At 37.4% G+C, this 57,671-nt stretch carries 58 protein-coding genes (1 of these 58 running past the window's edge); 11 read left to right on the top strand and 47 right to left on the bottom strand.

Features of this window, described 5'->3' with window-relative positions; all coding sequences use genetic code 11:
- From ftsA to ACIPKN_RS05325, 20 genes are all read right to left on the bottom strand, one after another.
- Positions 1-1,198, bottom strand: partial view of a cell division protein FtsA gene (ftsA, locus tag ACIPKN_RS05420; RefSeq protein WP_142507546.1) — the 5' portion only. 86 nt of this gene lie to the left of the window's left edge; 1,198 of the gene's 1,284 nt are visible here — the first part of the coding sequence; the start codon lies at positions 1,196-1,198; its stop codon lies off the left edge, out of view.
- A 96-nt stretch (positions 1,199-1,294) separates the two neighbouring features.
- Positions 1,295-1,666, bottom strand: a complete 372-nt coding sequence (locus tag ACIPKN_RS05415; RefSeq protein ID WP_132357543.1) for a small basic family protein — start codon at positions 1,664-1,666, stop codon at positions 1,295-1,297.
- 3 nt (positions 1,667-1,669) lie between these two features.
- Positions 1,670-2,389: a DUF881 domain-containing protein gene (locus ACIPKN_RS05410; RefSeq protein ID WP_142507547.1), complete on the bottom strand. Its 720-nt coding sequence runs from the start codon at positions 2,387-2,389 to the stop codon at positions 1,670-1,672.
- 126 nt (positions 2,390-2,515) lie between these two features.
- Complete coding sequence (locus tag ACIPKN_RS05405; RefSeq protein WP_400934175.1) at positions 2,516-3,244, bottom strand: DUF881 domain-containing protein; 729 nt, start codon at positions 3,242-3,244, stop codon at positions 2,516-2,518.
- Positions 3,222-4,043, bottom strand: coding sequence for a cell division protein FtsQ/DivIB (locus ACIPKN_RS05400; RefSeq protein WP_142507549.1), 822 nt, complete (start codon positions 4,041-4,043; stop codon positions 3,222-3,224). Before ACIPKN_RS05400 ends, ACIPKN_RS05405 begins: the two co-directional genes overlap by 23 nt.
- Before the next feature lie 21 nt (positions 4,044-4,064).
- Positions 4,065-5,144, bottom strand: coding sequence for a putative lipid II flippase FtsW (ftsW, locus tag ACIPKN_RS05395; RefSeq protein ID WP_400934173.1), 1,080 nt, complete (start codon positions 5,142-5,144; stop codon positions 4,065-4,067).
- Between the two features lie 40 nt (positions 5,145-5,184).
- Positions 5,185-6,534 (bottom strand): UDP-N-acetylmuramoyl-L-alanine--D-glutamate ligase, encoded by a 1,350-nt coding sequence (gene murD / locus ACIPKN_RS05390; RefSeq protein WP_400934171.1) that lies wholly within the window; start codon positions 6,532-6,534, stop codon positions 5,185-5,187.
- Entirely contained in the window at positions 6,531-7,514 is a 984-nt protein-coding gene (gene mraY / locus ACIPKN_RS05385) for a phospho-N-acetylmuramoyl-pentapeptide-transferase (RefSeq protein ID WP_400934169.1), read from the bottom strand. The genes murD and mraY overlap by 4 nt, the downstream gene beginning before the upstream one ends.
- A 125-nt stretch (positions 7,515-7,639) precedes the next feature.
- Positions 7,640-9,556 (bottom strand): stage V sporulation protein D, encoded by a 1,917-nt coding sequence (locus ACIPKN_RS05380; protein WP_400934167.1) that lies wholly within the window; start codon positions 9,554-9,556, stop codon positions 7,640-7,642.
- Positions 9,557-9,614: 58 nt separating this feature from the next.
- Positions 9,615-11,822: a penicillin-binding protein gene (locus ACIPKN_RS05375; RefSeq protein ID WP_400934165.1), complete on the bottom strand. Its 2,208-nt coding sequence runs from the start codon at positions 11,820-11,822 to the stop codon at positions 9,615-9,617.
- Complete coding sequence (gene ftsL2 / locus ACIPKN_RS05370) at positions 11,819-12,187, bottom strand: cell division protein FtsL (RefSeq protein ID WP_400934163.1); 369 nt, start codon at positions 12,185-12,187, stop codon at positions 11,819-11,821. Before ftsL2 ends, ACIPKN_RS05375 begins: the two co-directional genes overlap by 4 nt.
- On the bottom strand, positions 12,188-13,138 hold the full coding sequence (gene rsmH / locus ACIPKN_RS05365) for a 16S rRNA (cytosine(1402)-N(4))-methyltransferase RsmH (RefSeq protein ID WP_132357563.1): 951 nt from the start codon (positions 13,136-13,138) through the stop codon (positions 12,188-12,190).
- Between the two features lie 36 nt (positions 13,139-13,174).
- Positions 13,175-13,606 carry a division/cell wall cluster transcriptional repressor MraZ gene (gene mraZ, locus ACIPKN_RS05360; RefSeq protein ID WP_142507556.1) on the bottom strand — a complete coding sequence of 144 codons (432 nt, stop codon included), beginning with the start codon at positions 13,604-13,606 and terminating at the stop codon, positions 13,175-13,177.
- 253 nt (positions 13,607-13,859) lie between these two features.
- Entirely contained in the window at positions 13,860-15,476 is a 1,617-nt protein-coding gene (gene bshC / locus ACIPKN_RS05355; protein WP_400934160.1) for a bacillithiol biosynthesis cysteine-adding enzyme BshC, read from the bottom strand.
- Positions 15,477-15,758: 282 nt separating this feature from the next.
- Positions 15,759-16,154, bottom strand: coding sequence for a DUF3397 domain-containing protein (locus ACIPKN_RS05350; protein ID WP_400934159.1), 396 nt, complete (start codon positions 16,152-16,154; stop codon positions 15,759-15,761).
- A complete protein-coding gene (locus tag ACIPKN_RS05345) occupies positions 16,151-17,053 on the bottom strand; it encodes a ketopantoate reductase family protein (RefSeq protein WP_400934158.1) in 903 nt (300 codons plus the stop codon). The genes ACIPKN_RS05350 and ACIPKN_RS05345 overlap by 4 nt, the downstream gene beginning before the upstream one ends.
- A gap of 606 nt (positions 17,054-17,659) precedes the next feature.
- The gene (locus tag ACIPKN_RS05340) at positions 17,660-18,037 is read right to left on the bottom strand and encodes a transcriptional regulator (RefSeq protein WP_132357574.1); all 378 of its coding nucleotides are present in this window, start codon (positions 18,035-18,037) and stop codon (positions 17,660-17,662) included.
- Between the two features lie 110 nt (positions 18,038-18,147).
- Complete coding sequence (locus ACIPKN_RS05335) at positions 18,148-18,915, bottom strand: enoyl-CoA hydratase/isomerase family protein (RefSeq protein ID WP_400934156.1); 768 nt, start codon at positions 18,913-18,915, stop codon at positions 18,148-18,150.
- Positions 18,916-19,078: 163 nt separating this feature from the next.
- Positions 19,079-19,252 carry a 50S ribosomal protein L32 gene (gene rpmF / locus ACIPKN_RS05330; RefSeq protein ID WP_010858320.1) on the bottom strand — a complete coding sequence of 58 codons (174 nt, stop codon included), beginning with the start codon at positions 19,250-19,252 and terminating at the stop codon, positions 19,079-19,081.
- Between the two features lie 24 nt (positions 19,253-19,276).
- Positions 19,277-19,810 (bottom strand): YceD family protein, encoded by a 534-nt coding sequence (locus tag ACIPKN_RS05325; protein WP_400934154.1) that lies wholly within the window; start codon positions 19,808-19,810, stop codon positions 19,277-19,279.
- A gap of 198 nt (positions 19,811-20,008) precedes the next feature.
- On the opposite strand from ACIPKN_RS05325, the gene ACIPKN_RS05320 reads away from it, so the two are divergent.
- Positions 20,009-21,220 (top strand): nucleotidyltransferase, encoded by a 1,212-nt coding sequence (locus ACIPKN_RS05320; RefSeq protein WP_400934152.1) that lies wholly within the window; start codon positions 20,009-20,011, stop codon positions 21,218-21,220.
- A 40-nt stretch (positions 21,221-21,260) separates the two neighbouring features.
- Entirely contained in the window at positions 21,261-21,587 is a 327-nt protein-coding gene (locus tag ACIPKN_RS05315) for a hypothetical protein (RefSeq protein WP_400934150.1), read from the top strand.
- A gap of 273 nt (positions 21,588-21,860) precedes the next feature.
- Here ACIPKN_RS05315 and ACIPKN_RS05310 read toward each other — a convergent pair whose 3' ends face one another.
- On the bottom strand, positions 21,861-22,907 hold the full coding sequence (locus ACIPKN_RS05310) for a SepM family pheromone-processing serine protease (protein ID WP_400934148.1): 1,047 nt from the start codon (positions 22,905-22,907) through the stop codon (positions 21,861-21,863).
- Positions 22,908-23,025: 118 nt separating this feature from the next.
- Here ACIPKN_RS05310 and ACIPKN_RS05305 point away from each other — a divergent pair, with 118 nt between their 5' ends.
- Positions 23,026-23,925, top strand: a complete 900-nt coding sequence (locus ACIPKN_RS05305) for a hypothetical protein (protein ID WP_255504992.1) — start codon at positions 23,026-23,028, stop codon at positions 23,923-23,925.
- 435 nt (positions 23,926-24,360) lie between these two features.
- Here the strand turns inward: ACIPKN_RS05305 and coaD are convergent, their stop codons facing one another.
- From coaD to ACIPKN_RS05290, 3 genes are all read right to left on the bottom strand, one after another.
- Positions 24,361-24,846 (bottom strand): pantetheine-phosphate adenylyltransferase, encoded by a 486-nt coding sequence (gene coaD / locus ACIPKN_RS05300; RefSeq protein WP_142507566.1) that lies wholly within the window; start codon positions 24,844-24,846, stop codon positions 24,361-24,363.
- Between the two features lie 47 nt (positions 24,847-24,893).
- Positions 24,894-25,454 (bottom strand): 16S rRNA (guanine(966)-N(2))-methyltransferase RsmD, encoded by a 561-nt coding sequence (gene rsmD, locus ACIPKN_RS05295; RefSeq protein ID WP_323653073.1) that lies wholly within the window; start codon positions 25,452-25,454, stop codon positions 24,894-24,896.
- A gap of 214 nt (positions 25,455-25,668) precedes the next feature.
- Positions 25,669-27,096, bottom strand: coding sequence for an RNA polymerase II (locus tag ACIPKN_RS05290; protein ID WP_400934143.1), 1,428 nt, complete (start codon positions 27,094-27,096; stop codon positions 25,669-25,671).
- A gap of 56 nt (positions 27,097-27,152) precedes the next feature.
- On the opposite strand from ACIPKN_RS05290, the gene ACIPKN_RS05285 reads away from it, so the two are divergent.
- Positions 27,153-27,542, top strand: coding sequence for a DUF7147 family protein (locus tag ACIPKN_RS05285; RefSeq protein ID WP_142507569.1), 390 nt, complete (start codon positions 27,153-27,155; stop codon positions 27,540-27,542).
- 2 nt (positions 27,543-27,544) lie between these two features.
- Here ACIPKN_RS05285 and ACIPKN_RS05280 read toward each other — a convergent pair whose 3' ends face one another.
- Complete coding sequence (locus tag ACIPKN_RS05280) at positions 27,545-27,817, bottom strand: YlbG family protein (protein WP_142507570.1); 273 nt, start codon at positions 27,815-27,817, stop codon at positions 27,545-27,547.
- 302 nt (positions 27,818-28,119) lie between these two features.
- Between ACIPKN_RS05280 and ACIPKN_RS05275 the strand changes: the two genes are divergently transcribed.
- Entirely contained in the window at positions 28,120-29,025 is a 906-nt protein-coding gene (locus tag ACIPKN_RS05275) for a glycerophosphodiester phosphodiesterase family protein (RefSeq protein WP_400934140.1), read from the top strand.
- Positions 29,026-30,140: 1,115 nt separating this feature from the next.
- Here ACIPKN_RS05275 and ACIPKN_RS05270 read toward each other — a convergent pair.
- From ACIPKN_RS05270 to ACIPKN_RS05245, 6 genes are all read right to left on the bottom strand, one after another.
- Positions 30,141-30,371, bottom strand: a complete 231-nt coding sequence (locus tag ACIPKN_RS05270; RefSeq protein WP_400934137.1) for a hypothetical protein — start codon at positions 30,369-30,371, stop codon at positions 30,141-30,143.
- 70 nt (positions 30,372-30,441) lie between these two features.
- Positions 30,442-30,714 (bottom strand): YjdJ family protein, encoded by a 273-nt coding sequence (locus ACIPKN_RS05265; RefSeq protein ID WP_400934134.1) that lies wholly within the window; start codon positions 30,712-30,714, stop codon positions 30,442-30,444.
- A gap of 54 nt (positions 30,715-30,768) precedes the next feature.
- A complete protein-coding gene (locus tag ACIPKN_RS05260; RefSeq protein ID WP_400934132.1) occupies positions 30,769-32,040 on the bottom strand; it encodes a hypothetical protein in 1,272 nt (423 codons plus the stop codon).
- Complete coding sequence (locus ACIPKN_RS05255) at positions 32,033-32,560, bottom strand: RNA polymerase sigma factor (protein WP_400934130.1); 528 nt, start codon at positions 32,558-32,560, stop codon at positions 32,033-32,035. The genes ACIPKN_RS05260 and ACIPKN_RS05255 overlap by 8 nt, the downstream gene beginning before the upstream one ends.
- A gap of 164 nt (positions 32,561-32,724) precedes the next feature.
- Positions 32,725-33,777 carry a tartrate dehydrogenase gene (locus ACIPKN_RS05250; protein WP_400934128.1) on the bottom strand — a complete coding sequence of 351 codons (1,053 nt, stop codon included), beginning with the start codon at positions 33,775-33,777 and terminating at the stop codon, positions 32,725-32,727.
- Positions 33,778-33,946: 169 nt separating this feature from the next.
- Complete coding sequence (locus ACIPKN_RS05245) at positions 33,947-34,393, bottom strand: YlbF/YmcA family competence regulator (RefSeq protein WP_400934127.1); 447 nt, start codon at positions 34,391-34,393, stop codon at positions 33,947-33,949.
- An 87-nt stretch (positions 34,394-34,480) separates the two neighbouring features.
- Here ACIPKN_RS05245 and ACIPKN_RS05240 point away from each other — a divergent pair, with 87 nt between their 5' ends.
- Positions 34,481-34,981, top strand: coding sequence for a PaaI family thioesterase (locus ACIPKN_RS05240; RefSeq protein ID WP_400934125.1), 501 nt, complete (start codon positions 34,481-34,483; stop codon positions 34,979-34,981).
- Here the strand turns inward: ACIPKN_RS05240 and ACIPKN_RS05235 are convergent.
- Together ACIPKN_RS05235 and ACIPKN_RS05230 are read right to left on the bottom strand one after the other, a co-directional pair.
- A complete protein-coding gene (locus ACIPKN_RS05235) occupies positions 34,962-36,437 on the bottom strand; it encodes a UDP-N-acetylmuramoyl-L-alanyl-D-glutamate--2,6-diaminopimelate ligase (RefSeq protein WP_400934122.1) in 1,476 nt (491 codons plus the stop codon). The genes ACIPKN_RS05240 and ACIPKN_RS05235 overlap by 20 nt on opposite strands.
- 204 nt (positions 36,438-36,641) lie before the next feature.
- On the bottom strand, positions 36,642-37,760 hold the full coding sequence (locus ACIPKN_RS05230) for a CAP domain-containing protein (protein ID WP_400934119.1): 1,119 nt from the start codon (positions 37,758-37,760) through the stop codon (positions 36,642-36,644).
- Positions 37,761-37,905: 145 nt separating this feature from the next.
- Here ACIPKN_RS05230 and ACIPKN_RS05225 point away from each other — a divergent pair, with 145 nt between their 5' ends.
- Together ACIPKN_RS05225 and ytvI are read left to right on the top strand one after the other, a co-directional pair.
- Complete coding sequence (locus tag ACIPKN_RS05225) at positions 37,906-38,271, top strand: YugN family protein (RefSeq protein ID WP_132357615.1); 366 nt, start codon at positions 37,906-37,908, stop codon at positions 38,269-38,271.
- A gap of 207 nt (positions 38,272-38,478) precedes the next feature.
- On the top strand, positions 38,479-39,543 hold the full coding sequence (gene ytvI, locus ACIPKN_RS05220) for a sporulation integral membrane protein YtvI (RefSeq protein WP_400934116.1): 1,065 nt from the start codon (positions 38,479-38,481) through the stop codon (positions 39,541-39,543).
- 181 nt (positions 39,544-39,724) lie between these two features.
- Here ytvI and ACIPKN_RS05215 read toward each other — a convergent pair whose 3' ends face one another.
- From ACIPKN_RS05215 to cyoE, 7 genes are all read right to left on the bottom strand, one after another.
- The gene (locus ACIPKN_RS05215; RefSeq protein WP_142507580.1) at positions 39,725-40,186 is read right to left on the bottom strand and encodes a DUF420 domain-containing protein; all 462 of its coding nucleotides are present in this window, start codon (positions 40,184-40,186) and stop codon (positions 39,725-39,727) included.
- A 34-nt stretch (positions 40,187-40,220) separates the two neighbouring features.
- Positions 40,221-41,153: a cytochrome c oxidase assembly factor CtaG gene (gene ctaG / locus ACIPKN_RS05210; protein ID WP_400934113.1), complete on the bottom strand. Its 933-nt coding sequence runs from the start codon at positions 41,151-41,153 to the stop codon at positions 40,221-40,223.
- Between the two features lie 825 nt (positions 41,154-41,978).
- Positions 41,979-42,323: a cytochrome C oxidase subunit IV family protein gene (locus ACIPKN_RS05205; protein ID WP_132357623.1), complete on the bottom strand. Its 345-nt coding sequence runs from the start codon at positions 42,321-42,323 to the stop codon at positions 41,979-41,981.
- 1 nt (position 42,324) lies between these two features.
- The gene (locus ACIPKN_RS05200) at positions 42,325-42,951 is read right to left on the bottom strand and encodes a cytochrome c oxidase subunit 3 (RefSeq protein WP_400934110.1); all 627 of its coding nucleotides are present in this window, start codon (positions 42,949-42,951) and stop codon (positions 42,325-42,327) included.
- A complete protein-coding gene (gene ctaD / locus ACIPKN_RS05195) occupies positions 42,951-44,834 on the bottom strand; it encodes a cytochrome c oxidase subunit I (RefSeq protein WP_400934108.1) in 1,884 nt (627 codons plus the stop codon). Before ctaD ends, ACIPKN_RS05200 begins: the two co-directional genes overlap by 1 nt.
- 41 nt (positions 44,835-44,875) lie before the next feature.
- Positions 44,876-45,964, bottom strand: coding sequence for a cytochrome c oxidase subunit II (gene coxB / locus ACIPKN_RS05190; protein WP_142507584.1), 1,089 nt, complete (start codon positions 45,962-45,964; stop codon positions 44,876-44,878).
- Positions 45,965-46,059: 95 nt separating this feature from the next.
- Positions 46,060-46,977 carry a heme o synthase gene (cyoE, locus tag ACIPKN_RS05185; RefSeq protein WP_142507585.1) on the bottom strand — a complete coding sequence of 306 codons (918 nt, stop codon included), beginning with the start codon at positions 46,975-46,977 and terminating at the stop codon, positions 46,060-46,062.
- A 336-nt stretch (positions 46,978-47,313) separates the two neighbouring features.
- Between cyoE and ACIPKN_RS05180 the strand changes: the two genes are divergently transcribed.
- Positions 47,314-48,237, top strand: coding sequence for a COX15/CtaA family protein (locus ACIPKN_RS05180; protein ID WP_142507586.1), 924 nt, complete (start codon positions 47,314-47,316; stop codon positions 48,235-48,237).
- Between the two features lie 436 nt (positions 48,238-48,673).
- Here the strand turns inward: ACIPKN_RS05180 and pyc are convergent, their stop codons facing one another.
- From pyc to ACIPKN_RS05165, 3 genes are read right to left on the bottom strand one after another with little or no spacing between them, the layout of a single operon-like run.
- Entirely contained in the window at positions 48,674-52,108 is a 3,435-nt protein-coding gene (gene pyc / locus ACIPKN_RS05175; RefSeq protein WP_400934106.1) for a pyruvate carboxylase, read from the bottom strand.
- Between the two features lie 12 nt (positions 52,109-52,120).
- Positions 52,121-53,302 (bottom strand): FtsW/RodA/SpoVE family cell cycle protein, encoded by a 1,182-nt coding sequence (locus ACIPKN_RS05170; RefSeq protein WP_400934103.1) that lies wholly within the window; start codon positions 53,300-53,302, stop codon positions 52,121-52,123.
- Between the two features lie 60 nt (positions 53,303-53,362).
- Complete coding sequence (locus ACIPKN_RS05165; protein WP_053483432.1) at positions 53,363-53,644, bottom strand: Fpa/YlaN family protein; 282 nt, start codon at positions 53,642-53,644, stop codon at positions 53,363-53,365.
- Between the two features lie 182 nt (positions 53,645-53,826).
- Between ACIPKN_RS05165 and ACIPKN_RS05160 the strand changes: the two genes are divergently transcribed.
- Both ACIPKN_RS05160 and ACIPKN_RS05155 read left to right on the top strand, forming a co-directional pair.
- Complete coding sequence (locus tag ACIPKN_RS05160; protein WP_142507589.1) at positions 53,827-54,327, top strand: molybdopterin-binding protein; 501 nt, start codon at positions 53,827-53,829, stop codon at positions 54,325-54,327.
- Positions 54,328-54,338: 11 nt separating this feature from the next.
- Positions 54,339-54,542 (top strand): YlaI family protein, encoded by a 204-nt coding sequence (locus ACIPKN_RS05155; protein ID WP_053483434.1) that lies wholly within the window; start codon positions 54,339-54,341, stop codon positions 54,540-54,542.
- Between the two features lie 49 nt (positions 54,543-54,591).
- Here ACIPKN_RS05155 and ACIPKN_RS05150 read toward each other — a convergent pair whose 3' ends face one another.
- From ACIPKN_RS05150 to ACIPKN_RS05135, 4 genes are all read right to left on the bottom strand, one after another.
- Complete coding sequence (locus ACIPKN_RS05150; protein WP_400934100.1) at positions 54,592-55,386, bottom strand: ABC transporter permease; 795 nt, start codon at positions 55,384-55,386, stop codon at positions 54,592-54,594.
- A complete protein-coding gene (locus ACIPKN_RS05145) occupies positions 55,379-56,146 on the bottom strand; it encodes an ABC transporter ATP-binding protein (RefSeq protein ID WP_400934098.1) in 768 nt (255 codons plus the stop codon). Before ACIPKN_RS05145 ends, ACIPKN_RS05150 begins: the two co-directional genes overlap by 8 nt.
- 1 nt (position 56,147) lies before the next feature.
- A complete protein-coding gene (locus ACIPKN_RS05140) occupies positions 56,148-57,140 on the bottom strand; it encodes an ABC transporter substrate-binding protein (protein WP_400934095.1) in 993 nt (330 codons plus the stop codon).
- Positions 57,141-57,255: 115 nt separating this feature from the next.
- A partial coding sequence (locus ACIPKN_RS05135; protein WP_400934093.1) for a hypothetical protein occupies positions 57,256-57,671 on the bottom strand: 416 nt, incomplete at its 5' end.

Below are 57,671 nucleotides of genomic sequence, written 5' to 3'. Positions count from 1 at the left end.
TTGGTGTGGCTGCAGGGGATCCTACAACTGCATATTCAAGAGGCTGCGTATTTGTACTTTTTCCATAAAAATCATCTTCTAAATAGGCGTAACGAATAAGTCCAACTGCCGTCGTAAATGAAGGCTCTCTAACGCCAATATAATCAGGTGTATATATTCTAACACGTGTTTGCAGTATCTGGCGTGCTAGTTGAGCAATTCCCTCAAGCTTTGCAACGCCTCCTGTCAAAACAACACCGCCTGGTAAATCTCTAACACCTAGACGGGCTAACTCGTCGATGACTAACTCAAATAATTCTTCCAAACGAGCGCCAATTATTTCTGATATAAAGCGCTGACTGTACTGATCTGTTGAATCTGTCCCTACAACTGGTACTTCGAAGAGTTCATCATCTGATGCGTCATCATAAAAGGCATGTCCAAATTGATGTTTAATTTGTTCTGCCTGTTCTGTTGGTGTTTTTAAGACGATTGAAATATCTTTCGTAATATGATCGCCACCAACTGGAATGACACCCGTATGAGTTAACAGTCCTTCGTCGAATACTGTGATAGTCGTTGAACCGCCTCCTAAATCAATGAAAGCGGTACCTTGGTTTTTTTCATCCTCTGTTAATGCAAAGTAACCTGCTGCTAGTGGTTGTAAATAGATTTCTCGAATACTTAGACCTGCACGTTCTACACAACGTAAAACATTGTGTAAAAGTGTTTTGGAAGTTGTGATCATTGTGGCATCCATTTCTAAACGAATACCAATCATACCTCGCGGATCTTTTATTTCATCTAAATTATCCACAATAAATTGTCTTGGAATAATATTTACTAATTCACGTTCAGGAGGTATTGACATGACTTGTGCAGATTCTACCACTCTATCTAAATCATCATCTGTAATTTCTCTATTTTCACTATTTACAGCGACAACACCTTTAACTAGTTGTAACATCGTCTGGTTAGCAGGAACACCTAAAACGACTTCATTAATTTGATACCCTGTCATTCGTTCAGCTTGATCTATTGCTTTTCGAATCGATTGAACTGTTGCATCAATATCAACAATTGCACCTTTTCGAACTCCATTCGATTTTACATTTCCGACTCCAATTACATGTAATTGGCCGTCGCTCATTTCACCTATCAATACCTTGATAGAGGAGGATCCTATATCAAGAGAAATATATAAATCTTGCTGATTCAATTAGCTGCACCTCCTTGAAAAAATGCTCTTATTCTCATTCTATTGTAAATTCAGCATAATGTCTAAGCAAATCGAGCATTTTGCTCAATTTTTCTCTCATTCTATGGAATTTTTGTTCTTTTTATGACGTTTCTCATCTAAGCGAGTTAGTAGAATACGCCTAATTATTGCTATATTTTGGAACAAACGTACTCCGAAAGCGAAAATAGCAGCTAAATACAAATCTATCCCTAAATACACACCTAAAAAGGCTAATCCTGCTGCTAAAGCTATATTAAAAAAGAATCCTGATACAAATACTTTATCGTCATATACTTGCTGTAATTGAGCACGAATACCGCCAAATAATGTATCTAAAGCTGCTAAAACAGCTATTGACAGATAATTTTCATATATAGAGGGTATTTGTATATTTGTTAACAAGCCAAGGGCAAGTCCAAATATCAAACCTAAAAATGGTAGCCACATATATTATTCTCCTTTTTCCACCTCTGTTAAATAATCATTTGTCAATGGCTGATCAAATGCTGGGATTGTTAAATGCTCAGATGGTTCCTCTATTAATAAATTAAAGTTATCCAAATAAAAGGAATCGATAAATGTAGAAGCTTGTAACGAGTTGTACATTTTTTGAGCTTCTTTAAAAGAGCTTGTCCCAACATAAATTTCAAAGGGTGGTGAGGACAGTGGTACACTGTTCACTGTAGTCTTTCCATTTATGTCTCGAATGGCTGTCGTCTGAACAACGCGATTTCCATCTATCGCGACACTTGCTGCATTGTTTTTAAACAGAGCATTTAGTAATTGGGTTAGTAAATCAGGTGTAATTTCTTTGATTTCATACCCCATTTCAACTAATTCGGGTGCTGGTTCAACTCGAAGTATAACTCCTGGACTTGTGACTTCAGTTAGCCCTGCCTGTAGTTTTAAACGATTCAGCGTTTCATTTAATGCTGACTGTAAATTTGCTTTCTCAGATTGCTCATAGCGACCCACTACTTCATTAAGTGAGCGAATTTCTGCTAATAATGCGGAATGCCTTTGCTTCTCTTCTGCTAATTCCTCTCTTATGGCCCAAATATCTCGTGTATCTCGCTCAGCTGGTTGCTTTATGGTATTGTATTGTACCGCTATCATCAAACCGATAATAAATAGCACGATCGTTATTCGGGTAAACATATTTTTTTTCAAAATAGCCCCTCCTAGACGTATCGTAACCCCTCACAGATTTACGCCTTAGATCTTAAACTTTGCATATCTATAAGCTACCTAGAGGCTATAACCAAATTTAATCTGTAAATATTGACTTGAAATCGTTTAACTTTCTACTTTTGCTTTTGGCATTGCAAGCTTTTGATCTTCTTCTAATGATACAACAATATTGTCATTTAATAATTGATCCACAACGCCACCAGTTAAGTTTAAGGCAGCTATTAATGTTGCTGAATCTCCTACAGCTTCGACGACGAATGGAGCTGGATGTTGTTTGCCATCAATAGTGATGACTGGTCCATTACAGCGTATATAAGAATTCGCTAAAACACGTTGACCATTAATAGCAATTGCTTGCGCACCAGAAATTTTAAGTTCATTGAGCAATTTAAAAATATGACTTTCATGCACGATATAATCATTAGGATTAGCGGATTTTGGATTGTAATCACCATCTTGAAGGGTAATACGTATCCCTTTTCCTTCTGAATTTAAATCACCTAACAACAAGCGTAAATCCTCTGCTTCTTCAACAAGCTTTGTATAATCCTTTTTGCTAGCGACAAACGATTTTTCATACTTGCGAATTTTTTCTTGCAAAGCATTCGCCTCTTCTGATAATTCTTTATTTCGCTCTTGTTGTGCAATTAACTCCTCACGATAAGATTCCTCTTGCTCGAAAAGCTCCTTATTAGTCGAACCTGCATCTCGATTTTCTTTTGCCTGGTTGTAGGAATAGCCAATGATAAACCCCATAGTCACACAAACAATAAGCAACTGAAATTGTTTTCTTGAAAAGAAATTTTCTTTGCTATTCTTTTTCTTGTTGTTCATCTTTTTTCACTTCCTGGTTGGCCGCATCTTGATCTAAATCAATATTTGCTTGGTTGTACTCAGTATTGAAAGGACGATAATACGAGCCGACCTCTAAATCGATAACCCCCTTCTCCAAATTTGGAATTTGTGCCACAAGTGAAGGGTAATGATTTAGTTTTTCTGCTAAAGTTTGAATAACGGCACGAACTTCATAGCCATCGTTCATATAGAGCTTGATTGCATTAGGATTTGTTTCATTACTATTTGTATTGACTTGAGAAATTAATGCTAATACTTCTGGGTTTAATTGTGCTAATTGCTTGACAAGTTTCTTAATTGTCTTTTCGCCAGTTATGCCGATAAATACAGGTGCATCAATCGGGATATCATCCCCAACTTGTTCAAAGCGCTTGCCATTTTCAAGCAATGGATAATAAGTACCGTCACCAGCTAAGTAAGCAACCTTTTTCCATTCTTTAATATCTATTGTCACACCCCGAAGCCAATTACGTTTAACATGTGCTTCTTTCACCCATTTATCCTTTAGTAATATTTTCTCTACGTCTTCTACTTTAAATCCCCACATCGACTTCCCAGTTGTAAGAGTACTTGTCTTCATATAATATTGTTCTTCTACTAATCGAGCACCGTTGACTGTTATTTTGTTGATTTTACTGTAAGGAGATTGAAAATAAAGGAGTACTGCTAACACAATAAAGAAAAGTAATATTAGCACTATAAATTTCCGATTTGTACGCTTTTTTCGTCGCTTTTTTAGCGTAGGTATGCGATCTTCTATGTCAATTACTTTCTCCAAAAAAGTACTCCTCCTTTATATTTATTTCGCTAATTGATAAATAATACCTATTATTAGCCACATTGTTACTAAAGATGTTCCCCCATAGCTGATAAAAGGCAATGTAACACCTGTTACAGGAACTAAGCCAATCACTACTGCTATGTTTAAAAATGCTTGTACGGCAAGCATTGTTACAAGTCCGATGATTGCGTAATATGATGTTCTTGTTTTAGCTCGCACTGCAAATTTATAGCCTGCATAAATCACCAGTACGAAAAGTGCTAAAATACTAAGTCCACCAAGCAATCCAACCTCTTCAAGAATTATTGCGTAAATAAAGTCATTTTGTGGTTCAGGTAAATATAAAAACTTTTGCCTACTTTGTCCAAAACCATGCCCGAAAATTCCAGCAGGGCCTATAGCCATTAATGATTGTACAGCTTGAAACCCACTACCTAAAGGATCGACCCACGGATCGATAAACGCCTCAATCCTCTTAAGTCGGTATGGCGCTGTAACAATCAAGCCTACTAACCCAGCAATTCCAGCTATCAAAAACATGGCATAAAGCTTTAAAGGATACCCTGCCACAAAAAGCAATAAAAACACAGACACAACGAGAATAAAAACTGAACCAAAATCAGGCTGAAGCATAATAAGTATTACAGGCAATAATAAAATCAATCCATGCCGCCAATTAACAATCGACTTACCTGTTTTATGCTGTGCTAAAATATGGCTCATATATACAATGACTGTAATTTTCGTTAGCTCTGCTGGCTGAATTGTTAAAGGACCTATGCCAATCCAGCTTTGAGAACCATTTCGAACTAGTCCAATTCCTGGTATAAGTACAAGGACTAGTAAAATTAACGAAAATATATAGGCCATTTTCCAAAAGGACTGCTCTTTCAAAATATTTAATCGAAAAGTGATTAAAAACACTACAATAGCTACCGCAAAGTATAGACTTTGCTTCATATAAAACGGCATTTTTCCACTATAATGAACGGCACTCCAATAGGTACCTGCAGAATAGACGAAAATAATGCCGATTATAGAAAGCATCAATGTTGTGACGAGCAATAAATAGCTTTCTTTCCCTCTCAGTATTGCCATCCTTCCAAGTCAAGTATATTCTAAAATAGTTACAGGCTCATTACAGCTTCATTACAGCATCAATAAAAACATCGCCTCGTATTTCAAAGCTGTCATATTGATCCCAACTTGCACATGCTGGAGATAATAGCATAACATCGCCTTCCGCTGACATTGGCGCTGCGTAATGTACTGCATCCTCAACATTCTGGGCAATGACAGTTTGTTGTACACCACATGATTTTGCAAATTCTACAAAGCGTAGTCCTGTTTCTCCAAAGGCAACAACACCCTTTACATGGCTCATACATGGACGTAATTCTTCAAACGAATGTCCTCGATCTAAGCCACCTGCCAGTAAAATAACAGGTGCTTGGAATGCATCTAAAGCACTTTTTGTTGCTAAGCAGTTTGTAGCTTTTGAGTCATTGTAAATTTTGCGGCCGTTCCATTCACGCACGAACTGAGTACGGTGACGAACTCCCCCAAACTTCGCTAAAACTTCTTCCATTTTAGCTTTGTCACAGCCGACTAAAATACAAGCTGCGACAGCCGCTAATATATTTTCTAAGTTATGCTTACCAGGCAAAGCGATATTTGCTCGATCTAGATAAGGCTCACCTTGCCAGTAAATTGTTGTATCATCCGCACTAATTCCTTCATCCGTACGTCCCTTAGAACTAAATGGTACCTTTTTAGCTTTTGATTGTGTAGCATAGCCTACAACGATCGGCTGATCAGCATTATAGATAAAATAATCGCTTTCATCTTGATTACGTGTAACACCAAACTTTGCCTCTGCATAGTTGTCAAACGTCCCATGATAATCAAGATGAGCATCATAAAGATTTGTTAATATGGAAATTTTTGGCTTAAAAGTTTTTATTCCCATTAATTGGAAAGACGATAACTCTGTAACGATTACATTATCCTTTTGTGCTTCTCTTGCAACACCACAGGCGACTGTCCCTATATTCCCTGCAATTAACGGTTGTAAACCACCGTTATTCAGCATGTCGAAAATTACTGTTGTCGTTGTTGTTTTACCATTTGACCCTGTAATACCGATAAACGGGGCTTCACTAATTAAATAGGCAAGCTCAATTTCTGTCCATACGGGGATTCCACGGTTTATTGCATCTGCTACTATTTTGTTACTATAAGGAATCCCTGGATTTTTCACTACTAATTCAAAGCCTTCATCGAGTAAATCCTCTGGGTGACGGCCACAAATAACCGTAATTCCCTTTTGCAATAGACCTTGCGCATCTGGGCTTTCATCAAATGGTTTAGAATCATTGACCGTCACAAAGGCGCCAAGCTCATGTAAAATCTCAGCTGCAGCCACACCACTTTTAGCTAGACCTAAAACAAGGACTTTTTTATGTTGTAAATCTGTAAAGTTTCTCATAAGAATGCCTCCAATGAAACTGCAGTCAATAAAACTGCAATCAATGCTACTGCTAAAGCAGTTGACCAAAAGACAAGTACTACCTTCCATTCTGACCAACCTGATAATTCAAAATGATGATGAATAGGACTCATTTTAAAAATACGTTTTTTACGAAGTTTGAAGCTACCTACCTGTAAAATAACGGATAATGTTTCAATAACAAACACCAATCCAATTAACAACAGTAAAAGTTCTGCTTTTACTAATACAGAGACCATGGCTAAAGCTCCACCTAATGCTAACGAACCCGTATCTCCCATAAATACTTTTGCAGGATTCGCATTGAAAAGTAAAAATCCTAATAATGCACCTGTCACCGCAAATGCAAATAAGGCGATATCAGCTTGTTTTTGGAATAGAGCAATAACACCAAATGCTGCAAAGGCAATAGATGCAGTACCTGCCACAAGCCCATCTAATCCATCTGTTAAATTCACAGCATTTGAGAAGCCTACTAACCAGAAAATTAAAAAGGCTACATAGAAATTACCAAGATCGATCGTCCAATCTGTAAATGGTATAGCAAGTGTTGTATCAAACGATCCTAGTAAGAAATAAGCCAGGACCGCAATAACAATTTGACCGATAAGCTTTTGAATTGATGTTAGTCCTAAATTACGTTTAAATACAACCTTTAAGCTATCATCTAATAAGCCGATTAACCCAAATCCTACTAATACTAATAACAGTACGACAGTATATGTTGTAAATAAATCTAAAAAGCTACCTACACCAACAGCAGTGAGGATAATGGCCAGTAAGAAAATAATACCGCCCATTGTTGGTGTACCAGCTTTTTTCATATGGGATTGTGGTCCCTCTTCACGAATACTTTGACCGAACTTTAATCGGCGAAGAAGTGGAATACTAATTGGTGCCAGGATAACTGTTACTATAAAAGCAAGAGCTAAAATGGTAAGTGTTGTTGCGAGTTTCATTGAAAAATCTCCTTTAAATCTTGTTTCACTTTCTTCTTGAAGAAAAAAGCACATACTTTCATGTATTTATTACTACCCTTCATTATAATAGTGGTTCTTTCCCATTTTTTAAAGGTAAAGTTATATTAGTTCTCTAAATAAAGGTGAATGGTGCCATCTTGTTTAATAACACTATCCACTTCAGGCAGTTGATTGCCAATTTTAGTACCTTCTCCATGCCATTCAATACGGAATGGATATTGTTGCTTGGCAATATCATCCTTCGTTTGACCAATAAAACTTGGTACCTTCACAGTGATTGGGTCACCCCAACGATAATCCTTTTCAAGCTGTTCCTTCGATTTTTCAATGCCAACAAAAGGTGCAACGTCTTCAATAATCTGTCCAACGATTGGAGCTGCGATCACACCGCCAAACTGTGTTCCCTTTTTCGGGTTATCTACTGCTACATAAACGACAATTTGCGGATTATCCGCAGGTGCGAAGCCAATAAACGATACGATATATTCACCGTCTTTATAGCGCCCATTTTCCACCTTTTGTGCTGTACCTGTTTTGCCACCAATCCGTAATCCATCTCGGTAAGCTTGACGTCCTGAGCCTTTTGCTACAACAGATTCTAATGCACCTCGTACCTTTGCAGACGTCTCCTCACGAATAACCTGTTTTTTAACTTCCGGTTTAGTCTCTTCTATAACTTCTCCAGTATTAGGATTAATAATTTTCTTCACAACATATGGCGTATATAGCTTGCCCCCATTTACTGCTGCGGCTACTGCTTGCACTTGCTGAATTGGTGTTACGGCAACACCTTGGCCAAATGAAGTTGTGGCCTGCTCAACAGGTCCAAAAGAATCTTTGGAAAATAAAATCCCTGAAGCTTCGCCAGCGATGTTAGAACCTGTTTTTTTGCCAAAACCAAAATCTTTAACATATTGTAGTAGTTTTTCATTGCCTATTCGTTGACCTAATTCAATAAAGCCTGGGTTACAAGAATTTTCTACAACTTCAAGGAAGGTTTCAGAGCCATGACCTTCACGCTTCCAACAGCGCAATCTTGCTCCTACAACCATTGAATAGCCTGGATCATAAAATGTATCCTTCTCTAAATCTACTACATTTTCTTCTAAAGCAGCACTGAGCGTTATAATTTTAAACGTTGACCCAGGCTCATATGTCATCCAAACTGGTAAATTCCGATTGTAAATAGCAGGCTCTACCGTTTGATATGCTGCCGGATCGAAGGTTGGATATGAGGATAACGCTAAAATCTCGCCAGTGTTTGGATTCATAGCAATCGCCATTGCTTGGTCAGCGTCATAACGCTCCATTGCCTGTGACAATTCACGCTCGACGACCTGTTGTACATCTACGTCTACCGTTAGCTCGATCGTTGCGCCATCTTCACCAGCCTTCCAGGCGCTCTTTACGTTCGGTAAATTATTCCCTTTGGCATCTGTAAAGATCCGTATTGCAGAAGAATTAGCCTTTAACAACTTATCGTATTCATATTCAATTCCTGCTAAACCTTGAGCATCATAACCTGTGAAGCCTAAAAAGCGAGATAGTAGGGTACCGTATGGATAATCCCTTGAATAATCGACACCGCTATATAATCCCTCAATCTGCATACCTTGTAACTCCACTGCTTTTTCATACGAAATGTTTTTCCCTTCAGGTGCCAGCTTTACTAAGTATGCTTTTTTCTTCATTTTTACCAACAGCTTTTGTTCATCTACTCCCAAAACTTGTGCAATTTTCGCTGCTGCTCCTTCAATATCCTTACTTTGCGAAGGCATGAAATACAAAGTTGGCGCAAGCTTATTTGTGACAATATTTTTCCCCTTACGGTCAGTAATATGCCCTCGCTCATTGGCAAAAGGAATTTCTCGGTCCCAATTCTCTTCGGCTTTCTTTGTCAGATCTTTTTGATCTAATACTTGTAAGAAGACAAGCCTAATAACAACCGCAACAGCTACAAACATAAACAATACGTATAATATACGCAATCGCTTTTTGGAATGGATAGAAATCCACTTCATTCGACATCACACCTTGTTTTTTACAACGTATGAAATAAAGCGGGCTTCTATTCAGGGTTTATTCAGTTGTTTCACCCTCGGGTGGGGTCTCTACATCTTGCTTAAAGCTTTCAGCTGGCGTTTTCAGCTTCACAACAATCGGTGAACTATCTGAAATTACCGTTCCTGCCGAGACGCTCTGACTAGCTACAAAGCCCTCTCCGACAACTTTAATTTCTAAATTTGTCATCGTCTTAAAAGCAAGTACATTACGTAACGACCAACTAGTGAAATCTGGTAGCGTTATATTACCCTTAGTCTTTAAAAATACAAAATTACCTTTTACAAGTTTTTGAGGACCTTTTGGATATTGGTCAATAATTTTACCGCCACTACCAACAATAACAGGCTTTAGACCATCGTTCGCAAGCTCTACTTGTACAGCCTCAGCACTTTGACCTGTGTAATCTTGTATTTTTGTATCGTCAACATGCTTTACATCTTCTGGATTAACATTTAAATACTTTAAGCTATTTAACATAACTGGGTTAAATACTTTTGAAACTGGTACAGAACCAAGCTCACCCTTAAGCTTTGGTCTTTTTACAGAGACATACATAACGAGCTGAGGGTCATCTGCAGGAGCCATCCCTAAGAAAGAATATAAAAATTCATTTGCTCCCCATGAATAGTTACCATTTCCTAGTGGGATTTGAGCAGTACCTGTTTTCCCTGCAACTTCATATTCATCAAGGATAAAATCCTTCGCTGTACCATTCTTAGCTGTTAACGTAGATGCTAGGATTTCTTTAACTTGCTTCGCTGTGTCGGCTGAAACTGGTTGTCCCTTTACAACGGGCTCATGATTTTGGATAACCTTCCCTGTTGAGGAATCGACAATTCGATCAATAACGTAAGGTTGCATCATCTTTCCACCATTCGCAATCGCTGTCATTGCTTGAATTAACTGAATCGGTGTTACCGTAGAACCTTGACCGAACGTTGTTGTCACTCGTTCTACTGGATATTTCGATAAAAGTGTACCTGACGCTTCATTTGGTAAATCAATGCCTGTTTTCTTACCAAATCCAAATCGATCTAAATAATCAAAAAATACATCGTTACCAATTTTCTTTAAAAGGTGAGCCATCCCAGTATTGGATGAACGTTGGAAACCGTCTAAATAAGTAATTGGTCCCCAACCTCTCCCACCATTATGGTCTCTAATAGGCTCGCCAAAAACCCAGTATGTTCCTGACATATAACTTTCATTTGGATACCACGCATCTGTATCAATAGCCGAGGCGAGCGTGAACGTTTTCATCGTTGACCCTGGTTCAATAGTCTCTTCAATAGCCTCATTTAGCCATTTCATATTTTTACCTTCCCGTGTATCAGGATTAAACGTAGGTCGTTGTGACATCCCTAGGATTTTACCAGTTTTCGGATTTGCCACAATAGCTGTCATTGATTCAGGGTTATATTCCTTTTCAACCGCTGTCATCGCTTCCTCTAAAAAGCTTTGAATTGTTTTATCTAGTGTTAAATAAATGTCATCACCATTTTTCGCAGGCGTCACCATTTTTTCACTACTCGGCAATAAATAATGGAATGCATCTGTCTCATATTCAACCTTACCGTCTTTTCCGGTTAGTTCTTTGTTATAAGTAAGCTCAAGACCCATTTTTCCTTTTGTCGTGAACGTACCATCCTTATTGTCCTCTTTTAGTGCAAAACCAATTAAGTGCGAGGCAAAGATACCATTTGGATAATAACGTTTTAAATCGTTGATAAATACAATCCCTGGTAATTTCTCCGCTTTGATTTTACTCATAGTATCATGACTTATCCCACGGCCTGCACTTCCAAATTCAACTTGATAAGGCTTTTTGCCCTTATTATTTACCCTAGTAAGCTGTTTATAGATTTTTTCTTCGTCCATAGGAATATATTCTTTTAATATTTTTGCAGTTTTTTCAGCATCTACTACATGTCGAGGTTTTTTTTCATCCGTCGTTGCTTGTTCATTGACGACGGCGATTAGTCGATAACTAAGTGTATCTTCCGCGATAACTTGTCCATTTGTATCGTAAATCTTCCCACGGCTTGCTGATATTGCACTTTCTTTGCTATATTTAGCAGCTGCTCTTGCCGCAAGCTCTTGTCCTTCCACTTCACCTGTCACCTGTAACATAAACATTCTTGAGAACAATAGAAAAAAGAGCCCTCCATAAAAAATTAATAATAGAAAGGCTCCCCATTGGAATCGAAATCTCTTTTTTTTCATTCTCCCGGCACTACCTTTACATTTTTCTCATTTTGAGTTAAACCGAGTTCTTTAGCTTTTTTCCATATGTTATCGTATGTAGAAAGTTCACTCACACGAACTGTCAAGTCAACATTCTTTTTAGCAATCTCTTCTGCTTCAGTTTCGATTTTTTGAATGTCCATGCTAGTCGTTTGAATTGCTGCTTGCTTGTTCAAAACTAGTACCGATAATACAGCAACAATGCTAACTAAAACAATTAGCATTGTTTTTTCAAACTTCTGGTTCGTTTTTTTACGACGGATAATAGTGGGTTGTGGACTAGGAGGTGTTAACGGTTGTTGCACTTGTTGTTGCTGGTGCTGCCTTACACGAACTGCTGCCATTTACTCACGCCCTTTGTCGTTAATTTTCTCAACCACTCTAAGCTTTGCTGAACGAGCACGATTGTTTACTGCCAATTCTTCATCAGAAGGAAGAGTCGGCTTTCTCGTGATAAGCTTTAAAGTTGGCTTCATGTCATCTGGAATCACTGGCAAATTCGGTGGTAATTCCGGTAATGATGACGCTTCCTTAAAAATAGTCTTGCATAGGCGGTCCTCCAATGAATGGAACGTAATGACACTAATGCGTCCACCTACGTTTATCATATCAATCGCATCGACTAACGAATCCTCTGCCGCGCCTAGCTCATCGTTAACAGCAATTCGTATTGCTTGGAATATGCGCTTCGCTGGATGTCCACCTTTACGGCGAGCCGCTGCTGGAATACCCTCTTTAATAAGTTCTACAAGTTGGCCGGTTGTTTCAATCGGTGCCACCTTACGTGCTTCTTCAATTTTACGAGCAACTTGCTTGGAAAATTTTTCTTCCCCATAACGGAAAAATATACGTACTAAATCTTCATATGCCCATTCATTCACAACATGAAATGCTGTAAGTGTTGCTGTTTGATCCATGCGCATATCTAGAGGTGCATCATGGTGATAACTAAAGCCACGTTCTGGTGTATCTAGCTGAGGTGAAGATACGCCTAAATCATATAAAACACCATCAACTTGTTCAATACCAAGCGCTAATAGCTCTTCTTTTAAATAGCGGAAATTCGAATGAACAAATGTCACACGCTCAATATATGGCGCCAATCGAATTTTTGCATTGTTAATAGCTGTCATATCTTGATCGAAGCATATTAAACGCCCTTTTTCAGATAATTGTTGTACTAAATATTCACTGTGTCCTGCTCCACCTAACGTACAGTCCACATATACACCATCAGGATCGATGTTCAACCCATCAACAGTTTCTTTTAATAACACGGTTGTATGATCGAACATACCACTCGCTCCCTTCGGGCCTTAACTAAATAAATTTTAAAAATCAAAGCCAATCATATTTTCTGCAATTTCATTAAAGGATTGTTCCGACTCACTGAAGTAAGCTTCCCAAGCATCTTTCGCCCATATTTCAATTCGATTCGAAACTCCTAACACGATACATTCTTTCACAAGATGTGCATGCTGCATAAGAGTTGAAGGAATATTTATGCGCCCCTGCTTGTCTATTTCTACTTCCGTTGCTCCTGAAAAGAAAAACCTTGCAAAAGCACGTGTATCCTTTTTAGTCATCGGTAAGTCCTTTAATTTTTCTTCGAGTTTTCGCCATTCATTCATAGGATAGCCAAATAAACAATTATCAAGTCCGCGCGTTACAACAAATGTTTCACCTAAGGCGTCACGAAATTTTGCGGGCACGATTAATCGTCCTTTCGCATCAACAGAGTGTTGATATTCTCCCATGAACATGCTATTCACCCCACTTTATTAAATAATGTACCACATCCCCCCACTTTCCACCACTTTTTTTAAAAAAAACTTGACATTTTTATACTTAATATGTGAATAGACCTTTAACAACATATCGAACCCATGATAAATGACACAAAAAAAGAGCTACCCTTAGTAGGATAGCTCTCCATTTACTATTTATGTCGTCATTGTTCATTAAATTAATATTGTATTAAATTGTTAATTGGGTATAAAGTTACAAATATTAGGATTATAAATAAATTAAATAGTGGTGATTGCCAATGCTATAATTTTGTTTCAGCATTTCAGTAATTAGCATAGGCCCAAACTCATTAAAATATTGATAAGGGTTATAAGTTCTTTCCTGGAATCCTTCATTCGGATACAACTCATTTTGTAGCGTCATAAATTTTCGAATTGTCGTTTCATGCTTGTTAAGGACAGTTTGTTCAACCTTTTGCTGTAAATACTCAAATTGCTTTAGATGATTCTCTTTATTTTTCACAAGAATTTTATCTAGTAAGAGTTGTTGCTCTTCTAAATAAAGTTGAAGGGCCTCATACTTTTCTAAAAGATCTTGTTGCATCGCCTGAATTTGATGCTTCGCTTCAGCATCCTGTACTTCAGCAATAAACTGTTCTTTAAGCTGTACCGCTTTTCCACCCAAAACATCGGCAACATTTAAACGATATTCACGTAAAAGTTGTTCTACATGACGTGTGACAATCGTGATATGAAGACGCGGAGCAAAAATCGGCATTTGTAAACCTAATACCGCAAACGCATCTTTCAATGTCGCCCAGTACGCAAGCTCCCCTGGTCCACCAACAAACGCAAGCACAGGCAATGTCATTTCCTGCATTAGCGGACGCGTCACAACGTTATTACTTAACTGCTCAGGATGTTTTTCTGCAATTTCTAAAACTTCTTCACGCGATAGCTTGATATTTGCAGCTAGATTTACAAATTGCTGATTTTTTCTTTCTAAAAGATGACGCTCCCCATCTTCTACATAAAATAAATTGGCCGCCTCGTTTGATGCCAAAATAGGATTGCCATAGCCTGCACGTTCAAGCTCCGCTTCTTTTTCTGTCACCACTCTAGCAATTTCTTCATTTTTATGAATGATACGGGTAAAATTATCACGCTCATATTGGCGGAACTTAAAGTCTGCTGCATCAATCATCAATAAACCTTCATCTTTAAACAATTGGTTCATAAGTTGCGCAAAGAATTCCGTAAATGTTTCACACTCATTAAGAGTATTCACTAATTGTTTCACAAGCATTTCAGTGAATGCTGTTTCGCCCATATCCTTCGCAATCGTATTTATTAATTGTGTCATTGATTCTTTGTTTATACTTGTTTCAGAAGCCATCGTTTTACGTCTTGAACGTTCACCGTAAACACGTTTTTTAATATCTTCACCACATACAGTATACGTGTGGTTAATTTCCTCTAAATCATGATCTTCACCAGCTATCCAAAAAACAGGAACAACCGGTCGCTGAAGTTTTACACTTTGCTCTTTCGCTAATGCAATGACCGAAATCGCCTTATGCACTGAGTAAAGAGGGCCTGTTAATATACCCGCTTGTTGCCCACCGACAACTGCAACAGCCCCTTGCTCTAGTTGCTGCAAATGTTCATTCGCTTTCTTCGATAATCCGAGCGGCTCCATAAATTGACGTATGATGGCTGTTAATTCTTTTTGATCATATGCATGCTGATCTAAATATTGCGCTCGTTTTTCAAAAGATTTATCGTTATATGCGTATTCAAAAAACTCATGGATAGCAGTATTCGACGACCAATAATCTGCTAGCAAACGATTTTTTATGGGTACTTGGATTGACTCCAGTTTCATTTAACACAAACTCCTCTACTCACTAAATCATCTTCTTACTCTTCATAAGCAAACTTGAAATAAAATAAATTCCTTTTAATACTACTAAGCAATTTGAACGTTTATCAAATCGACAAACTCCAACAAATATTCAAAAAACGGTATACGATTTTTGTTAGCTACTCAAACGTTGTCGTACATTGGAATTTTATTTAATTTATTTGCAATATAGAGTTATTAATATAAAACAATCTTTAATGCTATTATTTTAACGCTTATGGCATCAACATGAAAAGAAAATGCTTAGACAGCCTGTAAATATTCAATAACAGATCGAATAACACCTACTATACAAATAACAATATATGCCGTACTTAACACTAAAAATTGAAAGCGCCAAATTTTCCTAAGGAGCAATTTCACTTCAATTTCCTTTTTCGTCCGCCAATCAATATATGTAAAAATCATCGCCATCATTATCGCAAACGTTACTAATAGCGCACTAACATCGATATTCCACAGCACACTAATTACTAGTGGTACTGAAAAAAACAAACACACTGTTGTCACGTCCGATGCTACTCCAAAAGCATGAGTGCCTCGAATTTTAACCTTTCGACTAATTAAATAGACAATCACAAAAAGAAGGATTGGACAAAAAATAATGATACTTATAACTATATGTAAAAAATCTTTCAACGTCTTTCACCGCTCTCCTCTATCGCAAGTACTTGGTAGTATAAAGTGCGTAAAGTAGGCAAATTATGACCTTTCGCTAGAGCTTTTTCTAAAATTACTCCTACAATCGTGTCAATTTCACTTTTTTTCCCATGTATCCGATCCGCTAGCATAGATGATGTATTGCTTGCTGTTATTTCACATAACTCTATCACTTTGAAAAAAGGTATAGCTTGTTCTATGTCTTCAAAAGCATCCGTTAATTCTCGATAGATAGTTTGCATCAATAAAAATGCTTGCTTATTCGTTATTAACTCTCCATTCCTCACTTGCAATATAGCCGTTAATGGGTTAATCAAGCAGTTAAATACCGCTTTCTCAAATAACATTTGTTCAGCATTAGCAACCAACTCAAACGAATACAAGGAATTTTTTAATTGCAACAAATCGTTAAACGTATCACCGTTTCCTCGCTCTATCGCAATTTTACAAACACCCACGCCCCTATGTTGCACGGTTACCCGATCTATCATTTGAGCACCAAATGACACAGAGCAAAAGGCAATATTTTTTTGTGGCAAACGAAGAGCTTCATCAAAATGTGCTAAACCATTTTGCATAAACAACAACGAAACTGTACTCGGCAACGCAGATAATTGTCCGTAAAGCTCTTGTAATTGACCATACTTAACAGCAATTACAATTAAATCTTGCTGTGATAACTCCATTAAGTTCGTAGTTGAAGCTACTTTTTGTGCAGTTTTCGTTCCATCAACATTCACTCGTGTTAAATACTTCGCATTAAGTTCATCTATCTGTTCACTCCTTCTTGAAACCAACGTTACAGACATACCAGACTCAGCTAAAAAGCTTGCCGTTAACAGACCTACAGCACCTGCACCAATAACCGCTACATCCACAACTCATTACACCTCCCACATTTACAACGGACGATCTAACATAAGAGAACGCCCTCCTAAACAGCTCTACTGCCATTACATTTTAGCCGCTACCGACCATCAATCAATTTTACCTCGATATAATTGTTGCTGCCGCTTCGCTTTCGCACAGAAAACATTTGTTGCCGACGCTTTGCTTTCTCACAGATAAATTGCCACAGGACGTGGCGTTCTTAGACTGAGTTCCTCTATTTCAGCGGATGTTGTGACACCCGTACCTGTCGTTTGCTTTCAGCACAAAAGACACCCACTGAAAGAAGTTAAATGATCCTTTTCGTCCCTTTCTACAGAAGGAGGTGCCTTAGAATGATCTCTAAGGCACCTCCTATGCAGGTTCTTTTATTATACAGGATTGACTAAGTGTTTACGATAATATAAAAAGTGAAACTTTAATCAGTAGTTTTTTCTCACTAATTATCAGCCTTCACCTATTGGAATTTTACGGATCGTTAATGAGGGATGAATATTTTTTAAAACACTCAGCGCAGCATTATGTTTTCATTCAAGTTTACATTTTTTCTAAGTACCTTACTCTACAGCACTTTTAACTTTTGGCAGCTTCCTTATTTAATCTTTCATTAAAGAATACCCTTGCTGCAACCATTTCACTAGTTTATCATGTTCATTTTGTAATTCACGGTGCCTTACTTCGAGACTTTGATAGGCTTCTGTTAATTCATCAAAACTTGTTAATGCCAGTTTCAAATGACTCCGCATCGATTGTTGTGGCTGATTTCGGACAGCTAGTAGTGACTGACTATATTGACTGCGTAATGTTTTATTCCAACGGAAACCACAAGCTTGTTTTGTACGACCTAGTTCAGCAGCAGCCAATTCAAAAGCTTCTAGCTGTGTTTTGCCATTTTGCACATTATGCAACACAATTTCTGCTAATCTTTCATCGTCTTCCTTTGTCCATTGATCTTTTCTTTTTTTCAATTCCATAATCTATCACCCTCGCATTTTTTACTACTATATGCGTGAACGAGCAAAATAGAATCATCGAATTAAAAAAGACAGTGATTAAGTTTTGTTATAATCACTGCCGTTATACATTATTTATTGTTTTTCTTTGTTAGGAAATTAGCAACTGCCTCGTGGTGAGCTTCACTTTCCCACAATTTAGCACATGTACGAACTTCCTCCATAACACGTTCATACATATTACGCTCACGCCACTTACGAAGCTCAATTTCTTTATAAGCTTTATGAACAGAAGGATGAATTTTACGCATATGTTCGATAAAATTATTCAATGCCGCTTCTTTTGAACCTTCAAAAACGCGCATTGCCCAACCAATCTCATATAGCAATTCTGCTGAATATGGCTTCGCATCGACTAGCATCTTCATCGCACGATCATGGCGTAATCCTCGTTCGAATAAGTATGTACCGCCTCCCCAGCCGCTCGTAATTGCTAATGTCCCCTGTATAAAACCGCACTTCGCATGACTTGCCACTAGACGAAAATCGCAAGCTGTTGCAATTTCACAACCTCCACCAACCGCTGTTCCGTTAATTAACGCAATTGTTGGCACAGGTAACGTTGCAAGATCGTATAATATTTCGCCCATCTTACCTAACATCCCAAACGCTTCATCCTCCGTTTCGAGCGCATGGAATTCAGATAAGTCGCCGCCCGAGCAAAATGATTTATCCCCTACTCCCGTAACGACTAAAAAACGAACATCCTCATGATTTCGAATATATGTAATGACTTCTTGTAGCCCATCCATAACCTCATCATTTACCGCATTCCGTTTTTCTTCTCGATTAATCGTAAACGTCATAATACCTTCTTTGTTATCAATTATGTAAGCCATACTATTTCCCCCTTTGTCCTGATGGATAAATTGTATCATACAATTATTATAGTACTATATATCTTTTCGTTATTGCCGGAAAATTCCGTCTCTTTAAGCCAACAAAAAGGCTAGTAAAGAGCCATGGTCTCTCTACTAGCCTTTTAAGTGAGCAAACACTGTATTATTTGCTTACTACTTCTTTACCTTTGTATTGTCCGCAAGCTTTGCAAACACGGTGTGATAATTTAGCTTCACCACAGTTTGGGCAAGCTACCATACCAGGTACAGATAATTTGAAATGCGTACGACGCTTTCTTTTTGCAGTTTTAGAAGTTCTTCTAAATGGTACAGCCATTGATGGCACCTCCTTACAGATCGTCTATTCGTCTGTTTGATCAAAATACTTAGCTAAATTAGCAAGTCTTGGATCCACTTTTTGTTCGTCAGCTTTTTTGTGTAGTTCAACGTCTTCATCCGTCGCGTAAGACCAATTTTTCCCACCATGCACTTGCCCTTCGGAATTTTCCTTAAACACTTGCAAAGGTACTTCAAGAAGCACTAACTCCTCAATAACCGGCTTCATGTCGATTACTTCACCAATAATATAGTGAATATCTCCGTCATCTTCCCCTCGTTTTTCCTCGTCAATCCAGCTGAAAACCTCAACTGTCTCAACTTCGATAGGAAACTCAACATCTTCCCATGTGCGTGCACATGGTAATGTTAACGTCGCTTCCACAGTTAGCTGACATGTCATTTGCGATGCACCGAAAGTACATAGCCCTTTTACATGAACGGGCGAAATTGCTCGAATATCCTGGTTTCGCTCCATCACCTCGTCCAGCTGGACATAGGCATCGATTGGCATCCCGTTTTGGCGGTATTTAGATAATTGATGAATTGACCATTTCATTCGTTTAATCACCTCGAGACAACACTGTTGATTATATAATGTGTAAAAATAGATGTCAAGATAATTTCTTGTCACCACAATAAAACCCACCTATAATTAAATATTATAAAAAGTGTATTTGCTCCAAACCGTTCTATATAAGAAAAAGGTTCTAAGTAAGAACGAGAAGCAAATGACATTGGTAAAGGGGGCTTAAATTTGCAAGCAGTCGGAATAGTTGTTGAATACAATCCTTTTCACAACGGACACGCCTATCATTTAGAACAGGCAAAAAAAGTAGCACAAGCGGATATTGTCGTTGCAGTCATGAGTGGAGATTTTTTGCAGCGTGGTGAACCAGCCATGGTTGATAAATGGACACGCACAAAAATGGCTCTCGCAGGTGGTGTTGATATTGTCATTGAACTACCCTACGTTTATAGTACCGCACCTGCAACTGATTTCGCAAAAGGAGCAATTTCCTTACTATCTGCAATTGGTTGCGATTCTTTTGCCTTTGGAAGTGAAGACGGTTCCATTCAACCCTTTATGAATACGTTTCAGCTCATTAATAATCATCGCACTGAATATAACACTCTTATTAAAGAAAGCCTTAAAACGGGTGCAAGCTATCCCAAAAGTCTACATTACGCCTATGAACAGCTTTCTCAAAAATTCCCTGCAACATACATTGATTTGGGACAACCAAACAATATACTTGGTTTTCATTATATTGAGGCTGCAACGACTCTAGGTAGTAACATTAAACCTTTAACGATCCCTCGCATTGTTGCAGGTTACCATGACGCTTTGCAAGAAGGGGCATCCATAGCTAGTGCTACAGGAATACGCAAGGCTCTAGCAACAACCAACACGCTTCAAAGTGTGGAAGATTTTCTCCCTAAAGCATCGTTTGATTATTTAGCTGATTGGTACGAAAAATATGGTGAATTTGCAAGTTGGGAAACTTTTTGGCCATTGTTACAGTTTACGCTTATTCGTCACACACCTCATGAACTTACGCGCTATGCAGAAGTAACAGAAGGCATTGAAAACGCTCTAATTAAAGCAGCGAAAACAAGTCATTCATTCAGTAGCTTTATGGAGAAAATTAAATCAAAACGCTATACTTGGACGCGACTTCAACGCATGCTTACACACATTTATACTGGGTTTACAAAGGAACAGTTGCAAAGCTTTGACGCCCCATCTAGCATACGTTTACTTGGTATGAGCAAGAAGGGACAACGTTATTTAGGAATGCATAAAAAAGATATACCTTTACCTTTAATCAGTCGTGTAGCTGCTATGGATGATGCTATGCTTGCTGTAGATATACATGCAGCAGAGGTTTACAATTTAAGTATAGAACAAGGAACAAAAGAGCAAAGTCTTCCTAAAGATTATCAAACACCACCGATTCGTTTTTAAGAAATGGAAAACTACAAAAAATTCTTCAGGAGGTATGGCTTTGAAGTATTTTTTATATTTTTATTGTTTTTTGTTAATTTTCTTGTTAATAGGATGCAATTCTTCATCTTCTTGGGCATTTCAATTCGTAAAGTACAATAATACACATTACATTATGACTGAAGAAGTTTTAGAAAATAACCAACTTGGCGAAAAGTTAGGCGAAGTAAAATACGACCTCAACAAAGAGCAAGACAGTAAAGAATTGTCTTCAAATATTTATCCAGTTGAAACAAAAATTTATGCTATTTACAACATAGATACTTCAAAAGCGATTGCCGTAGTTAATGAAGAAGGAAAAATAATAAAACTTGTAGCAGAGAATTAAGTTAGATTTTTAAAACATCAAGGTAAACAAAAAAGCCTGGTTACTCAATTAATTTTGAGTAACCAGGCTTTTTTATCATTTTTCCCCATCAACATTAGCAAGCAATTAGAGGAACGAAGACTAGGAGCATCACTCCCTGTAATACGCCTTCGTATCAACCTCCTGCTGTCGCTGTTGCTAGACAAACCTCTTTAGTTGCCCAAGCGTCTCATTGGACACTCCCAGGAAAGAACCAAACCGCAATGGAAACTAACCCATCGTTACAGTGAAAACCTATTTCGGATGTAACTGTTTTAAATATTCGATTGCATCATCCACAGTTTTAACCGGAACTATTTTCATTTTTGTTCCAATTTCTTTCGCAATCTTTACTGCTGTAGCATAATTAGATTCCAGTTCAGGATATTTAGCTTTCATTTCTGGAGTAATTTCATCATCTGGTGCAAAAAAGATTTCCATACCATCACGATCAGCAGCAATGACTTTATAGTCTATTCCACCAATTCTTCCAACAGAGCCATCTACCAGCATTTCACCTGTCCCCGCAATAGCATAACCTTTCGTTAAATCTTCTTCGAGAAGTTGGTCTAAAATTTCTAAGGTAAACATTAGCCCAGCAGACGGACCTCCAATATCCTCCGTTTTCATAGACACATTTGGATTTGTTTCAATAGATTTACTTTCAGTATAAGTAATACCTAATCCTGCCCTTTTCTCTTCTGATTTAGGGATTTCCTTTAATGTAATCGTTACCTCTTGTTCTTTTGTATTACGATTAAATTTAATTGTCACCTTATCTCCAAGTTGCTTTGGCTTTAAAAGATCTACAAGCGTTTGTTGATTTTTAATTTTTTGTCCATCAACCTCAATAATTTCATCACCAGCTTTTAATAAATTATCCGAAGCACCGCCATCTAGGACATTTAATACAAAAACACCATTAAAGAGAATTTTTGTTTGGAGACCAGCCCTCTGAAAAGCTATATACTTTGCATTAAATTGAGAATCAGACATTAATTTAAACTGTCGAACATTATATTCCTCTTCATCCTCTAATGGATTTCGAACTTGTTCAATATTCATTAGTTTTTGATATTTTTGGGTTTTCGCCCATAAATATGAAAAAGGCGTTGCTTGCTGCATAGCCACCGTCATTAAGCTCAATGATCCTTTATCATCGGTGTGACTATTTTCAACGTTAACAAATTTACTGACATCATAAGCACTTCCCGGCTTCATGATATAAGCGTCTAGTCGGAACAACATTAAAAAACAAATCACGACTATTAACACTGCATAAATACTAATTTTTTTCTTCAAAGAAAAACACCTCCTAGGACGCTCGCAAAACCATACGTTCATGTTTTTGCCTTTTTTACATATATTGATTTTAGCATTTGCCTATGTGAATGACAAAAAGTTGAAACGAGATGATAACATGTATGCGATAATTCAAATAGCGATTTGCATAGTTCTTATTCTATTACTCTTGTTATTCCCACAAACTGCTCATAATGGTACTGATTTAGGTTTAAACCTCTTTATGGAGGCCCTTTTTCCGTATTTATTACCTTACCTTATTTTAACGCAATGGCTTCTCCGTTTAACAGCTCCTATGCGAACTAAAACAAAAAGAGCTTCTTTATACGTACAAGCCTACATTATTAGCGCACTCGGAGGGTATCCATCTGGAGCAACAACGATTGTTTACTTAAAAAACAGTGGGCAACTACATCCAAAAGAAGCAAATTTTTTATTAGCCGTATGTCACGCACCTAGTCCTCTTTTCGTGCTAGGCTTTGTAAGCCTTGATTTATTACACAGTAATACGTTCGGATGGATGTTTTTATGTTTACTACATAGTTTTAATATTTGCTGTTTAATAACTGGTTACTTCTTATTTCGTAAAACGGATCCTCCTAGCATCTCCATACACAATACACCTTTGCATACAGCACCATTTTCTGAAAGTATTAAAGAAACAGCACCGACAATACTTTTAGTTGGAACTACAATAATTTTTTTCACTACCATCCAAACGATTGTCCAGCAAGGCTTAGATTCACTGATACCTAAACTTCCCTATACAGCTGAGCTTTCCATAGCAGCCATTCTTGAAGTTACAAATGGACTTAAAATGACCGTCTCAGCATTTCCAGATCTCCCATATTTACCATTACTAGTTGTTATGTTGTTAACAATGCAAAGTATAAGCATTCACTTACAAATTTTCGTAATTGCGAAATCAGCCAAGCTTTCCGTTCGACCATATATAAAATTCCGCCTACTTAGCATAATCATTGTACCCACTATTTATGCTCTTTTTTTCTTAAAATAAATAATCGTTCTTTAGAGAGAGTAAAGATAAGGTTTACTATTTAATGATTGGCATGAGGAGTAAAGAATGGACTTAGGAGTAAGCACAGCAGAGGAAATCAATCATTCCCCTACTCCTATAGCTTCCCTCGGATTTAATCACAAATAATAGCGCAGAAAGTATTATGATAATTCCCAAATCCATTTTTTGTCAAATAAATAAAACCAGGACAAAATTCTACGTCAAAAAAGCGCGGGAAATCAACTTTTCTAAAAATTGATTTCTCGCGCTTTTTAAAGCTTAGACTAGTTTTTGTCCCAGCCTCATTCTTTTAGTTTATTTAACAATTATGCCTCGTTGCTGTCGCTTGCGTGGCGTTCTTAGACCTCTATTTCGTCTTATGTACCGAAAGTTTAACGAAAGGTACAGATGTTTTTGGACACGGGCTAAAAAAAGTTAAAAATGATACTTTTCCTTCAAAGCTTCTACAACACAAGCAGGAACAAGCTCGCTAACATCACTACCGTATTTCGCAACCTCTTTAACAATGCTTGAGCTTAAGAATGAATATTGATTTTTTGTCATGATGAAAAACGTTTCAATGGTTTCATCAAGAAAACGGTTCATCGAAGTAATTTGCATTTCGTATTCGAAATCCGAAACAGCACGTAGACCACGGACAATCGCTTTTGCTTTTTTTTCCTTAGCATAGTCTATTAATAGCCCCGATGAACTTTCAATACGTACATTAGGCAATGTTTTAGTGACTTCTGCCATTAATGCCATGCGCTCTTCCACTGAAAATAACGGCTGCTTGGATGAATTATTTAAAACAGCAACATAAACTGTGTCAAATACATCTGCCGCCCGTTTAATAATATCTAAGTGACCAAATGTCACCGGATCAAAACTTCCAGGAACTACAGCAATCTTCTCTGACAACTTATTCTCCCTCTTCCTCTATGCAACGATCAATGTCCAAGGGGTGCTTAGACACCCTCCGAATGAAGATAAACGGATATAATCGTTCCGCCATATGTTTCTTGTCTTTTTAATACAAAGTCCCCAAATATCTGTGGTAATTCTACTTCTTTTGCATGCTCACATAAAATAATGCCATCATGTTGAATTTTATCATTGTCAACAAGAATCTGTACTAAGTCATAATATTCTTTATGATGATATGGTGGATCTAAAAATACTAATTTAAACGTAATATCACGTTTTAATAACGCTTTCACAGCACGTTTCGCATCGATACGAAAAAGCTCAGAGCAATCCTCGTAACGACATTTTTTTATGTTATCCTGTAGTACTTGGAACGCCTTTGCATCTTTTTCAATAAATACGGCGTGCTCAGCCCCTCTACTTAAAGATTCGATACCTAAGCCACCACTCCCTGCAAATAAATCGAGCGCTATACCTCCATCGAAGAATGGGCCAATAATATTAAATATGGATTCCTTTACTTTATCAGTTGTAGGTCTCGTCGTGTTCCCTGCAATTGCCTTTAAAGGCATCCCTTTACGTTCTCCTGCTACAACTCTCATAGGTAAATCACCGTACTTTCTTTTTCCATAAATCAATTTCGCCTTGGCGTAATTGTTGTTGTTGCTGTCGCTTCGCTTTCGCACAGTCAAAACCCTCTTGTTGCTGTCGCTTCGCTTTCGCACAGTCAAAACTCTGTTGTTGTCGCAACAACAACATGCTGATTGAAGATAAAAGCATTTTTGCAGCGAAAGACGAACCTCCGCTGCAAAAAGTTTATTCTTGTTCTTGTGTTAATAACTTAATATTGATACGACCATCACTTTTTTGTAATTCTACTAAAAATAATCGTTGTAGCCAAGCTTCTTCAATATAATAATTATTGGCAATTTTAATAATCGGTTCTGAAATAGTCGAATATCTACGTTGATTAAATACATAAAATCCTGGTTCTTTCGGGAATCGGAAGGTACGATTATCACTATTGATATAATACCCATTTTCACCTTCACCAGCAGTATAGCCTAAATAAGGTAACAATTTATCAGCATTATATAATACTTGCCCTTCATAAAGTATTACACGAACGTCTTCTTTCAAAACATCATTCACGTAAACACTTCGTTCATCCTCAAATAATAGTGGATATGTGCCATTTTCTTGAGCAGCATTCAACTTAAAATAAGACGTTTTTGCATCTAATACCTCGGATAAAAGATCGTCCATTGATGCAGGGGAAATCGGCTCTTCCCCAAGTTTATTCAAAGCTTCCTGCCATGTCGACTCTTGATTAGCTGTCATATATTCTTTTAACGTCTTCACGATTTTCTTTGCTTTATCTGAGCCAATCGTATCTTTCACTAAATAGGATGCCACCACTTCCGGCAACCATGTCGGTGAATCTTTAAACTTATATTGCGACTTTATTTGCGACAGTATAACTTCCTGTTCAACAGCTTGTTCCGTTAGCTCTGGTAAAAATAAAAGTCGGTCATCATGTTCTTTCACTGGATTCTTATCTTGAATAATAGCAATATGTTGATCATTCAAAAACTTAAAATTCTCCAATGATTTCAAGAAATCCTTCGAAATAGCTCCCGGGGCATAAATAGACAATACAGGAGTTTGCTCTTGTACTTTTAAATTAGCCGTTTGCCAATAAATATCACGAACTGTACCATATCCACTAAACATTGTATAGTTAACAAGTGATAGTTTTTGCTGACCTACTAAAGGCAAGCCCGTTACCCACTGACCAACAATTTTACTATCCGTTGAAATATGTACAACAGAGTAAGATGATTCACCATTCGTTAATGTGGCGAAAGCATTTTGGATGAGCATTTTATCTTTTAAGCCATCCTTAATTGGAATTATGTATGAAACAGATTGTGATTTAGTCTCCCCTTTTTGAAAATACGAGACTTCTTTTGATAAGCGATCACAACTTTTTTCGTTATCGATAAAGCAACTAGGATTTATCGCATTTTCTGGCCACTCTATCTTCACTTTTTGGTTGGGTAAATTTTTAAAATGTTGACGAATATCCAAGCTATTTTCTCGATAGACAATCTCTATCTCTTGTGAATAACGGAATTCGCCATCGCCTGTCTCTAAGTCAGAAGAATAAGCATGATACTGAAAAAATAACGTTCCGGTAATGATTAGTGCTAGAATAGAAAAAAAACTCATTGCAAATTTCATGTGCTTGACCTCCCGCAGCATGATACTATGTGTATTGGAAAGGATGTGCAATTTTTATGCCACAACAATTTATAGAATTAGGTGAGGGCTATGGTGATGTTTATGAGCTACTTGAAATAGTGAGAACCAACCAAGATCGCTTCCACCAAGCCTTTATACTAACATCCACTAAAGAAGAAAAAAAGGTTGCCTCTTTAGCAGTCGCTTTAAAACCAGTCGGTGAAAGTAAATTCATGCCGATTTATATTTGTCGAGAAGGCATCCCTTATAATGAAGAGCAGCCTTCGCAGCGACAAAAAATGTTTGAAGAAAGTATTAAACGACTAGATCGAAAAGCGGTTGTTGTAGAAATAAAGCACTCTTCTATATTTTCGGAATCAAAACTATTTTATCAATACTTGATTGGAATAATGAGACTTCATCACTATATTCCATCGTTGACATAGTATTATAGACCCGCTTTGTAGTCATATTCTTTCGCTTTATCTGGTTTTGCATTTTCATACTCAGTTTTAACAAATGGACGATAAGACTTTACAACGTCTTTCACGAATGGAAGGCGTTGTAGTTTTGTTGTCATTGGTTCAATTTCCTCTCGCTCGCAATAAATTACTACATATTTTTGCCTCCGAGAAATATAAAGAACATGACCATATTTTCGAAGAGACTTCGCATGTTTTAATTGATGGACGTAAACGATTAGTCCTTGGCGTTCGTTCATAGTATTCCCCTCATTTCTTACATAAAAGAATACCATAGACCGGAAAATGATAGCAACAGAGTTTAGCTGACAGAACGCTCAATTTTCCGTTATAATGGAAAAGCATACAACTTTGACTACACGTTTTATATTCACTTATGTAAGTTATAGAGTTCTAGTTTACGTTAGATTGCTCACTGAAAAATCAATTATGCCTCGGCATAATTGTAGCTGACGCTTTGCTCTCGCTACACAAAACAATTGCTGAAAAAGTGAAATTGCCAGTACTATTTATATTAATTTAATTGTTAAGGAGGACGAATATGGGTAAGAAAACAAAGATTGCTCTTGCAATCGCAGCGGCAAGTGCAGCTGCTTGGGCAGGTAGTAAAGCTATTTCTAAACCTCAACAACGAGAGGGGAAACAAGCATTACAATTTGATCACCCAATTATTCTCGCACATCGTGGCGGTGCTCATATAGCACCTGAGCATACAATGCCTGCTTTTGAAAAAGCCGCACAGTTAGGTGTTGACGGCTTTGAAATAGATATTCGCTTAACCAAAGATGAGGAAATTATCGTTTTCCACGATGATACTGTCGATCGTACGACAGATGGCTATGGACTTGTTGCAGATATGACTTTTGCGGAAATAAATGCATTAAACCACGGTTATCAATTTGAAGATTTAGATGGGGGATATCCTTATCGAGATGAAAAAATAGACGTTGTATCATTACGTGAACTATTAGAAACTTATCCAAACATGTTAGTAAATATTGATATTAAAGATGCACCAGATACGTATGAAGGAAGTTTAATGCCATCTAAACTATGGCGTTTAATTGAAGAACTTGGTGCTGAGAATCGAGTAGTTGTCACAAGCTTTTACGGTGAACAGATCGATCGCTTTAATTTATATGCACAAAATCAAGTAGCGCTCGGTGCAGGTGAATCAGATGTTCGTAAAGCATTTGCTTCTTTCTCAAGCCAGTTTGGACACTTATATCATCCAAAGGTAGACGTATTCCAGATACCGCCTAAATCAGGAGTAATCACACTGGAATCTCCGAAGTTTATCCAGTTTCTAAACAATTTAAACATTCCTGTTCATTATTGGACTATCAATGACGTAGCAACAATGAATAAATTAATTCACAACGGTGCAAAAGGTATTATTACAGATCGACCTGATATTGCTGTAGAATTACTACAAAAACAAAAATAATAAAATGGAGATTTGGCTTCATTTTATTATAATTAACACTTAATTGGTGAGGGCCTTCTTTTAACAGCCCTTACCTTTTTTAATTTCTCTACCTATTATAATTAGCGGTACAAAGACAGCTGCCCTATATGATGAATTTTATGCGCAATAACTTGGTGCAAAATCTCATTTTTAGTATAAGCATTTATACCCAAAGAGCCGCGTCCTATTGTTGAAGATCACAAAATATAAAAAATAACGACTGCATACATACGTTGTAATGAAGTAAACTATATTATTAAAAGCATTTTGTTCTTTATTACTCTTTAACAGGAGTTGGATAATTACAGAATATTAGGTAGGAATTATAAAAAAAGAAGGAGAGATACGATGTTCGATCAAGTTGCGTATTTGATTTTTCAAGCACTGGTAATTCTAACGGTTTTGGTTGTTGTGGTTGGCATCCCTCTTGGGGATACACTGTTTAGAAAAAAATAAAATTGTATCCAAATGTTTTATTAAAAGTCAAGTTATTTTCTACTGTTAAAGATTTAACAATATTGCAAATAAAATGTTACACATTATAATAGCTTTTTGCAGAATTAGTTGAAGGACTAATTCTGCTTTTATTTTTAAAAGATGTAGCTTTTTAATAAAGTTCGATTAAAAATAAGTTGCAAACGCTGATTTTATACTGAAAGAAATGAAACAAAGTTTGATCAAATCAGTTGGTTCTTTATTTATCTAGTTTGGTTTTTATAAAAAAGTTTGACTATTTCGGGATGCGAATATTCAATTAAACAAGGCATAAACAAAGATGACCTATTTTATTATTTGGTCGCTAAAAATTTAAATAAAACAAAGGGCAAATCTTCAATTGAGTAGATTTTGCCCTTTTCCTACGGACGGTTAGGACATGGGGATTTCTCATAGTACATCACAGGCACATCATTTACGTAAATTAATGCAACATCAATAATTTAACAAATCTTGCTCTCACCCTTTATGAAAGGTTCTTATGGTCTGCTTCACCAATAAATTATTTGCCATTTATAGTTGTCACTTCCCCTGTATTTCCCCCTCACACGACTTCGACAAAAAACGAAAAAGAATGGTTAACGCTACTCTTAGAATCTTTAATGTTCCTCTTTCTCATTACAAGAAAACTCATAACTCTGAGTTAACTTATTAGTAATTACTAATTCGTACTCTCCATCTTTTTTTAAACATTCTGAAGAAAGCAAGCCTATTTCTTTGTTATTAAAATAACTTTTTACAGCAATTAATATTGCAAATACCAATAACAAAGTAAAAACAATTATTATGGAAATTTGAATATAATTATAATCCCCATTAACATTCTTCACATAAATCTCCCCCCTTTAAGCTATAATTAATTAGATTTTACCCAAAATAATGTATTAAAGGAATGGATTTCTAATAGTAGCCAATTACACTCAGAATGTAGAGGACACTAACCATCATAATAGTAGGGAATAAAGGCTGGAATTTAGCTGAATAAACCAAATAATCGAGTTGGCTAATATCATGCCCATTTGTAATACCAATGTTAAATAACTCTTTAAACGGTGTTGAATACTTCCATTCCAAAGAATTTTCTATAATGGCACTTCCCTCATACCAAGCTATAAATGTTGATTCAGCTAAAATTAAAATTCCAATTATAAGTTGCAATATATACTTAAACAATTTATCCCTCCTGATAAAGTTCATTATTCACGATACCAGAAACGTCCTCTTATGTTAAAAATCCACTTTAAATCCATTAATCATAATGGATTTAATTTGTTCGGGCTTTAATGGTTCCTCTGACATTAACTTTAGTTTCACTTGATTTTCATCCGTGAAGGAAACTAAACTTGTCAATTCCTTATGACTTCCGTCTTTATTAACAATTGTAGCCGTTAATTCTTCCGTTTCTGTCGCATCGCCTTCCCCTATGAACGTTAAACCCAGTGGAGAAATCTTCAGCTCTTTCGCTTTCCAGTCACCAAAATTCATAGCAAATGGCACTGACTGCCCTCTCATCTCTTTTAGTTTGAAGGTTGCTTCCCAATCACCCTCCACATATTGACCAGCTGTATAAATCTTGGCCTGCAACTCGTGCTTAGCTAAATCGATATCCTTCACATCAAATATATTTTCCTCATAATTATAAGCATAAATGGGTGTTCCTTGTTCATCTCTCCCATAGGAATATCTCTCTGTAGGATGAATCTTCTGCCCGACTTGATTTACCAAATAAAATTGTCCGTGATCAATCGCATTATTGGCTGGCCACTCTATTTGCACATAGAGTTTGTCATTTTGAAGTCCTATATTTGTCATTCTCATTCCGTCATATAGTTGAGTTTGAATATTCAATTTACCTGCAGGCAGTACATATACATCCTCTCCAGGAGACGCTCCGCCTCGAATTGTCCCATCTGGCAAAAGCTCTGTTTGTTGTTCTTTTACATCTTGTAAATCTAGTGGGAATGTTACATCCTCTAACACTGATTTATCATTTAAAAAAGAACGGATTTTTAACTTAAAATTATCTGTACTACTCCCATTAAATGACATGAATCGAACTAAGGCTGTTTTCGTTGTAGCATCATAACCAATTCTTTCCACAGTAAAAGACCGTCCTTTTGACATGGAATAATCATAAATATCCAATGTTTCATCAATACGGTTTCCTTCAACATCCTGCAATGTCACATACACTACTGCCATATCTTCATCTTGCATTGCTGAAACGATTTCCATTTTTACCCCATCATATTCAACAGTACTTTCTATTGGTTCAAGTAATGCAGCTATTTCAGGGCTAATTTGCCATAGCAAATTTTTTACATTGTCATTCATTGCAGCACCAACTGTAATAGAGCTAGCTAGAAATACGGTAGCCACTGAAGGAATGAGCCATGTTCTCTTCCTTTTTTTCTTTACTTGGCTAACACCCATTTTCGCTCTTTTGTGTAAATCCTGCGGTAATGGAATCGACTCTACTGACTCTTTTAACTTATCCATAAAAATCTGCCTCCTCTACTTGAACACGTAACTTTTTCAATGCACGATAAAGGATTGACTTTACTGTTCCTAATGGGATTTGGAGCGTGTCAGCAATTTCTTGAAAAGTATAGCCCTCATAATATTTCAGTAATACAATTCCTTTTTCATCGCTTGTTAATTCCTCTAGTATCTGTTGTAGCAAGACTTTAACGGTATGGTCACCCTGTTCAAACTGTATATTGTCTATGTATTCATTTTGCATAGGCACAATCTTTTCTAGCTTTTTTAAACGATTCAGTGAATTACTAATGGTAATCTTAATAAGCCATGTTTTAATGTACGCAGGTTCTTTTAAGCTTTCAATTTTATCGAACGCTTTATAAGCGGTTTCTTGTACAATATCTAGAGCCTCCTCTTCATTCTTTAAATAAACAAATGCCATTCGATATATATCTGCTTCATACATTTGAAAAAGTTTTAAAAAGGCTTTTTCATTTCCTTTTTGAGCTTTTTTAATTAAACGAATAATGTAACTCACTCCCTTCTATACATTAGACAATTTAGTTCATGATTTAGCTTAACTAATCTACATTTTCCCATAAAAAAATAGGAAGAATATTCTCCCTACGATTTCATTTATATTATTCCAATTAATTTTTAAACAGCGGGGCTGAAGAAAACCCCACTGTTTAAAGTTTTGCTTTATTGTAGATGATGTAATACAGCATCCGTTACATCACGTAATGTCGCTGTTCCGCCCAAATCGCCTGTTTTAATACCTTCAGCTAGTGTCGCTTCCATCGCATTCAGCACTTTTGTACCAATTTCATGATAGCCTAAGAAATCAAGCATCATTTTACCTGTCCAAATTTGTCCAAGTGGATTTGCTATACCTTGTCCTGCAATGTCAGGAGCAGAGCCATGAACTGGTTCAAACATGGATGGATATTGTCTTTCTATATTTAAATTTGCAGCTGGAGCAATTCCGATACTTCCCATAATCGCACCACCTAAGTCTGTTAAAATATCCCCAAATAAATTGGATGCAACAATGACATCAAAGTTTTCTGGCTTCATTACTAAAAAGGCAGCTAAAGCATCAATATGATTAGATACTTGTCCTATATTCTCGTAATCTTTACCTACTTGCGCAAATATTTCATCCCAAAAAGGCATACTGTATGTAATTCCGTTAGATTTTGTGGCACTTGTAACATGCTGGCGTCGAGTTTTCGCCATTTCAAATGCATATCGCATTGCACGCTCTGTTCCTTTCCTTGTAAAAATAGCATTTTGGATAGCGACCTCATCCTGTCCACTATGTATTCTGCCACCACTCTCAGCATACTCTCCCTCTGAGTTTTCACGTACAACAACAAAATCAAAACCATTTGGGTTACGTAAAGGTGAAGGTAAACCTTGAAGTAATTTTGCTGGACGCACATTAATAGATTGCTTCATCTCACGGCGAATTTTAATAAGTAGGCCCCATAATGAAATATGGTCTGGTACTAAATCTGGCATGCCTACAGCACCTAAAAAGATTTGATCGTAACCTTTCAAAATTTCAATACCATTATCAGGCATCATTTTACCTGTCTCTAAATAATAATCACAACCCCATGGGAATGTGGTCCATTCAAATTGAAAGCTGCCATCTAATTGAGCGGCTTTATCAAGAACTTCTATCGCCGCTGGTACTACCTCTTTACCAATCCCATCTCCTGGTATAACGGCAATTCGATAAGTCTTCATCTGTTAATCCTCCTTCAATTTCTATAACACCTATGCAATTACTATACAATTTTTCTGCAGTAATTACACCCTGATGTTTATGGCTGTCGCTACTGTAGCATAGTATAAAAAAGACTGTATAGAAACTCACCCGAGTTTGCATACAGTCTAAGAAAAAGTATTACCTTGTTTATGCAGAGCAAGAGCAAGAACCGCCTGAGCCACATCCTCCACCACATGAAGAACCTGATGCAAAGAACGGATTACTTACAGGAACTTTTACCGCTTCTGAAACATTTTTCCCTATAAGTAAGCTTATTTGATCAAGTAAATCTTGAAAATCGTTCTCAGCAATTCTTAAAGCTGAAACCTTTTCATTTAAATCGAGTGCGCGCTTTTGCTGACGAATCGATTTCATAATTGTATGATAGTCCGGATGATATTTTCCGAAACGTTGTACATCTTCATACTGCTCTTTCATGCGATTAAATGCATAAATAGCTTCGACTATTTGGACATCGCTATACACAGCATTATATGCTTGCTGCAGCATTTTCGCAGGTTCAGAGGAAAGAATCATCTCACAAAGCGCATCGGCCTCATCCAAAATGATTGCCCAGTCAGAGGTCATCATCATTTTTAATTCCCCCAATCTCTTTTCCATCATAACAGATTTTATGGTAATTTTACATTATTGATATTTTTAAATGAAGGAGTTTTTAAATTGGTACAATCGTCTAAAAAAGAAATAGAACAATTACTTGCAGAGATTTTACAACATAGTACAGCTGAAGATGAGGAAGTTTTACTGCATTTATTGTCTGGCCTTCACGATAAGCAACAAGGTATTCATCGACGCTATATTAATGCTGCCTTACACATGGTTGGCAAATTTGAGCCTGAAATTAGCGAAGTTCGCATGCCCATTACACCTGTTATCCATAATACCATTAAGGTACCACACGGCGGGATTATTGCAACAATTGCAGATGCAGCAATGGGAGGACTTGCTTCACGTTCAGTGCCAGAAGGCTTTAATGTTGTCACAACAAATATGAATATCTCTTATATTGCTACAACAACCAACAAAGAACTTATTGCTCGTGGACGTTTCGTACATAAAGGGCGTCAGACACTTGTGATGGAATGTGATATCGAGGATGAGACAGGACGAAAACTTGCTATTGCGACGGGTTCTTTCTTTGTCATTCAACGCCGTCCTTAGACATAAGATTTAAAAAGTAATCTCGAATACATTGTTGATCGGAAAAAGGGAATTTTTGATTTTTTATTTGTTGGGTCTGTTCATGCCCTTTTCCGGCAACAAGTACAATATCGCCTTTTTCTGCCTTTGCTAATGCTTGATGAATAGCAACTTTCCGATCTAGATAGACTTCATAATATTGCTGCTCAGTAAAACCAGCAATAATACTTTCATTAATTAAAATTGGGTCTTCATCACGTGGATTATCAGTTGTTAAAAAAATGACATCCGCATACTTACTAGCTACTGCTCCCATCGCAAAACGTTTTGCCTTATCTCGATTCCCCCCGCAGCTAAATACAAGGTAAAGGGTTTTCGAGCGATCAAAAGTTTGCAGAACAGCCTGTAATGCCTCTGCAGTATGTGCATAATCTACATACACATCAATCCCAAATGGATTGTCTATTTTCTCAAGTCTTCCTTCTGGTAGCCTTAACACCCACATATGCTCTGCTATCTCTTCAATTGAGAAACCTAGGCGCCATAAAGTCATCAACGCAGCTACAGCATTTTGTACATGATATTTACCAACAAAAGGGATTTCTACAATATGCTCAGTCGATGATGTTTGTAAACAAAGTACCGTTTTTCCAAATGATTCACTGACAATTTGGATATGTAAATCATTATGATTATCAAAGCCAAATGAGCAAGATTTTTTCTTATCATAAATACCGACGGAACGGCAAAAATTATCATCTCCATTTAGCACTAGCTTTTTCGATAAATCTGCCAGCCTTTTTTTCGCACGCTTATATGCCTCGAGTCCTCCGTGATCTTCTAAATGATCCTCCGATAAATTTAAAAAAACACCACAATCGATATCACAATGATCAAGTCTATTTTGCTGTAATCCCATTGATGAAGCTTCTAAAACAACATGTGTAACACCATTTCGTACACATTGCTTTAAAATCGGATGCAACTCTTTCGCCTGTAATGTAGTTAATTGCTCATACACGGTTTGTTGTTTCTGTTCATTGATGAAAAATCCTACTGTTCCAATAACTGCAACGTTTTTATGTAGGGCTCTTAATAATTGGCTCAAGAAATGACTCACTGTTGTTTTACCATTTGTACCTGTAATCGCAATGACTGTTAATGCTTCTGCGGGAAAGGCTGAAAGCTTTGCACTCGCATACGATAAAAATAAGGCTGTATTTGGAACCCAAACAAAAGGAATATTTTGATCGGTAATAGGCATTGAAATACTTTCTTCTGATACTATCGCGGCAGCACCCCGGGCTAATGCTTCTTTTACAAAACGACTTCCCGATGTCTTCTTACCTTTACGTACAATAAAAATATCCCCAGGTTTTACTGCCTGAGCATAATCCTCGACTCCTGTAATAGTTGTGCGAATAGATCCCCCAGTTACGCTACACGGCCAGTCTTTTAATAGCTCCGCTAATTGCAAGCTTCATTCCCCCTTTCGGTTCTCTATCATATGACGGCGTATGTAACGATGTGACGAAAAATGTAGGCGATCATTGTGCTTATCTCACCTATAGAAGTGGGAGAGTTCTATAGGTGAGATTTTGCTTTCGCTTCTCAATACATTTGAAAAAGACTGAAGATAAACTTGATTTCGCCAAGTTTATCTTCAGTCTCAAATTTCTATTTATGGTGATGATTCATCAATATTTTCTACTGGTTCCTCAGAGTCTTTCTCACTATCCAGCCCCTGTGAAGATGATTCTAATAATATTTGCGTATAATAGTTTAAAAATACTCCAGATCCCGCTGTCGTATATTTATCATTTAAAATGACATTTCGATGCTCAGGTGAATTAAGCCAGCCATGCATTGCTTCAATCGCATCAAAATAATCAGTCGCAAGATTTTCATTTGCTTCACTATATTCGATTCCCTGTGTTTCTAATCTCTTTTTTAAATCTCCATTTGTTGGTGATTCATGAGCAAGGAAATTGTGCACCTTCATATCTTCACTATGCATTTTTGCAACTTCTTCTAATGAATCATCCATATTTAATGGTGTTAAATCATGTTGAACTCTTGTTACATTTATTAAATCGTTAAGCTGCGCAGCATTTGCTTCATTAATTTCCTGCTGTAAAAAGGAAGATGGTGGTGTTGGTATTACTAGCTCACCTTGATAAGTCATTTCATACGGTTGATGAAGAACAAGGGTTTTACTATTAGTAAAACGTATTCCTTGTAGCTTACCCGTTTCTCTATCTATATAAAGTTGTGCAAAAAGCCCTTCAAATTTTACAAGCAGTCGTGTCTGCATATCTTCTTCACTCATCGAGAAAACGAAAATATTTTCACCGACATTCGCAGTTACTTCATAATCAATAATTGTCATTCGGTATATCTCATCGCGCTTCTGACCAACCTTAAAAGGAGAAGCATCCAAATCTTCACCAGCAATGTAAACTTGTGTCACAATGTGATTGTCAACGCCTACCATGAAAAATGTAGAAGCACTGGAGTTATAGATCCACCAATCATATCCAAAGGAGGATGGTTCCTTTCGTACTGGTTCACCATATTTCTCCAAAACTACCTTAGCTTCTTGACCGATTAATGTCGACATCCCGCTTTTTGGACGTGTCGTTGCTCCCATTTCAGGCTGCTTTAATTCGGTTTTGGGAATAACATTTGAATTGGCATTCGGGCCTTTTAGTGGCTCGTTTTCACGCGGTGTATTAAAAAACATAAAGCCAATTAATGTAATTGCAGCACATGCCATAAAAATGCGAAATAAAGCTTTCATACATGACTCCTTCTTATCACATTAGTCTATTTATTATATCAATTGTAATTGGGTTGACACAATGTTGTCATTGCAACAATGTCGAATATGCTCTATTATAAAAATGAGCGTATACTTTGTACGAGAACCTAAAGGAGGATTAAAGATGTATTTCGAAAATACTAACCTTGAAAATTTAACAGCTGATCAAGAACTTATTGTAAGCGTCATGAAAAAAAACGGTTTAGAATGTGATGGCGGCTGGGATTACGAACGTATGACATTTGATAAGCGTTTCGATACTCGCGAAGGTCGTTATTATCTACGTGTATTCTCATATGCTAAATCTGGTGATGTTGGTGCACACGATGCCATTTTAACATTAATGAAACCAGTACTTGGTAAGTACTACTATCCACACGGCGTTGAGTATGGTGATGATGAAGTTTATCCAGCTCATCTTGTAAAAAAATGTGAAGAAATCTTAAAAAAGGTTAAATTAGACCTTGAAGCTTTTGAAATTCATGCTTAATTTTAGATAGTTATGTCATTTTGCATTGATGTCGATTAAACATCGAAATTATTTTATTTTTTTATAAGGGTTTACAGTAAATCGGCAATAACATGCAGTGCAATAGCTAAATCTGAAAAGACTGGTGGTCCAGTCTTTTTTATTTTGAGTAAAAATTTTATTTCTTCTCATACTAACTATATCTTTTACATGATGTAGGTGAGACAAATGTTACAATTTTTAAAACATCCCTTTTTTCGCCATCCGATCATTGTTATAGCTATCGGAATTGCAATTCTCTGGTTTATATCTCTGTCATTACCCATACTGCTTGCCTACGTAACTGCATTATTATTGGAACCTGTCATCATACGAATTAGCAAACGGTTCCGAAAAAAACGCAAAATAGTCGCATCTCTTTTTTTCTTGTTCTTTTCAAGCATGACATTACTTTTATGTATTCTCATTATATTTATAAGTTGGAAACAATTTTCGACATTTATCATTCATATTCCAGAGTACCTCAACCAGCTATCAGCACTATGGATTCAAACACAATCCAAGCTTTCCAACTATACTTATCACTTGCCCTTAGATCTTATTATACAAATTCAACTTATGATAGCACGAGCTCTCTCTTCAATCGAGAAATATGCTCTTTCTTTAACAAATGTAAATGTTTGGTCATCTTCACTTACGTATATAACTTCTCGTTTGTTCGATATTTTCGTTTATTGGATTGTACTATATATGTTTCTTTTAGAATTACCGAATATTAACCGTAAAATGTTAGCACCTATTTCGTTTCACTATCATCAAAAAATACTATTTATTGGACAGCGCGTAAAACTTGCTTTATTTGGTTTTGTAAAAGCTCAATTTTTAATTGGTATTTGCATTTTTGTTATCGCTTTTGGTACCTTTTATTTTCTTAAAACACCGTTCCCATTTATTTTTGCAATCTTACTAGTCATTTTAGATTTCGTGCCTTTTTTAGATTCATTTATTTTGCTTCTTCCTTGGGCAATATACAAAGCTTTTACAGGTGAATACATTTATGCTGTTATGTTAGTCGTACTTACGATCGCACAATTTTTAGTTCGACGAATGATTGAGCCTAGAGTTATTGGAAATAAAGTTGGACTCTCCTCACTAACAACCTTTATTGCCATGTTTATCGGTTTTAAAATGTTTGGGTTTTCCGGTATTTTAATTGGTCCTTTACTCGTTGTTGTTATCGTTTCCCTATTTAATCAAACATCCATAAAAAATCTCCCACCTTCTCAAAAATAAGGAGGGAGATTTTTTTTTAATCAATTATGCCTCGGCATAATCGCGTCCAGAATCGGCTTTGTGCTGCATATAGAACTTCATTCCGATTCCATGACATCCGCCGGAGGCTTCAGGTCAATAAATGTTTTTTGCGGAAAGCCCAGTGCGCAGGTACAGATGTTCGAGCACCCGTTAAAAGAGGTTAAAAGCCTAATATAGCTTTAATGACAGATGTTGTTTCACCTGGTTCAAACATAACGTATAGTAAAAAGTATACTAAAACTCCTGTAATAGCTACGAAGAACCAAATAATACTTGTAATCGGTCCAATACGACGGTGAAGCTTGAGATTAGTTTTCAAACCAGAAATAATACTAACAATTCCAAATACTGCTCCAGTTGTTGCGAGAGTAATGTGGAAAATTAAGAAGAAAGTATAATATGGCTTTAAATCTTCTCCACCACCAAACGCTGTGTTACCAATAAAGACTGTTCGTGAAGCGTAAATAATAAAGAAGATAAGTGCTGCAACTCCTGCTGCAAGCATTACTTTTTTATGTGCCTCTACTTTTCTTTTTATAATTAAGCCCCAACCAATAGCTACAAGTACAGCACTAATAACGATGAATGACGTACTTATAGTAGGCAAAATTTGCAATTCCATTTACAAAACCCCTTATACAAATTAAAGTTTCTTTTTACAACTGATGTTGTTGTTGTTGATTTTCCCATTTCTTTTGATGTTCTTTTAATGCATCAGCAGTAATTTTATCAGGATCCTTTTGTTCTGAACGATACCACTTAATAAATATTGATCCAAGTAATACACCAAAAATAAGCTCTTGTAAAATCTTCATTAAAACGCCGCCTAGTTGCTGATCGGCAACAGGTGTCATATTTGTAAAGAGCTCTGGTCCTGATAAAGATAGACTAGACAATGTAGAAACAGGTACACAAAGTTCCATTGCCTTTAGCCATGCATCACCATTTGTATATGTTTCGTACATAGCGTTTGGCGCAAAAATAATTAACGCACACGCAGGTGTAATTAATACCGCGTTAGCAATAATATAGGCTAATTTATACAAGGGTTTCATATGCGAACTATTAGGCATCTTTTGAATCAAAGGCCAGTACATTAAACTAGCAGAAACAAATAATACAAATGTATATGTACCATGTAAAGTTTCGTTTAATTTAATGTAGTCTAATACTGCAGGTAAATGGTAGAAAGAAAATAAACCAATAAACACAAATACCGCAACGACAGGGAGTGTAAGTACTTTAAATAAAGATTTAACAACCGGTGCTTCAATCGCAACTTTCCATACCCACCAAGGAATTCCCTTAATTAAGAAAATCGGCACAAGTAACAATAAAATAGCCATTTGCACCATATGCATCGTAAACATAATATGCGCCATTAAATCTATTGGAGATCCTTTAATAATATAAACCGTTACCATTGCCAGTACAAAATAAATAGCCTCTTCCTTTTTCAAAGGCTCACTTACTTTAAAATCCTTGCGCCACTTTGTTGTGACTAGAAAATAGATGACTGTTATGAAAACAAGAACCCCTATTAAGTATGGGCTCCATAAAGCTTGGAAACCAAATATACTAAGTGGCATACAGAACGCACTCCTTTTACTTCAATACCCCTATTATAGAACGCTTACACTTATTCTGCAATGAACGAAAGGTGAACAAATTACTATCTATCTATAGTTTACCTTTCTTACAGGATTATCATATTTATAGAAAAAATATTCGAAGTATATAAACCCAACATGAAATATATTATTTCTTGCTAGCTCATCATCATAGCGTGAGAGTGATTTCCGTTCCAGGCTACTCGCTTTCCTGTGGGCGGGCGACGAGCCGCTTCCTCCGCTTCGCTCCGTCCAGGGTCTCGTCTGTCTCGCTTTCCCACGGGAGTCGAGTAGCCTTCCACTCCAATCAACAGTAGCGTAGAATTTTTATTAATTTTAACATTTCAAAAGTGGACGCTATGACAACGCACCATAATTGAACAGAATAGATGTATAACAGTGACGTAATTGTACATTAGTTTTTGCTACCGCTTCGCTTTCGTACAGACGAAACTCTTTTGATAAAGTCGCGTCTTCACTTAAATTAAAGCTACATTTAAGAGGAACATGCTATGTAAATCAGTTGATTAGAGTGGAGACTGGGCGACTCCTCGGGGATTAGCGTCACAGATGAGACCCTGGAGCGAGTGAAGCGGCTCATCGGACGCCCCCAGGAAGCTTTGCTCTGTGCGAAAGCGAAGCGACAGCAACAAAGCGCCCAGTCGGAACGGAAATCAACCACTCGTTTTGCTCTAGAGCCATAATGGATGCCTTGGTTCTTACCTGCTCATCACTATAACGTGAATAGAACCCAAAAAGAAAAGCACGTTCCTACTGAAAGTAGAGAACGTGCTTTTTTGGTGATTACCACCAAATAATTGTTAAAAATGCTAAGAAGAATGTAAATGCGATTAGTATACCCATCCACATGAAGAAACCAATTACACCACCGAAGTGTGTTTTTTTGTCTTCTAAGTGCATGAAAGCGTAAAGTTGCAGAACAACTTGAACACCAGCAAGCAATAAAATAAGCGGTAATACTAAGTATTTAGAAAAATCAGCAGCAACTACTGCGAATGCGATGAACGTAAAGAAAATCATAATCGCAAAGTTGAGTACTTGTTTACGCATATGAACGGCATTATGATGACGATCATACTCGTATTGTGCCTGTGTCTTAGCAACTATAGGTGTATCGTGTGTAGACATATTATCCGATCACTCCCATCAAGTATACTACTGTAAAGATGAATACCCAAACTACGTCGATAAAGTGCCAGTATAAAGCAGCTACGAAAAATTTAGGTGCATTGTATAAGTTAAGACCGCGCTTAGCATTACGAAGCATTAACGTAGCAAACCACACAAGACCTAATGTTACGTGGAAACCATGTGTACCAACTAATGAATAAAACGCAGTTGAGAATGCAGATTGGTCAAATGTAAAACCAAGACCTACATAATGATTGAATTCATAGATTTCAAGACATAAGAATCCAAGACCTAAAAGTAATGTAATACCAAACCAAGTTTGCATAGCTTTAAAGTTAAAGTTACGCATATGGTAAATGGCATAAACAGACGTTAGTGAAGATGTTAATAATAACATCGTCATAGCGAAAGCTAAAGGTAATTCAAATAAACCTTGTGTTGTGAACTCCATGCCAGCAGGCCCTTTGTTCTTAAGCGCTAGGTAAGTAGCGAATAAACTTGCGAAAAGTACAACTTCACAGGCAAGGAAAATCCAGAAACCAACAACTTTATTTTTCCCTTCCATCGTCGCTTGTTCAGGATGATCTGGCCAAGTATGAGGAGTAAATTTAGTATTGAAATCCATTATTTATTTCCTCCTTTGCCGTAAAGATGTTCTTCAATTTCAAGAATTTCTTCTTTGTGTAAGTGGAAACCGTGATCGTCCTTAACAGAACGGAAAATCATAGCACCGAATGTAATTGCAAGACCACCGATTAAAATATAAATTGACCATGGTTTATCTGCGTCTTGATTATAAAGAGCACCGAATGCTGCGATAAACAAGCCCATAGAAATAACAAATGGGATAGCTGAGTTATTTGGCATATGAATATCACCGACTGGCTCAGCAAATGTAATTTCTTTATTACCTTCTTGCTTTTCAATCCACCATGGATCTAAACCACGAACAAGTGGTGTTTGACGGAAGTTATAGAATGGGATTGGTTGTGGAATTGACCATTCTAATGTACGTCCATCGCCCCATGGATCGCGACCTGCTGGTTTGCCTTTGATTGACATTAAGCAGTTGATTACCATTAAGATAACCCCTACACCCATCATTAATGCACCTATTGTAGAGATATAGTTGAACTGATCCCAACCTTGACCTTCTCTGTAAGTGAATACGCGACGTGGCATACCCATTAAACCTAAGAAGTGTTGAACGAAGAACGTTAAATGGAATCCAATAAAGAATACCCAGAAAGTAATTTTGCCAAGTGTTTCGTTTAACATACGGTTGAAGAAAATTGGCCAGTAGAAGTGCGCTGAACCAAATAACGCTGTTACGATACCACCAACGATTACGTAGTGGAAGTGAGCAACGATAAAGTAAGAATCGTGTAATTGGTAGTCAAGAGGTGCAGATGCTTGCATTACCCCTGTAACACCACCCGCAACGAATGACGGGATGAAACCAAGTGCATACAGCATTGGTGTTGTAACTTTAATAGATCCTCCCCAAATAGTTAAGATCCAGTTAAATACTTTCATACCTGTTGGAACGGCAATTGCCATTGTTGCAACAGCAAAGATTGCGTTTGCTGTTGGCCCAAGACCAACTGTAAACATGTGGTGAGCCCATACCATGAACCCTAAGAAACCGATTAAAATTGTTGCGAATACCATTGAAGAGTATCCAAATAAACGTTTACGAGAGAACGCTGGGATAATCTCAGAGAATAAACCAAACGCTGGTAATACTAAGATATAAACCTCTGGGTGTCCGAAGATCCAGAATAAGTGTTCCCAAATAATTGTGTTACCACCCATCAAATGGTCAAAGAAGTTACCACCGAACATACGGTCAAATAACATCATTAATAAACCAATTGTTAATGGTGGGAATGCGAATAAAATTAATGCACTTGATACTAGCGCTGTCCAAGTGAATAATGGCATACGCATGAATGTCATACCTGGAGCACGCATTGTAATAATCGTAACGATAAAGTTAAGACCTGATATTAATGTACCCGCCCCTGATATTTGTAAACCGAGAACATAGAAGTCAATACCATGTCCAGGAGAATATAAAGATAATGATGCATAAGACGTCCAGCCCGCATCAGGCGCGCCACCCATAAAGAATGACAGGTGAAGGAATACTGCACCTAGGAAGAATAACCAGAACCCTAACGAATTAAGGAACGGGAATGCTACGTCACGTGCACCAATTTGTAATGGTACAAGCATGTTCATAAATGCAAATAGTAATGGAGTTGCAGCTAGGAATAACATTGTTGTTCCGTGCATTGTTAATAATTGATTGAAAAAACCAGCTGAGACGAAATCGTTATTTGGTTGCATTAATTGAATACGCATTAATAACGCTTCAAAACCAGCGATAGCGAAGAACAATGTACCGGCTAATAAATACATTACTGCTAACTTTTTATGGTCAACAGTTGTAATGTATTCCCAGACAGTTGCTCCAAAGCCCTTTTTCTGTGTGTATGAGCTCACAACTTTTACCTCCCTCAAAGTTTGTTACATTAAAGTTAAAATCATTTCTCAACAGATAAGCCCATGATATAAGTTGCTAGAGCTTGAATTTCTTCGTCAGTTAAATCGCCATAAATTGGCGCAGTACCTTCTGCGTTCATCATTAAGTTACCTGGCTTGAATTGCTCAGGATTCTTAATCCAAGCTTTTAAGTTTTCTTCATCATGATCTAAGAAACCAGCGACACGGTTACGGTCACCAAATGTAGTTAAGTTAGGACCCTTTGAACCTGGACCGCTTGTACCAGATACAGCATGACAACCCATACAGCTATTAGCAAATGTTGCCTCGCCTAGATCAGCTGAAGTTTTGTCTGGCATTTTTTTATCTGTTGCTTTCATTGAAGCTACCCATGCGTCGAATGCATCCGGGCTTAATGCTTTAACTTTGAAGTCCATTAGAGCGTGTGAAGGACCACATAACTCAGCACATTTACCATAGAATACGCCGTCTTTAAGGTCTTTTGATTCTTTATCGAATTCTAGATAGAACTTGTTTAAGTTATCAACGTTCGTATCCATTTTACCGCCTATAGCAGGAATCCAGAATGAGTGCTTAACATCGGCAGCTTTTAAGTTAAAGTAAACTTTTTGACCTGTTGGTACAACTAATTCTTGTGCAGTTATAATACCTTGGTTAGGGTATTCAAACTCCCACCAATATAAATTTGCAGTTACATTTACAGTAAGTGCTGTTTTGTCACCGTTTTCATCTACTTCGTCCATCGCAGCAACATCTGCAAATTTGTAAGTAGCCGTAACGACTGGTACAGCTAAGATTAATAATAAAATAATTGGAATAACTGTCCAAATTATTTCAAGAGTGTGACTTCCTTCTACTTGCTTAGGAATAACGTTTTCGCCAACTTTTGAACGGCGGAATTTTAAGAATGCAAGTAAATAGATAACGGATACTACTACTACAACTAACGTCATAATTCCAGTAGCTAGCATTAATAGATTGAATTGTTCTTTACCTACTTGACCAGACGGTTTCAGTGCAGAAATATAATCTTCACCACAACCAGAAAGGAAAACCATCATCACTGCTAGTAGTGAAAAAAGACGCCATTTTTTAAGCCCTTTCATCATAGCTTAATTAAACCCCTCTTTCTTTGTTGTATTTTTCATGTGTACCTAGGAAATAAGTTCTGTCTATATGAATTCAAAAGAAAGAATTCCTAAATTTAGCTAAACAACGCAAAAATTATGATGGCTACAAATAGTATGGTCATATGATTCAAAGAATAGATAAACATTTTATTTGCCCATTTCATATCATCTTTTGTGGTAAAGCCTTTAAAAGCTAGAATCAACCAGCCTAAGTTCAATGCAGTGGCAAGAATTAAGAAGCCAACACCAAGCTCTGGTAAAAGGAATGGTAATGGTAATAATAAAAGAATCCAGAAAAACATCGAGTACTTTGTACGTTTAAATCCTTTTACTACAGGTAGCATTGGTATATTAGCTGCACGATATTCCTCAGTACGTTTCATAGCAAGTGCATAAAAATGCGGTGGTTGCCATGCAAACATGATAAGGAATAGAGCAAGTGCTCCAGGACCTAATGCAGGTTCAACCGCTGCAAACCCAATAACTGGTGGGATCGCCCCTGAAATACTTCCTACAACCGTGTTACTAACATGCTTCCTCTTTGACCACATTGAGTACAGAACGACATAAGCAAATATCCCTACTAGTCCCCACATGCCGGCCGCAAACGATGCCGCAAATAACAAAATTTCACCTACAATTAAAAATGAGAGGGCAATAGTCAATACAAAATTCGGCTTAAATCTACCTGTTACTGTCGGTCTACCCTTTGTTCTTTTCATGATTGGATCAATATCCTGATCAATAAAGTTATTCATTGCGCCTGAGCCACCTATAATTAATGCCGCACCCAGCATGGTGAACAATATGACATCAAGCTCTTGCAAGAAGTGTCTACTAGTAAATTGAAATGCCAGCCACATCCCTGTAAACGTTGTGACAAGATTCGAGTTAACGATTCCAATTTTTATTAGTGCTAAGAAATCTTTTACAAATGATGTTGATGCTGGTCCACTATTTCTAGTAGCCGTCAGAGCACGACCGTTTGACATGATACCTTCTCCTTTCATTTTTGTAAGCATATTCCGCTACCAATTACTATAGCGAAATTTGCGATTGATTTCTAGACATTAAGTGAAATTTAGATGAAGTTGTAAAAATTAGCTTTGTCTAGAAATATATTAAAAACAACATATCTATAGTAAATCATTTTCTAAAATGAATTGTGAAGGTTAGAGTACGAAATTATGAACAATTTGTGAAATGGAATCGACATCTAATACTCCCTACTCTTTACAAGTTGTATTTTAATTGTATTTTCGATATTATCTAGTAGCAGAAACATTACTTTCATGTAATGTCCATAGATAAAGTAGGTGACTCATTTTATGCAACAAAACAGGTATATGAAATGGTTTGCTGTTGCCGCTACAGTTGGAATGCTCCTAGTTTTACTAGGTGGGGCACTTGTTACCAAAACAGACAGTGGCTTAGGCTGTGGTCGAAACTGGCCTGATTGCAATGGTTCTCTTATTCCAAAAGAAATTACACCAGCAATCTTAATTGAATTTTCACATCGTCTTATAACTGGGATCGTATCTATTTCAATTCTTGCGTTAACAGTTTGGACATGGCGTAAAATCGGCCATATTCGCGAAGTAAAATTATTAGGTTTCTTAGCAATGTTTTTCTTAATCGCACAAGCTCTTATTGGAGCAGCTCAAGTGTTGTGGGGACAAGGTGATTTCATATTAGCGCTCCACTTTGGGATTTCTCTTATTTCCTTTGCTGCTGTTCTCCTCCTTTCTATGATTGTATTTGAAGTCGATCGCAAATTTGATGCCGATAACGTTTTTATTGGAAAAAAATTACGTTGGCATACGATTGCTGTCACAATTTATTCTTATTTAGTCGTTTATACAGGGGCGCTTGTTCGCCATACAGATTCAAGCTTAATATGTCCTGACTGGCCATTTTGCTATAACGATACACCATTCGCAGCTTTTAATAATATGTACGAATGGATGCAAATGGGGCATCGTCTAGCTGTTCTTATCTTTTTCATTTGGATTGCATACATAACGTGGCACGCTGTAAAAGAATATAAACATCAACGTGTAATTTACTATGGCTGGATTATTGCCTTTACTATAGTAATTTTACAAGTAATTGCTGGTATGCTAGTAGTTCTAACTAAATTGAATTTAACAGTCGCATTACTTCATTCATTATTTATTTCAATGCTGTTTGGTCTACTTTGCTATATGGTAATGCTAGTTGCACGTAGCAATTATAATGAAAAAAACAAATAATAATAGAAAAAGATTCGCCATATTTTCCAATGGCGAATCTTTTTTATTTTCAAACGCTTCTATCTCAATAATATGTCAAAAAATCGACAAGTTTATTATTAAAAAATAGTAATATTTATAGGTAGGTGGATGTCGATAAAAACGTGAAAGTTGGTCGATAAAATTCAAAAGTTGGACGATAATTCCTGAAAGTGTTCCGATAAAACTAAAAAGTTGGATGATATTATGTTAAGTATGCAAGGCTACAACTATCACCTGTGATAACGCCTTTGTTACCAACATCCTGTCGCTTCGCTTTAAGCACAGACAAAACGCAGTTGTTGCCCCGACGCCCTCAGGAAATCAACCCTACATTTTGATAATGAACCAAAATAGCAAAATAAAAAAGGTTATTAGTATACTATAAAAGCCATCTAATAACCTTCTTTTTTATCAATTATTCAATTTCAATTAACAAATCACCTGTTGAAATGGCGTCGCCCGCACTTGCGTATACTTCTTTCACAATGCCATCTTTCGGTGCTTGGACGGTCGTTTCCATTTTCATTGCTTCAGTAATTAATAAGTGATCCCCACGTTTTACATGGCTTCCTTTCGATACGACTACCTTTAAGACCGTACCTGGCATCGTTGCACCAATTTGATTTGGATTACTTGGATCAGCTTTTAATGCCAAGCTACCATCTACTTCGACAGTTATATCTTGAATGACTAGTTCACGGGATTGACCGTTTAGCTCAAAGTAAATAACACGCGTACCATCGTGCTGTGGTTCACCAATGGAAACAAGTTTAATTATCAGTGTTTTTCCTTTTTCGATCTCGACTTCAATTTCTTCGCCTAGTTTTAACCCATATAGGAATGTTGGCGTATTTAATACCGAAATATTGCCGAAGGAGTTCACAGTTTTTGCATACTCTTCAAACACTTTTGGATACAAAGCAAACGCTAGCACATCCTGTTTCGTCACGGCACGATTTAATTTTTCCTCTAGTACCGCCTCTAGTTGCTCAAAATTCACAGGCTCTAATAGCTCGCCAGGACGTACTGTAATTGCTTCACGATCCTTTAACACAACCTTTTGCAGTGCCTCTGGGAAGCCACCATGAGGTTGTCCTAAATAACCCTGGAAGAACTCGATTACAGAATCTGGGAAGTCGATAGTTTGCCCTCTTGTCAGTACAGAATTTTCATCTAAATCATTTTGTACCATAAATAACGCCATATCACCGACTACTTTCGATGATGGGGTTACTTTGACAATATCGCCAAATAGAAGGTTTACACGGGAATACATGTGCTTCACTTCTTCCCATCTGTCCCCTAGGCCAACTGCTTTAGCCTGTTGCTGCAAGTTACTGTATTGACCACCCGGCATCTCGTGGACATAAATTTCAGAATGTGGGCTAATCATGCCGCTTTCAAAATCCTTATAATACTTACGCACATCTTCCCAATAGTACGATAACTTTTCAAGCGCATCGATATCGGCACGAACGTTACGCTTATTACCCTTCATAGCATAGTACAAGGAGTTGGCACTTGGCTGGGACGTTAAACCTGCCATCGAACCGAGCGCCGTATCAATGATGTCCACTCCTGCCTCGATCGCCTTGGCATATAAATAAATACCATTGCCACTTGTATCATGCGTATGCAGATGGATTGGTAGGCTTGTCGTCTCTTTCAACTCGGAAATTAAACGATAGGCTGCTTCTGGTTTCAATAACCCCGCCATATCTTTAATCGCTAAAATATGGGCACCTGCTGCCTCTAACTCCTTTGCCATTTCCTTGTAGTATTGAACTGAATATTTTGCTCTTGTTTCATCAAAAATATCTCCTGTGTAACAGATCGCTGCTTCAGCAATTTTACCTGATTGACGTGCAGCATCAATGGCTACTTCCATTCCTTTAATCCAGTTCAAGCTATCGAAAATACGGAAAACATCAATGCCTGATGCCGCTGATTCAGCGATAAATTCACGAATTAAATTGTCTGGATAGTTTGTGTAACCAACTGCATTCGCACCACGTAATAACATTTGGAATAGCACATTCGGAACTTGTTCGCGCAGCTTGGCAAGACGCTCCCATGGATCTTCTTTTAAGAAACGGTAAGCCACATCAAACGTCGCGCCTCCCCACATTTCGAGTGAGAAGAAATCATGCATCATACGCGCTGTTGCATCTGCAATTTCGAACATATCCTGTGAACGTACACGTGTCGCAAGAAGTGATTGGTGCGCATCTCGGAAAGTTGTATCCGTTAATAGCACATCCTCTTGCTCTAGAATCCATTTCACTAGCCCGTCTGCTCCTTGGGCATCTAAAATTTGCTTTGTCCCCGCCGGAGGAACGATTAGTTTATCGACTTTCGGGATGCTCGGCTGTACAAAAATTGGTTTCGCCTTCTGCTCTACTCCAGGGAAGCCATTTAATGTCACATTACCAATATAGCTTAAGAGCTTTGTCCCACGGTCTTTACGCTCAGGGAAATTGAATAGCTCAGATGTTGTATCGATAAAGCTTGTATCAAATGCTCCCGTTAAAAATTTCTCGTGCGTCACGACATTATTTAAGAATGGGATATTCGTTTTCACCCCACGAATACGGAACTCCTTTAAATTTCGATCCATTTTTGCTGCGGCTTCTTTAAACGTCATCCCTGTCGTTGAAATTTTCACTAGCAATGAATCATAGTACGGTGTTACTACAGCCCCTTGGAAGCCATTTCCGGCATCTAATCGAACGCCGAAGCCACCGCTTGAACGGTATACCATAAGCTTCCCCGTATCTGGCATAAAGTCATTAGCGGGGTCTTCCGTTGTGACACGCGCTTGAATCGCATAGCCAATCATTGGAACATCTGCCTGTTGTGGAATGTGGATTTCCTCACTATGCAGTCCGTAGCCTGCTGCTACTTTAATTTGGGCGTGCACAATATCAACACCCGTAATCATTTCAGTAATCGTATGCTCTACTTGAACACGTGGGTTAACTTCGATGAAGTAGAAATCCTCGCCTGCAACTAAAAACTCTACTGTCCCTGCATTTATGTATGAGACATTTTTCATTAATTGAACCGCCGCGTCGCAAATTCGGCTTCTTAAATCTTCCGAAATTGAATTAGATGGTGCGATTTCAACAACCTTTTGATGACGACGTTGAATCGAGCAATCACGTTCATATAAATGAATGATATTACCTTGTTGGTCGCCTATAATTTGGACTTCAATATGCTTTGGCTTAATAATAGCCTTTTCTACATATACATCATCAGAGCCAAATGCTGCCTTCGCCTCTGATTTTGCACGTTCATAGGAGGAAGCTAACTCCTCTTCTGTATGAACAAGACGCATTCCACGACCACCGCCGCCTAATGCTGCCTTAATCATAATTGGATAGTTGTATGCGCTAGCAAAAGCCTTTACCTCTGCTAAATTATCTACTGGGCCATCTGTTCCAGGAATAACAGGAATGCCTGCAGCAATTGCTTGTTCACGCGCCTTCACCTTATCTCCAAACATATCTAAATGCTGAGAAGTCGGCCCAATGAAGACAATCCCCTCTTCTTCACATCGACGTGCAAATTCTACGTTTTCCGATAAAAAACCATAACCCGGATGAATCGCATCAACATTAGCATCTTTGGCGATCGAAATAATGCCCTCGATATCCAAATAAGCATCAATTGGTTTCTTGCCAGCTCCTACTAAATAGGCCTCATCTGCTTTAAAGCGATGGAAAGCCCCACTGTCCTCCCGCGAATAAATGGCTACTGTTTGGATATTCAACTCCGTACATGCACGGAAAATACGAATTGCAATTTCTCCTCGATTGGCTACGAGAATTTTTTTGATTGACTCCATTGATATCCCCCTTTATGATTGTGTTTTTTTCCTTTCTACCTTTTCAAACATAGAAACATTGATTAATATTCCCATCGCTAAAGATAGAATAATTATAGATGTCCCGCCATAGCTAATAAAAGGTAACGTTACACCGGTTAACGGGATTAACCCAGTTGCACCCCCAAGATTGATAAACGTTTGAAAACCAATCCAACTTGCTATACCAGCCGCAATCATACGTGCTAGCGGATCTTTCGTGCGTAATGCAATCGAAAGTCCTTTATATACAATAAAACCTATACCACCTAAGACGATTAGCACTCCCCAAATACCTAGTTCTTCCATAATGATCGCCATAATAAAATCGGTTTGTGGTTCAGGTAAATACCCTAATTTTTGAATGGATTGACCAAGGCCTCTTCCTTCTAAACCGCCTCCGCCAATTGCATAATAACTATTAACAACTTGATGACCCATATCGGATTCATAATCAAATGGATTAAAATAGGAAAGAATACGGCCTTTACGATTACCCGTTAACAGATCTCCTTTAAACAGCCAAAGAATACCGATAATAGCTGCACCAAATGCCCCTAACACCCCAAAAAACTTCCAAAATGTTTTAAATGGAATGCCACTTGCTGCTACAACAGATACAGCAATTCCACAAAGAATAACGCTAGCCCCTAAATCAGTTTCAAATGCTACCCCCGCAACAACAAGAATCCAGAGAAATATTGGATAAAAAATTTCTGTCGGTTGTAGCTTTTCAAATGTATATTTTTGTGCTTTCCGATAAAAGGCAGCGGCAAAATATAAAATTATAAATAGTTTCGCATATTCAGAAGGCTGAAAGTTCCCTAAACCTGGGACCTTTATCCAGCTTTTAGATCCTACCCCTGCCACATCACCATTACCGGCTACTTTTACCCAAGTAAATAATATAGCTAGCACAATCGTAAGTAGTAACATAATATTTTTGTTAGCATAATGCTTGTACGGGAAAAATGCTGCAACTAAAAATCCAAGAAATGCTACAATTAAATTGATTACTTGCTTGTGATAATAGTTATCAGGATCATATCCTTTTTGAATTGCTACCATCATACTTGAGCTATAAATCATTACTAATCCAAATAAACTTAACAATAGGACAGTAAAAAATAATGGGTAATCAAAATTTTGTGCATAACGTTTTAAGTATTGTTTCATCGGAAGACCTCATTCTAGAAAAAAAACTCAAATCGCAAATTGCGTTTGAGTTTTTTCTTTTTATTTGTCTGTATACGCGTCATGTAGTACAGAAAGCTCTTTCTCGAGTGAATCGAGAATTTCTTTGCCTTTTTCGCGATCAATGAGTCCAAGCTTCACAGCAAAGTCAATTTCACGTGAAAGGCCGAACATTTGTGTATCTAATACTTCTTCATATAAAGGGCATTGTGGCATTGTTAAATGATCCATTTGTACTCGAATGAGGCGAGCAATTTTATCTGCATCAGCAACTAAAAGCTCCAAAGCCTTCTCCTGAAAAGAAGTTTGTGATTTAGTATCCATGAGGACGCCCCCATTATCTGATATTTCTTCGATTCTATCTTAATAAAGTTTATCTTTTAGTCGTTAAAAATGCAAGTGTCTACATTGGAAAATAGAGAAATCGAATTATATTTCTTTATTATCTCTAGTCATTAGCGTTATACTATTTCATGGATATACAAGATTTGAGGAGGATTTCTATAATGGAAACAATAATTCCTATCAAGGGCGCAGTTACATTCCAACTAACATTAGATCCCACTGTTTGGATTTTCGATGATCGTAAATTAGATTTAAAAACGTACTTCGATACAAAAGAAGTTGAGGAAGATTCGGATATTAAATATATGCGTGAAGTAGGTGCTCACTGGTCGCGTGAGATTATGGAAGGAGCTACTTTTCCACCAACATTGAAATCTGAACGAAAATTTGACCGCAAAGGAATGGAAACAGGTACTTTCGGGATTGAATTAAGTCACTTCTTGAAAAATGCTGAGATTAAACCTGAAGCAACAACAATCGTCATTGAATGTGAAGATGGCAAAGAATATTCATTTTCAATTGAAGAAGCTTACACATTCATTTTAAAATACAGCCAAGATGGCAAGCCATTAACGGAAGATGGCCCTGTTCATGTGCTATTTAGAGACGGTTCAAATGTAGACAACCCTATCAAAAATATAGTAGCAATTCGTGCTGAGTAGGAGGGAATGCAATGCGCGTAAAATGCGTTATTTGCGATACAATTAACAATTTAGATGATAATTTACCGTTAGCAAAAAAATTACGTAATCGACCAATTCATACGTATATGTGCGGTACTTGCCATGATCGTATTGAAGAAAATACCGTTGCACGCATTGAAACAGGAAATTTCCGTTTTTATCGTACTTCACCACAAATGGATAAAGAATTTTAACAGCAACTAAGGAGGTGGCTCATTATATTTGAGACACCTCCTTTGTCGTCTAACCATTATTTTTTACAATCGCCTTCTCTATCAACTCGACAACCTGATACATAATCGTCGCAAAAAAAGCGATGATGAGAAGTGACATAAGCACAAGATTAAAATTAAACACTTGGAAGCCATAAATAATTAAATAACCTAGCCCTTTTGAAGCAACTAAAAATTCACCTACAATGACACCTACCCAAGAAAGTCCTACATTTACTTTCAAAGTAGAAATAATCGTTGGAAATGAAGCAGGTAAAATGACTTCCCTAAATATTTGCCATCTAGTTGCCCCAAAAGTTTGTAATACTTTGCTGTAGTTCGGATCTACCCCTTTAAATGCTGTATAAACTACGATGGTTGTAATAATGATTGAAATCAACGCACCCATCGCTATAATTGAAAAATACCCCGGACCAAGAGCGACTATTAAAATTGGTCCTAAGGCAACTTTCGGCATGGCGTTTAAAATAACTAAATACGGATCTAGTACCTTTGATAGCATCGGCGACCACCACAATACGATTGCTATTAAAGTGCCTATTAATGTACCAGCAATAAAGCCAATGATCGTCTCCATTAACGTAACACCAACGTGCAATGTTAACGTACCATCGCTCACTTTTTCTACTAATGTGTGCCATACCTGCGTTGGTGAACTAAAAATTAAACGGTCAATCCATCCAAATCTTGAAAGAAGCTCCCACCCACAAAAAAATACGAGTAAGATGATAAGCTGATATAATCGAACATAGCGCTTTTCTTTTTTTAACATTTGCAGATACTGTTTAAATAAAGCATTATCCAAGACTCTCCAGCTCCTTCCAAATAGTTTGGAATATATCTGAATATGTTGGATGCTGTCGAACATCAAAAGGTGAAAGCTCTTGTAACTCCGTAGGTATTTCAAAAACTCTATGCAATGTACCCGGATTTGCCGAGAATAGAAATACCCGTTCACTCATCGCAATGGCTTCACCAATATCATGCGTTACAAGAACTGCAGTTTTTTGATAGGCCTTTAACGTTTCAACAACCAAATCCTCCAGTTTTAATTTAGACTGATAATCAAGTGCCGAAAACGGTTCATCTAGCAATAAAATTTTAGGGTCCACCGCTAAAGTTCTTGCCAGCGCTACTCGTTGACGCATGCCACCTGATAACTCTCTCGGATAATTATTCCCTACATGCGGTAAACCAATTTCTCGCAAAAGTGCATTTGCAGTTACTTTATGCATTTTAGTGCTTCGCTCCATGATTTTCAAACCAATCGTGACATTTTCTTCAATAGTCTTCCAAGGGAATAAATAATCTTGCTGAAGCATGTAACCAATGAGAGACTGATTGTGTGATGAAAATTCCTCACCATCAATGTATACCTTACCTTCTGTTGACGAAAACAAGCCCGCAATAATTGATAATAACGTCGTTTTCCCACATCCGCTAGGTCCTATAAAAGAAACAAACTCACCTTCACGAATATCCAAATTTATATCATGTAAAACATCCTTAGCCTGCGTTTTCGAAAAATAGCTATGGTGAATATTTTCTACTTTTAAAAAACCCATATTACTCAGCTGCCTTTTTAGCAAAGGTTGTATTCACAAGCTTTTCATAATCCACCCGTTGAGGAAGTTCACCTGCTTCCTCCATGATCTTTTGCAAGTTATCCCATTCCCCCTTATCCAAAATAGGATCTGTAGCATAGGAACCTTGTGATTTATAACGTTCAACCACTGTTTCAATTAAGCCAACATCTACATTTTCAAAATATGGCTGAATAATTTTCGCTATTTCGGCCGGACTCGCTTTTTGCACAAAATCCTGTGCTCGTTTCAAAGCATTTGTAAAGCCTTGAACTGTCTTCGCATTGTCTTTTAAATAGCTACTTTTCGCCATAAACGATGTATAAGGTAATTGCCCCGATTCAGTACCAAATGAAGCGACAATGTAACCCTTACCTTCTTTCTCAAAGATACTAGCTTGTGGTTCAAATAGCTGTACATAGTCCCCTGTTCCAGAAGCAAAGGCTGTAGAAATATTAGCATAATCAATGTTTTGAATGAGTTTTAAATCATTGGTAGGGGCAATGCCATGTTTTTTCAGGACAAACTCACCAGCCATTTGTGGCATCCCACCTTTACGTTGACCTAAAAATGTAGAGCCTTTTAACTGATCCCATGAAAAATTATCCATCTCGTTACGTGCCACTAAAAATGTGCCATCTGTTTGTGTTAACTGCGCAAAATTTTGAATCGGGTCATTGGCGCCTTGGAGCGTAACATAAATAGAAGTCTCCGATCCAACTAAGGCGATATCAATGCCATCAGAAAGTAGCGCCGTCATTGTCTTATCGCCACCTGCAATTGTTTGTAGCTCAACGGAAAGCCCTTCATCCTTGAAGTACCCTTTTTCAAGTGCTACATACTGCGGCGCATAGAAAATCGAGCGCGTCACTTCCCCAACTTTGACTTTTTCAAGCTCCGTTTTATTACACGCCGTCAAAGAAAGGAGTAATAAAGCAATAACACTAAATAGTAAACCTTTTTTAAGCCACCGCATTCCATTTCCTCCTTGATTGCTGAAAATAAGCCTATCGACATTAACTTATTCATATCGGAAGATTTCGGTGCCTAGATTTTAAAATTGTTCAAATACCCAATGTTTGAATGATGTTCTATTCGTCGCTTTGGCTATTCTCTCCGTTACCTTTAAAATGGTTTATTATCAAAACGTGTGGTTGATTTCCGTTCCGACCGGGCGCTTTGTTGCTGCCGCTTCGCTTTCGCACAGAAAAAATATTTGTTGCTGCCGCTTCGCTTTCGCACAGAAAAAATATTTGTTGCTGCCGCTTCGCTTTCGCACAGAAAAAATATTTGTTGCTGGCCGCTTCGCTTTCGCTACAGAAAACATTTGTTGCTGCCGCTTCGCTTTCGCACAGAAAAAACATTTGCCGCTGACGCTTCGCTTTCGCTACAGAAAACATTTGCCGCTGACGCTTCGCTTTCGCTACAGAAAACATTTGCCGCTGACGCTTCGCTTTCGCTACAGAAAACATTTGCCGCTGACGCTTCGCTTTCGCTACAGAAAACA

Origin of the sequence: Lysinibacillus sp. NPDC086135, assembly GCF_044746345.1 — a bacterium.
GTDB lineage: Bacteria > Bacillota > Bacilli > Bacillales_A > Planococcaceae > Lysinibacillus.
This window is presented reverse-complemented; position numbering and strand designations above follow the sequence as displayed.

Bases quoted from the DNA above. Each gene is read 5' to 3' on its own strand.
- ACIPKN_RS05145 (WP_400934098.1), bottom strand. From the start codon at position 56,146: ATGGGTTTTTTAAAAGTAGAAAATATTCACCATAGCTATTTTTCGAAA.
- ctaG (WP_400934113.1), bottom strand. From the start codon at position 41,153: ATGCCACTTAGTATATTTGGTTTCCAAGCTTTATGGAGCCCATACTTA.
- ACIPKN_RS05290 (WP_400934143.1), bottom strand. From the start codon at position 27,096: ATGAAATTTGCAATGAGTTTTTTTTCTATTCTAGCACTAATCATTACC.
- rsmH (WP_132357563.1), bottom strand. From the start codon at position 13,138: ATGTTCGATCATACAACCGTGTTATTAAAAGAAACTGTTGATGGGTTG.
- ACIPKN_RS05275 (WP_400934140.1), top strand. From the start codon at position 28,120: ATGGGTAAGAAAACAAAGATTGCTCTTGCAATCGCAGCGGCAAGTGCA.
- ACIPKN_RS05340 (WP_132357574.1), bottom strand. From the start codon at position 18,037: ATGGAATTGAAAAAAAGAAAAGATCAATGGACAAAGGAAGACGATGAA.
- coxB (WP_142507584.1), bottom strand. From the start codon at position 45,964: ATGATGAAAGGGCTTAAAAAATGGCGTCTTTTTTCACTACTAGCAGTG.
- ACIPKN_RS05170 (WP_400934103.1), bottom strand. From the start codon at position 53,302: ATGAAACAATACTTAAAACGTTATGCACAAAATTTTGATTACCCATTA.
- ACIPKN_RS05225 (WP_132357615.1), top strand. From the start codon at position 37,906: ATGTATTTCGAAAATACTAACCTTGAAAATTTAACAGCTGATCAAGAA.
- ACIPKN_RS05335 (WP_400934156.1), bottom strand. From the start codon at position 18,915: ATGGCTTACATAATTGATAACAAAGAAGGTATTATGACGTTTACGATT.
- pyc (WP_400934106.1), bottom strand. From the start codon at position 52,108: ATGGAGTCAATCAAAAAAATTCTCGTAGCCAATCGAGGAGAAATTGCA.
- ACIPKN_RS05280 (WP_142507570.1), bottom strand. From the start codon at position 27,817: ATGAACGAACGCCAAGGACTAATCGTTTACGTCCATCAATTAAAACAT.
- cyoE (WP_142507585.1), bottom strand. From the start codon at position 46,977: ATGTCAAACGGTCGTGCTCTGACGGCTACTAGAAATAGTGGACCAGCA.
- ACIPKN_RS05245 (WP_400934127.1), bottom strand. From the start codon at position 34,393: ATGATGATGACCTCTGACTGGGCAATCATTTTGGATGAGGCCGATGCG.
- rpmF (WP_010858320.1), bottom strand. From the start codon at position 19,252: ATGGCTGTACCATTTAGAAGAACTTCTAAAACTGCAAAAAGAAAGCGT.
- ACIPKN_RS05155 (WP_053483434.1), top strand. From the start codon at position 54,339: ATGCGCGTAAAATGCGTTATTTGCGATACAATTAACAATTTAGATGAT.
- ACIPKN_RS05325 (WP_400934154.1), bottom strand. From the start codon at position 19,810: ATGAAATGGTCAATTCATCAATTATCTAAATACCGCCAAAACGGGATG.
- bshC (WP_400934160.1), bottom strand. From the start codon at position 15,476: ATGAAACTGGAGTCAATCCAAGTACCCATAAAAAATCGTTTGCTAGCA.
- ftsW (WP_400934173.1), bottom strand. From the start codon at position 5,144: ATGGCAATACTGAGAGGGAAAGAAAGCTATTTATTGCTCGTCACAACA.
- ACIPKN_RS05200 (WP_400934110.1), bottom strand. From the start codon at position 42,951: ATGGATTTCAATACTAAATTTACTCCTCATACTTGGCCAGATCATCCT.
- ACIPKN_RS05140 (WP_400934095.1), bottom strand. From the start codon at position 57,140: ATGCGGTGGCTTAAAAAAGGTTTACTATTTAGTGTTATTGCTTTATTA.
- ACIPKN_RS05180 (WP_142507586.1), top strand. From the start codon at position 47,314: ATGCAACAAAACAGGTATATGAAATGGTTTGCTGTTGCCGCTACAGTT.
- ACIPKN_RS05375 (WP_400934165.1), bottom strand. From the start codon at position 11,822: ATGAAAAAAAAGAGATTTCGATTCCAATGGGGAGCCTTTCTATTATTA.
- ACIPKN_RS05415 (WP_132357543.1), bottom strand. From the start codon at position 1,666: ATGTGGCTACCATTTTTAGGTTTGATATTTGGACTTGCCCTTGGCTTG.
- ACIPKN_RS05230 (WP_400934119.1), bottom strand. From the start codon at position 37,760: ATGAAAGCTTTATTTCGCATTTTTATGGCATGTGCTGCAATTACATTA.
- ACIPKN_RS05205 (WP_132357623.1), bottom strand. From the start codon at position 42,323: ATGTCTACACACGATACACCTATAGTTGCTAAGACACAGGCACAATAC.
- ACIPKN_RS05160 (WP_142507589.1), top strand. From the start codon at position 53,827: ATGGAAACAATAATTCCTATCAAGGGCGCAGTTACATTCCAACTAACA.
- murD (WP_400934171.1), bottom strand. From the start codon at position 6,534: ATGAGAAACTTTACAGATTTACAACATAAAAAAGTCCTTGTTTTAGGT.
- mraY (WP_400934169.1), bottom strand. From the start codon at position 7,514: ATGAAACTCGCAACAACACTTACCATTTTAGCTCTTGCTTTTATAGTA.
- ACIPKN_RS05285 (WP_142507569.1), top strand. From the start codon at position 27,153: ATGCCACAACAATTTATAGAATTAGGTGAGGGCTATGGTGATGTTTAT.
- ftsL2 (WP_400934163.1), bottom strand. From the start codon at position 12,187: ATGGCAGCAGTTCGTGTAAGGCAGCACCAGCAACAACAAGTGCAACAA.
- mraZ (WP_142507556.1), bottom strand. From the start codon at position 13,606: ATGTTCATGGGAGAATATCAACACTCTGTTGATGCGAAAGGACGATTA.
- ytvI (WP_400934116.1), top strand. From the start codon at position 38,479: ATGTTACAATTTTTAAAACATCCCTTTTTTCGCCATCCGATCATTGTT.
- rsmD (WP_323653073.1), bottom strand. From the start codon at position 25,454: ATGAGAGTTGTAGCAGGAGAACGTAAAGGGATGCCTTTAAAGGCAATT.
- ACIPKN_RS05165 (WP_053483432.1), bottom strand. From the start codon at position 53,644: ATGGATACTAAATCACAAACTTCTTTTCAGGAGAAGGCTTTGGAGCTT.
- ACIPKN_RS05305 (WP_255504992.1), top strand. From the start codon at position 23,026: ATGTATGCGATAATTCAAATAGCGATTTGCATAGTTCTTATTCTATTA.
- ACIPKN_RS05215 (WP_142507580.1), bottom strand. From the start codon at position 40,186: ATGGAATTGCAAATTTTGCCTACTATAAGTACGTCATTCATCGTTATT.
- ACIPKN_RS05405 (WP_400934175.1), bottom strand. From the start codon at position 3,244: ATGAACAACAAGAAAAAGAATAGCAAAGAAAATTTCTTTTCAAGAAAA.
- ACIPKN_RS05250 (WP_400934128.1), bottom strand. From the start codon at position 33,777: ATGAAGACTTATCGAATTGCCGTTATACCAGGAGATGGGATTGGTAAA.
- ACIPKN_RS05260 (WP_400934132.1), bottom strand. From the start codon at position 32,040: ATGGATAAGTTAAAAGAGTCAGTAGAGTCGATTCCATTACCGCAGGAT.
- ACIPKN_RS05380 (WP_400934167.1), bottom strand. From the start codon at position 9,556: ATGAAGTGGATTTCTATCCATTCCAAAAAGCGATTGCGTATATTATAC.